The organism is Asaia prunellae JCM 25354, from assembly GCF_000613885.1.
GTDB classification, from domain to species: Bacteria; Pseudomonadota; Alphaproteobacteria; order Acetobacterales; family Acetobacteraceae; genus Asaia; species Asaia prunellae.
Window position 1 is genome coordinate 114,586 of record NZ_BAJV01000004.1, and the last position, 57,671, is coordinate 172,256.

Consider the following 57,671-nt stretch of genomic DNA (forward strand, 5'->3'; position numbering starts at 1 on the left):
CCACGAGCTATTTTCTTGTGGGTGCGCCACTGGCTTTTATCGTCGGTGGCCCTGTTTCGGGACTGCTGCTTGGTCTCGATGGATCGGCCTATGCTTTCGGTATGCATGGCTGGCAGTGGATGTTTCTCGTAGAGGGTGTGCTCGCGGCACTGATGGGCATATGGGTATTGCTTCGATTGACAGAGCGACCGGCAGAGGCCGTCTGGCTCACCGGCTCTGAGAAGACAGCGCTTGCAAACGCTGTCCATGATGAGGATATCCGGAAGATTGAAACAGGTCCGGTTGGCATTCTGGCCACTTTTCTTGACGCACGCGTGGTGTTTCTTGCCCTGATCTGGTTTCTGATCCAGATATGCGGCTACGGGATCTATTTTTTCCTGCCCGTACAGATCTCGATCATTCTGGGGACCAAGGTTGGGCTCGCAGTCGGGCTTGTTTCAGCCATTCCGCCGGTTTGTGCCCTTATAGCCGTCCTGTTCGTCCCACGTCTTTCAGAAAAGCTCCGAGAACGTCGCGCCTTGTCTGGCACGGTTCTTATGGTTGGAGCTCTGGGTATAGCAATCTCAGGAGTGGCTGCCGATCAGCCCGTTATAGCCATTGCTGCGCTCTGCCTTGCTGCAGCCGGGCATCTGGGCGTTCAGCCTCTTTATTGGACTTTTCCTTCCAGCTATCTGGGTGGAACGGCGGCTGCATCAGGGCTGGCACTGATCAACGCATTCGGCAATCTGGGTGGTTTTGTTGCTCCGAATATACGTGTCTGGGCGGAAACATATTTCCACTCACCACATGCAGGGCTTTATGTTCTGGCCATGAGCACAGGACTGGGCGCACTGATGATTTTTGCGTTGCAATGGTTCGGAATTGATGGTTACGCGAGGCCGCATGTTTCGTGCAATGCACCACAGGTGCAGGGTACTTCGCCTGCCAAACCTGAAGTGTCAGAAAATGCACTGGATCTGGCAGAAGCTGAATAACCTCTGCACCGTGCAGGAACATCATCACAGTTCGAATTGCCAGGCTCTGCTGAATTGTGTCACGCCCAATCGGGAGCAGCACAATTCAAGCCGGACATAATGACCGAGCCACTCCCGCAGGCCTGACAGAACAACAGAATTACACTTCTTCAATCTGATGGATTTTTACCTGCAACCCATGTGTTTTGAGATAATCGACAAAGTCCGCGAATGGTGCACTTCTCGCATGCTCGTCAAGATATTCCTTGCTTTCCCACTCTTCAACAAAGAAGAAATCACAGGACTGGTTATCGTTAAAAGCCTGATATCTCAGGCAACCCACCTCTGCGCGCGAATGCTCTACGAGAGAGCGTATACGTAAACCGAGTTCCTTCTGCAGATCCTTATTGGCACTTACGATAGCCAGAAGCCTGATCATGAAATTACCTTTCTTTATTACCCATCGAAACCACTGAACAGATTTTATTCGATCTATATTATCATCGAGCATGAAACCTGCAGACAACCACATCGCCTGATCGCTCGAATGGTATATTTCCACCATTATCTGATCCGGCGTTACCACAAAACTCTCTCATACTTGTCTTTTTTTCTCTCTTCTTGCGATTTTCCCAAGAGGCCTTATTCTTCTTTGGAGAGTCGTTATTACTGACAGAGAAATGACCACAACGACCTTACATCTGTTCGTCTTGGTCCGTAACGTAAAACACCAGAGATTCAGGGATGCCCATTCTCATCCTGAACCTTCATGCACAGTCACAAAGTCTTCGATCGGTCTCACAGGCTTTGACACTGCTCTACCATCCTTTCAGATGCATGGGCAGGGTACGGGACAACACAGGACTTCGAAGATTATTCTTGCACAACGTCCTACACGAAACCCGTTACCGCTATTTTGCCACTCACCACAGTAGCATGTTCTGATCAGGACTCTGCTGTGACGCGCCCGTCCTGCAAGGCTGCCATCTACTCGCACGAGAGCACAACCCGCCAGATTTCAAAGTCAGACACCTGAATATTCTACGGAAAAAATTTTATATTCTTATGGGCAGATGAATATACAGCTTTCCCGAATCAAATAACCACGCAGCCGAATTTACCTTACATTTTATTTACGTTATTGATATTATTTTGATGTCAGATCGGTTTGACTTTGCATCAATACTCCTGATAGAATCACATTCAACGCCATATCGCGTCAACGGCGGCGCGGGGGTATAGTGGTGACCCATATCGACCTCAGGGCCAACGGCGACCCTGATGCCGCGAAGGCTTGGCGAGCCATGCTTTTGAGCATACCGTCATCTGGATATCAGTATGGACAGAGCCTTCTTGAAGGCAGGTCATCTGCCAACGCTCATTGCAGCATTCCTGTATTTCGACTTGTCGTTCATGGTCTGGGTTCTGTTGGGACCATTGGGAATTGCGATTTCCCATACCCTGCATCTGAATGCGAGTCAGAAAGGTTTGCTTGTAGCCATGCCGGTATTGGCTGGAGCAGGATTCCGCGTAGCGCTCGGTACGTGTGTCGATATATTCGGTGCCCGTCGTACAGCAATCGTCGCACAGATCGTCGTGATCTGGGGGCTGGTCATAACCTGGCTGCTTGCGCCATCCACCTATGAAGCGATGTTCCCCGTGGCGTTACTGCTTGGAGTGGCGGGTGCGTCTTTCGCCGTTGCGTTACCACTGGTATCCGGCTGGTATCCTCCGCAGTATCAGGGTACGGCGCTCGGCATCGCCGGAGCAGGTAATTCGGGTACGGCTCTGGCGGCGCTCGTAGCCCCGGCTCTGGCGGCAAAATTCGGCTGGGTTAACGTACTGGGCCTTGCTGCCCTACCTCTTACTATGGTGCTGTTTACCTTCCTCGCCCTCGCCAAGGAGCCTCCCCGGCGTCGCCCCCCTGGAGGCTTGCGCGCCTGGTTGCCCTTGCTGCGTTCGGGCGATGCCTGGACACTTATGGGAATGTATGCTGTTACGTTTGGAGGCTTTGTAGGTCTGGCCTCATTCCTGACCATCTATTTCAACGACCAGTACGGCCTGCAGCCCGCCACCGCCGGTTTGTGCACTGCCACGATCGTGTTTGCAGGGTCCTTCGTTCGCCCACTGGGCGGGGCGCTGGCCGACCGGATCGGAGGCACAAGCGCATTATCCATTCTCTTTGGTGCGGCTTGTATCATCTACCTGTTAATTGGTGTCGGCCTTCCCTCGCTATCACTTGCGCTTGCCGCATTTTTTATCGGCATGATGCTTCTGGGTCTGGCAAACGGAGCGGTGTTCCAGCTCGTACCAGTCTGCTTTCCGCAGTCTGTCGGCATCCTCACCGGCCTTGTCGGCATGAGTGGCGGTATCGGCGGGTTCTGCCTGCCTGTTCTTCTCGGAACCGTACGCCATGCAACCGGCAGATACGGAACCGCCTTCCTGCTGTTTTCTGCCATTACATTACTCGGTCTGGCAGTCTCCCTCCTGGCGCGCATACGTTGGGCAAAGACGAGAGACCTTGTCGCCGGAGGGCGGGCATGAAGGCACAAATCCCCCCAGATTTCATGTCGAACAGGGTCTGGACACAGAATTCTGCAAGTCCTCCCGCTTCACACGCCATGTACCAGACGGGCGCACACTGCGGTGCCCCGGTCATGCAGACCATGATGTTCAAGTTCTGAAAAGGGACACTCCGAAAATGACCAACAAGACCAATATCATCATCATCGGCAACGGTATGGTTGGACATTACTGCGCGGAACAGCTTGTCAGTCATGGTCTGCACGAGACCCACCAGATCCATGTCTTTGGTTCAGAAAGGCATGCTGCCTATGACCGTGTGCATCTGACTGAATACATGTCGGGGCAGGACGCGCTTTCTTTATGTCTGCACCATGAGAATTTTCACGAGGCGCATGGTATCACACTCCATCTTGGCACTCATGTAGATACCATTGACCGCGAAACGCGGACGATACGCACCAGAAAAGGAAATTTTCCCTACGAGACCCTGGTGATCGCTACAGGATCCTATCCTTTCGTACCTGCCGTACCTGGTAACTCGGGAACGGCTGGCCTCGTCTACCGTACGCTTGATGACCTCGATGCGATCAGACGTGCCGCACAGGGTGCAAAGCATGGCGTGGTGATCGGCGGTGGGTTGTTGGGGCTTGAGGCCGCCAATGCTGTTCGGTCACTTGGGCTCGATGTGGCGGTAGTCGAGTTCGCTCCGCGCCTGATGCCGGTCCAGCTTGACGAGGAGGGTGGTCGCGCGTTGCGTCATCGGATCAAGAATATGGGCATTGACGTCCGCACAGCACATGCAACGCAGTCTATCGAACAGGGGAAAACGCTCAGACACAGGCTTGTCTTTGCAGATGGATCAACGCTGGAAACTGATCTTGTCGTATTTTCAGCCGGCATCCGACCCAACGATGCGATCGCGCGGGACTGCGGCCTGGCAACAGGAATACGCGGAGGTATTGCAGTAGACGACCATTGCCGCACTTCGGACCCTCATGTTTTCGCTATCGGTGAATGTGCATCATGGCAGGAGCTTGTTTTCGGTCTTGTCGCACCTGGTTACACCATGGCACGGACGGCAGCAGCCGTTATTGCGGGCGAGGAGGCGACCTTCAGCGGGGCAGACATGTCCACAAAGCTGAAACTTCTGGGGGTTGATGTCGGGTCTATTGGCGACGCACATGGCGTTGAACCCGGTTCGACCAGTTATCGCTTCATCGGCGAGGCGGAAGGCGTTTACCGTCGCCTCGTGCTCTCTGCCGACGGAATGCGTGTGACCGGCGCTGTACTGGTAGGTGATAATTCCTATTACGATACGATCCTGCAATTCGTGCAGAATAATATCAAACCACCGGGTGATCCTGCCCTGCTGATCCTGCCACGTGGCGAGGGAGCGGCGCTATTGGGGGCGGACTCTCTGCCCGACACCGCAACAATCTGTTCGTGTCACAATGTCACAAAGGGCGCGATCAGCGTTGCTGTGGCGGAGGGATGCATCGATTTCAGCGCACTGAAAGCGCAAACCAAGGCGTCGACAGGGTGTGGCGGTTGCGTGAGCCTGCTCAAATCCGTGTTCGAGACAGAATTGTCTGCTCGCGGGATCGAAGTGGATCACTCCCTGTGTGAGCATTTTTCCCACACGCGGCAGGAGCTGTATTCGCTGGTAAGAGTTCATGACATCCGCACTTTTGAAGAATTGATGGACAAGCACGGCAACGGAGGGCTGGGCTGCGATATCTGCAAGCCTACCGTGGGATCGATCATGGCCTCTGCGTGGAACAAACCGATCACCGATCCGGCTTATATTCCGCTACAGGACACGAATGATACCTTTATGGCCAACATGCAGAAAAACGGTACCTATTCCGTCATGCCGCGTATCGCAGGCGGTGAGATTACGCCGGAAAAGCTTATCGTTCTTGGGCAGGTCGGCAAGAAATACGGGCTCTATACCAAAATTACCGGCGGCCAGCGCATCGATCTGTTCGGCGCACAACTCCATCAGCTCCCTGATATCTGGACCGAGCTGATTAATGCGGGTTTCGAAACCGGACATGCCTACGGAAAGTCGACCCGCACCGTAAAATCCTGTGTGGGCAGCACATGGTGTCGCTACGGCGTGCAGGATAGCGTGAGTCAGGCGCTCGACCTTGAAAATCGCTACAAGGGTCTTCGCAGCCCGCACAAGCTAAAATTTGCAGTGTCTGGCTGCACGCGCGAATGTGCGGAAGCGCAGAGCAAGGATGTCGGTGTCATTGCCACTGAAAATGGCTGGAATCTGTATATCTGTGGCAATGGCGGGATGCGTCCGCGTCACGCAGAACTGTTCGCCACAGATCTCGATTCAGAGACCCTCACGAAATATATCGACCGCTTTCTGATGTTTTACATCCGGACTGCTGACAAGCTTCAGCGCACATCTGTCTGGCGTGAGAACCTTGAAGGGGGTCTCGACTATCTCAAAGAGGTTATAATCAATGACAGTCTGGGTATCACTGACGAGCTTGAGCGGCAGATGCAGAGGGTGGTGGACACCTATCACTGTGAATGGCGCGAAGCGGTTTCCAATCAGGACAAGCTCAAGCGCTTTCGCACCTTCGTCAATGACAGCCGCCCCGACCCCAATGTGCAGACAGTGCCCGAGCGAGATCAGGTCAAGCCGGCAGATAATGGTGTCAGCAGCACTGCCGGCTTGGGTCCCAGCGACTGGCAGGCTCTGTGTGACGAGAGCGATCTCGTCCCCAATTCGGGTGTGGTTGCCTGGTGGGAAGGATCTCAGATAGCGATTTTCTTCCTGCCTGCGACGACGCTCTCATCAGCACGTGTTTTCGCTATCGATAATCATGACCCGTTTTCAAAAGCCAACGTAATCGGGCGCGGTATCCTAGGCGATCTAAAGGGGGAAATTGTGGTAGCCTCCCCATTGTACAAGCAGCATTTCCGCCTGCGCGACGGCATATGTCTGGAAGATGAGCGTGTCTCTTTGCGTGTATGGGACACGCGGATCGTGGAAGGACGCGTGGAAATTCGCGCCCAGGAACCTGCTCTCGTTTCGATCTGATCTGACATGGCCAGACGTAACGTCATACGATCGGCCTGTCCCTATTGCGGGGTGGGGTGCGGAATTGTTTTTGAGGTCGAAAAAGACCGGATCGTGAAGTTGCGTGGCGATCCGGATCATCCGGCCAATCGCGGGCGGCTGTGCACCAAGGGCAGCTCCTGCGACAAGCCGGTCACGGCGCCCGGTCGGCTGACCCATGCCGCAATCCGGCCCACGCGGGATGCAAAACCGCAGCATCTGGACATGAACGACGCGATCGAGCGGACAGCGCAGCGACTACGTTCCATCCTTGATATGCACGGGCCAGACGCGTTAGCGCTCTATGTCTCTGGCCAGATGACCATGGAGGCGCAGTATCTGGCCAACAAGCTCGCAAAAGGTTTCTGGCGTACGCAGCATATAGAGTCCAATTCGCGTCTTTGCATGGCTTCCGCAGGGGCTGGTTACAAGACGTCACTCGGGTCGGATGCTCCGCCAGGCTCTTACGAGGATTTCGATCACGCTGATCTGTTTCTCGTCATCGGCGCGAACATGGCGGATTGTCACCCGATCCTGTTTCTCCGCTTGCTGGATCGCAAACGACAGGGTGCCCGGCTGATTGTGTTGATCCGCGCCGGACCGCAACGGCCGACAAGGCTGATCTTTTCCTGCAGATACGACCGGGCACTGATCTCGCCCTCCTGAACGGAATCCTGCATCTGTTGGTGGCATGGAATGCCATCGACCACGATTTCATTGCCCGCCATACCCGTGACTGGGACAAAATGGTTCCGTTTCTGACCCAGTACGCGCCCGAGCAGGTGGCAGAAACCACAGGTATTGCGATCGACGATCTCAAACAGGCTGCATACTGGATTGCCGAATCAGGTGCGTGGATGAGCCTTTGGACCATGGGGTTGAACCAGAGCGTTACAGGCACATGGCACACCAATGCACTATGCAACCTGCATCTGGCGACCGGAGCGATCTGCAAGACTGGCAGCGGTCCTTTTTCCCTGACGGGCCAGCCCAATGCGATGGGCGGCCGGGAAATGGGCTATATGGGCCCGGGCCTGCCAGGGCAGCGCACCGCAATGGTAGCGGCCGACCGGGCCTTTGCCGAGAAGCAGTGGGAACTTCCCACCGGTACGATCCGTGAGGCGGCAGGCTTCGGAACAATCGGCATGTTCGAGGCGATGGCACGTGGTGAAATCAGGGCGATCTGGATTATCTGCACCAATCCGGTGGCGAGCGTAGCTCGACGCGACGGCGTGATTGCAGCTCTGCAAAAAGCTGAATGCGTGATTGTTCAGGAGGCTTTCGAGGGGGCGGAGACGGTATCTTATGCTGATATTTTGCTGCCTGGAGCGCTCTGGGCTGAAGGCGACGGGGTGCAGGTCAATTCCGATCGGACCCTGACTCTGACACCTGCTGCTATACCGCCACCGGGCGACGCCCTGCCGGATTGGCAAATCATATCCCGTGTCGCATCTGCCATGGGATATAAGGGTTTCGATTTCACCAGCGCTGCCGATGTGTTTGCCGAGGCGGCCGGTTTCGCCAATCCCCGGACAGGCTACGATATTTCGGGCATCAGCATGAACGGCTGATGCAAGGCCCGGTTCAATGGCCAAGCCCTGCCGGCGACACACAGATGCGCCATCCGATCCGCTACCGGCCTGATCCGCGGCTGGGCCCCCGCTTTGCCACCGATGATGGGCGTGCCCGGTTTCTGGCACGACCTTTCCTTGAAGCGGGAGAACGAACAGATGCGGATTATCCCTTCGTACTCGACACAGGTCGCCTGCAACACCACTGGCATACACTGACCAAGACAGGTAGGTTGAAGCATTGCGCAAGCTGCATCCCGAACCATTCGTGGAGGTGCATCCTGACACAGCGCGCGATCTGGCTCTTGCCCCCAACGACCGGGTACTTGTCCGCTCGCGTCGCGGATCGGCGACGCTACCCGTCCGTATCAGCGATCGTGTACCGACGGACGTGTGTTTTGCACCGTTTCACTGGAATGATGCATTTGGCACGGATCTGGCGGTCAATGCCCTGACACCCGACGAGGTGGATCCGATCTCGCTTCAGCCCGGATTCAAGCTCTGTGCGGTCAATCTGACACGGGTACCGGCTCCGGTCATTACTGCTGTGCCCGATCCGGCGACACAACTGGCGACCTATATCGGACTGCAGGAAGCACCGCTGCCGCCCCTGTCCGAGACAGTACGGGGATGGCTTGGCGGTTTTCTGGAAGCTTACGCCTGTCGCCGCCCCTTGCGGGCGAAGTGCCGCTCGTCCCGCATCATGCGCCGTTAACCGAGGTCGAACGGCTGCGGATCGACGGACTTCTGGCTGGCCTGTATGCACGCAAACCCCAGGAAATAATTCCCTCGCCTGCCGATGACGTAACCGTTTTATGGGCTTCCCAGACCGGGCGGGCGGAAACAGCTGCGCGTGCACTCGCCACAGCACTGGGTTGCCCCTGCATCGGCCTTGATACGGCTTCAGCCAACGATCTGCCGGCAGGTAATGCAATCTTTGTCGTGTCCACCTTTGGTGACGGTGATCCACCAGATGGCGCAGCGTCTTTCTGGGCTACACTTCAGGCTCGCACCACGCCGATTACAAGCTTGCATCACGCCGTACTTGCCTTTGGCGATTCAACCTATGCCAGTTTCTGCGGTTTCGGTCGGTCGCTGGACGACAGACTGTCACAACTCGGGAGTCGCCCTCTGCTCGACAGGCATGACTGCGAACCTGATGACGATGACGGCAGAGCCGGCTGGGAGAAACAGCTCCTTGTGCTCCTGAGACCGGATAAAGGCAGATCCGTGTCGCCGGCTCCTCCCGCAGAGAACGCGCGCCCCGCAGCGGTCATGGTCCGGCTGTGCCGTAACGAGCTTCTCACTCCCCCGGCTTCCAACCGCCAGACACGGCTGATCGGCTTCGATATCAGCGGGGCCGACCTCTCCTATGAACCGGGTGATGCTCTGGGCGTATGGCCGCGAAACAAGGCAGAAATCGTCGAGCGCGTACTGGAGGCTCTTGGTCATCCGGAAGAAGAGGAGATTGTCTTTCATCCATCTGGCAGCATGACGCTACGCGAAGCCCTGACAAGCCATTTCGATCTCTCGCGGGCCAATGCTGCCATGCAGGCGCATCTCGGAATGGACGCAGGCTATCTACCGGATATGCTTGCCACTTCACGGAGCACTATCGCTCTGACAGATATTTCCCGGTTGTTCCGCAAGCTTCAGCCACGTTTTTACTCTATTGCTTCCTCGCCGAGCGCGTATCCAGATGAAGTACATCTGACAATGGGCGTTGCAAACACTCCCTATCCCGGAACCTGCTCTACGTGGCTGGCTGGCCTGATACCCGGCGCTGAGGCACAAATCTTCATTCAGAAAACCGGGCATTTCCGACTGCCACCCGACGGAACAACCCCGGTCATCATGATCGGGCCGGGCACGGGCATTGCGCCTTTCCGCGGCTTCCTGCAACACCGTGCCGCCCTGAGCGCAACCGGTGGAGCCTGGCTGTTCTTTGGCGAGCGGCATGCACTCTCCGGGTTTTACTTTCGCGAAGAGCTGGAAACACTGCACTCAAAAGGTGTGCTGACGCGTCTCGATCTGGCATTTTCACGTGATCAGGAGGATCGTATCTATGTTCAGGATCGCATGAACGCTGCAGGAGCAGATCTTTGGGAATGGATCTCACGAGGTGCACATGTGTATGTCTGTGGCGATGCTGCACGCATGGCGCGTGATGTCGATGCCACTCTGCGTGGAATCGTGGAGCTGCATGGGCAAATGAAACCCGAGCAAGCCGCGGAATACGTGAACGATATGAGCCGATGCGGACGCTACGCACGGGACGTTTACTGAAATATGCGTGTCCTGATTGCTGATTCCAATCCACGACGTGCCATCGCCCTCTCAGACATGCTGGCATCTGACACAGCGCTCGATATCATGCGTCCGGAGCCGGATATGACACTGATCGAGGCTGTGCGCATGATGAAGCCGGACATTGTGCTAGTCGATCTGGGTATGGCGGATCGCGATGCACTTGACAGCGTGCTTGCACTGGCAAGATCAAAGCTCAACCCGCCGGTCGCACTTTTTGTCGATCAGGACGACGAAACCCTGATGCGTGATGCCTTCGATGCCGGCATCTGCTCCTACAACCTGATCGACACACTTCCGCGGGACGTCAAGCCGGTGTTACGCGCTGCAATTGCGCTCTATGAACGGTTTCAGATGCAGGCCCAGGCCCTGAGCGAAGCGCAACGCCATCTCTCCGAACGCGAAACAATCGATCGTGCTAAAAGGCTGTTTATGAAGCGCGAAAATACGAGCGAGGCCGCTGCTCATCGCTGGTTCCAGAAACGTGCCATGCAGGAGGGACGACGCATGGTCGATCTTTGCAGGCAGTATATAGATCTCAATACCTCAGGAGCAGGTTCATGAGCACCCCTCTCCGTATCGGGCTCCTGCGTCTGGCTGACAGCCTGCCCGTTCTGATGGCGAGAGAACTGGGACTGTTCGAGCAGGCCGGAATCACAGCAGAGATCGTGGTCGAACCTTCCTGGGCCAATATTGCAGATGGTCTGAGCTGGGGTCGTCTGGATGCTGCTGTCGTATTTCCGCCGCTCGCAATCATGACCTATCTGGGAAAACGGGGGCGCCCGACGCCAATGCGGGTCGTGGCAAACCTGTCTTATGGCGGGAACACAATCGTTCTGCGTAACGGAGCTCTTACAACCAAGGCCGAGCCACGACTGGCGGTCGTCCATGCCCATTCAACACACTTTCTTCTCCTGCGCCATTTCTTGCTTACGCATTGTCCAGCTGCTCTCGATCAACTGGTGATCATGCCGCCGGACAGGATGCTTGATGCGCTGGCTAATGGAACAATCGACGGTTTCTGCGCAGGACCTCCCTGGGGGGCGGCGGCAGAAGACGCGAGGCTAGGGCACATTGTCAGCGGTTCGGTCACAATCCGGCCGGGCCACCTCGAAAAACAGTTTGTTGTTACCGAGACCTGGACAGAAAGGTATCCTGATCAGGCTGTAAAACTGGAAAGCATTCTCGCTGCGTCGATTACCCGATGTCTTGATCCTGCAAAACAGAAGGCGATCACTGACGTGCTGACCCGCCCTCTGGTCGATGGGGGTTTTGCCTTGCCATCACAAGCCGTTCGGACGACGATGCCCGGTAGCGACTACCCTCATAATTTTGAACTGACGCCCCGGCATGGCACGTCCATTGACTGGATTATTGCAGAAATGCGGACACTAGGCTGGATCAGCCCAGAGGAACAGCTTCGTCCATGGACGGCATCGTACTGAAGTCTGTCACGTCCAATGGGACTGTTCATAGATAGCGATCAGGACCGAAGCAACTGCTCCATCCTGTGACGCATTTGTTCTGTTCCGAGAGAGGCGCGTTCCTCATCCGGGGTCGAGACAATGACAGCCGCAGCAGCGTTGGCACGTGTGACGGCACGACGCAGGGTTTCTCCCGCAGCCATCTCCGCAGCCAAGGCCCCGATGAAAGCATCGCCCGCACCATGAGTGCTGACAAGCCTGACAGAATGAGACGCCATACTCCCCTCGTCATTGGCGGAGCAAAATGCCACCCCGGCTTCCCCTGCCGTGACAATTACCGCCGGAAATTCACGTGCGAGCATACGCGCAGCCTGAAGAGCCATTGCACGATCAGTCACCGCGCAGCTTCCAAACCCCTCCGCCTCAAGACTATTGACCACGAGAATATCGACGAGCGCTTTCAAAGAATCACTCATAGCGCGGCTGGGCGCAGCATTGAGAATAATTTTCCCGCCAGACCGACGTCCTATTCGCGCGGCTAGCAGATTGATTGTCTCAGGTATTTCGTTCTGGAGCACGACAACCGAGGCACCGTCAAAGAGAGAGGATGCTTTTTCGATCTGTGCCTCATTCAGGAAAGTATTCACGCCGGAAATAATGACAGCGGCATAATCCCCCCCTGCTTCGGAAAGAGCGACGCTTAGCCCGGTCTCGCCTTCAAGGGTTGCAATATGAGTCGTATCGACCCTGGAACGCCTGAGATGCTCCAGCAGAACACCACCAAATTCGTCATTTCCGACGCAGCCGATCATCGCTACTGCAAGGCCATAGCGTGCAGCATCTACCGCCTGATTGCCCCCCTTCCCCCCGGGTTTGTACCGCCAGGAAGATCCCGGGAGCGTTTCCCCCAGAAGAGGCAGGCGCGGAGCTGCGATCATGAGATCGTAATGGAGACTTCCAACAACAAGCACGGCCGGCGGCATGGTTATTTCCTCCGTTTTTCGGAAACGGCTTCTGATGTTTTCTGCAGGTTTCGTTCCGCAGAATCGAAATCCTTCTGCGCAAGAGCGGCGAATATGGCGTCCATGATATTGAGCTGCGCCACACGTGCGGCGGCATTTTCTCCCAGTAACGGCGACCCCCGTGCCGTTGAGCACAGAACCAGATCAGCTGCCTTGGAAAGAGGGGATTCCTCATAATTTGTGACAGCGATTGTGGTCGCTCCGGCCCGTCGTGCCTGCATCAGGGCGTCGATGACCATTCCGGTACGGCCAGAATGCGAGAAGCCGATTGCCACATCACCCTGCTGCAACAGCGAAGACGACATGAGCATCATGTGAGCATCGTCGTAGACTGACGCTCTGACACCAATACGCAACAGCTTGTGTGCGACGTCACGGGCGATCTGGGCCGAACCACCAATTCCGTATAAATCACGGTTACGCGCAAGATGCAGAGCACTGACTACTTTCTCGAAGCACGTAACATCTAGAATAGCCAGTGTCTCCTGCAGGGCCTGAATAGACGTATTGAAGACCTTGGACAGGATTTCCTTCGTCGAATCCTGGGGTTCGATCTCCTGAAACAACGCTGTGGAAGGGAGGGCATTATAAGCCTGAAGAAACTTCCGGCACTCACGATAGCCGGAAAAACCGAGCTTCTGCGTTGTCTTGACGACGAGCGGCTCCGACACGCCGATAATCTCTGCGAGATCCTTTAGCTTGATACTCGCCGCCATATCAGGACGGGTCAGCATATCGACGACTTTGAGTTCTGAGGGACTGAGACCGGGGCGCAGCATTCTTATCCTGGCGCCAATTGCATAGATATCCATAACCTCGCCGTTCATCCTGCTCCCGCCCACTGCCTCATCTCTCTTCACAAAAATACGCCTTTGGCTGCGCCAGAAACAGACTAGCGCTGACCGGACTGCAACATGATTTCCTGCAGAATACGATTGGAGGCGACAGCATCCTGACGATCGATCGCATCGACCAGTCCATTACGCGCGTCGAGACGATCAACAACCGCAATCATGTGTCTGACCGTTCGGATATTGGCCTCGCATTCGGCCACCGGATCGAGACCTGTCACATCCGGGAACGTATCGAAATAGAGCGCGCCCCTATATCCGTCCTTCTTGATCTGACGCAGCAACTCGATTGTCTGTACCGTATGAACGGCGCCGACCATCAACCCGTCATCGCGCTTCGAATACCCGTCATTGAGGTGAATACCGAGCAGCTTGCTATGACGGGCTATCAGGGCCGCTGCAAAGGCAGGCTGTTCATCCGCGTAAAGGACATGAGCAAAATCGAGAGTCACACCGAGATTAGGCAGACCGACATCACGGATTGCCAGAAGCGTGGTCGCAGCATCAGGCATAAGCGCATAGGATCGCGGCTCATTGGGTTTGTATTCGATACTGATCATCACGTCGGGATTGTGCAAGGCAACCTCGCGTATCGCCTCGATCTCGGCTTCCCAGGCCCTGGCATAATCCACCTGGAAAGCATAATCGAAACCATCTTGCCCCATCCAGAGCGTCAACTGAGGCGCTCCGCACAGGCAGGCCGCATCAACACCTTTTTTTGTCAGATCGATTGCCTGCCGTCTCACAACAGGGTCGGGGTTGGTGAACGCACCCAGACGAAATTGGGGAACGCTGTAATAGCGCATCGCAACACCACTGATATCCAGACCTGCGTCGCGTATCACGCGCGCCAGTTCGCCGGGATCGTGCCCTATGAAATGATCCGGATAATTCAGGTCGAGAACGGTAAGCCCCTCCACAGTTGCGGCACGTTGCGCCATTTGCAGTGGGGTCGGCTTGCCCACCAGTTCAGGCCAGAATGTTTCAGGACTGGAAGCAAAGGAATTGAGGCGGGTCGCGAATGGCAGGGAATGCAGACTGTGAGACATAGGGAAAATCTCCTCTCTTTCTTCACAGGTATAAGTTTTTTTGTGAAGTTTCTAATCACGACTTCTTGCCCTTCTCTTCTTCATCCCCCTGAAGAAGCGGCGATTGTTACCTGCGCAGGCTAGCATCGCATCACTGTCCACGATCCGGAGATGATGACACCCCGTTCCACTGAACAGAGCCTGCAAGACAGACAAGAGCGCCCCATTCAGCCTTCAAGGGGCAAATGCCCTGCAGCAATATCTTCATAAAGAGCAGGCCTAAAGCCATGAGACAGATACGGACAAAGAAACACTCTTTTGTGATTTATAACTTCACGAATTAACATATATGTAGAAATCAAGGAGGTCAGCTTCCTGCTTGCCGGCAATCCGGCCACCCATAGTGGCCGCCTGTGTCGGGAAACAGAATGTCAATGATGCATTGAGAAGACAGGGCTTTTCTGGACGACCACGGAATTATGCCACTGACCAACAGCCTGTCTTGCTTTCGTCTTTTTCAGAGGCCGACCAACGCGACAACCTTCATTATATCGGGCGCGTATCATGCGGAAAACAGTTGTTTTAGGTCTGACACTCGGCGCATTACTCTCGTCAAGCGTCCTTGCGGCGGATTTGCCGCCACTCAACCCCGATAGCGAGCCCGATCGGATCACCTGGTTCCAGGTCCCCCAGAAATTCGGACCGGCACCTCAGGTCAAGGGCCAGAAATACGGCGTCGTTTTAAAAACGCTGACGAATGATTTCTGGCGTCTCTGGCCGAAGGCTATCGTACCGCTGCATCCCGCGTCGGGGCAAAAGTTGATGTTCAGGCAGCACAGGGCGAGTCAGACCAGATGGGACAGCTCGCCATGATGGAGAATATGGTCGGACCGCAATACAAGGCGCTTTTGATTTCTCCACAGACAGATGCCAATTTGCAGCCTGCCATTGATGAAGCTGAAAAAGCCGGAATTCCGGTCATCAATGTGGATGATGCCGTTGTAAGCTCAATCGGCCATTTTGTAGGCGTTGTACAACGCGAAAATGGTGTCCGGGTCGCAAAATGGTTCATCGAGCATTATCCCGATGGTGGCGAAGTGGCTATCATTGAAGGTCAGGCAGGTGTCTTTGCTGCGTTGCAACGCACGATAGGTTTCAAGGAAACGATTGCAGCCTCTGGCAAGCTCAAGGTTGTCGCCAGTGTTCCTGGCAACTGGGATCGTCAGCAATCCTACGACGCCGCCACCAATATTCTTCAGACCCACCCGAAGCTGGTCGGCATCTATGCCAGTAACGACACCATGGCTCTCGGGGCGGTCGAGGCAGTCAAATCACTTGGCCTTGCCAAGCAGGTGCACGTCTTTGGCACTGACGGTACCACAGATGCCTATAGTTCGATCAAGGCCGGCGATATGGAAGGCACCGTTGACAGCTTTCCTGTCCTGACAGGTGAGATTGCCTTTGACGTCGCGACAAGGCTGACCGCAGGCCAGAAACTGCCGCGCGTCGTCGCCACCCCCCAGGTTCTGGTAACGCGCGAAAACATGGCCAAATTCAAGGGTGATGAAAAAAGCGTCCGGGCAGCCCTGATCGAGGATGCGACTTCGTCCCATTGACGAATGACAGCAGGAGTTGACCATGGACGGCTACCCCCTCCCCCGGCTGACGCTCGAAAAACTCGTCAAATGCTACGGCGAGACGCGGGTGGTGGATGAGATCAGCATCACAATCGAGCCGGGCGCCGCCCATGCTCTCCTTGGAGAGAATGGTGCGGGAAAATCCACACTTCTCAAGATGATCTCCGGTGTCGTACGTCCGACTTCCGGAATCATACGCGTCGATGGCGTGGAACTGCCAAGCTATACCATGAACGGCGCCCGCTCAGCCGGGGTGGCGATGATCCACCAGGAACTGCAGCAGGTTCCTGAACTTACCGTGGTTCAGAACATGTTTCTGGGCCGCCCTCTCCAACGCGGCCCCGTTCTGGCCAAAGCTGAGATGGAGACACGTGCCAGAGAGGTGCTCGCACGCCTGGATCCGGCCATTGACGTCAGGGCACCGATTTCAACATTGCGCGTAGCAAGCCGCCAGCTTATCGAAATTGCCCGGGCACTGCTCTTCAAAGCCAAGATCATTGCCATGGATGAGCCCACATCAAGCCTTATGCCGACCGAAGTGGCCAGGTTGAACAGGTGATCGGCGATCTCTGCCGACAGGGTGTGTCTGTCGTCTATGTTTCGCATAAACTCGATGAAGTGATGCGTATCTGCAAAAGAGGGACGATACTGCGCGATGGACGTCATATCTCGGAGGTCACCCTTCAGGATCTGGGCGAGCGCGATCTGGTTTCCATGATGGTTGGACGCGAGATTTCCACTCTCGCACATGAATCGTTCCAGACGACAGACATCGCTCTGACCGCGCGCAATCTTTGCTGGGGCAAGAAAGTCAGCAATGTCTCCCTCGACCTTCACAAGGGGGAGGTTCTGGGCATTGCCGGTCTGGTAGGCGCAGGACGGACCGAGCTGCTGCAACTGCTCGCAGGGGCAGAGAAGCCCGATTCCGGGGAAATCAGAGTCAACGGAAAAATCACGCATTTTCGCAACACGCGCGATGCGATTGCTCTGGGTATCGGTCTTGTACCGGAAGAACGAAAGCGTGATGGCATCATTCCGCTGCGCTCTGCCCTTTCCAACACGGCCATTACCTCTCTCGGGCGCTTCACCCGTCTGGGACAAATCAGAAACAGGCAGATGCGCAAGCGCATTACGGCTCTTTATGGTGACCTGCAACTGCGCCCTATGGATCCGGACAAACCAGTACGCCTTTTCAGTGGCGGTAATCAGCAAAAGGTCATCCTTGCGCGCTGGATGCTGGCAGATACCGAGATACTGCTGCTCGACGAGCCGACACGGGGGATCGATGTCGGGGCGAAGCAGGAGATCTACCGCCTTATCCGCATGCTGGCCTCCGAAGGCAAAGCCATTATCGTGGTGTCATCGGAACTGCTGGAGATCATGACCGTGAGCGACCGGGTGCTTGTCATGCGCGCCGGCCATGTTGCCGCCACTCTGGAACGCAACGCCCTGTCTGAGGAAAGTATAGCCCATTACGCCGCCGAAACCCTTAAGACAGTCGATACGGAGCTCGCATCATGAGCCAACAGAAAATTCTTCACGCTGCTCCCGGAGCCAGTCAGAAATGGCGCTGGCTTCCGAATGTGCGGGATGCAGGCACCCTGATCGGTCTTGTGGTGATTGCCACCGTCTTCACCCTTTCGACCCCATTATTCATGACGGCGCATAATGCCATCAACATCCTGCAACAATCGAGCATCAATACCTGTGTCGCCCTTGGCATGACGCTTGTCATCATTGCAGGCGGGATCGATCTTTCCGTAGGACCGGTCGCAGCACTTTCTGCCGTTATCACGGCAAGCGCCCTGCATGCTGGCGTGCCTATACCACTTGCCCTGTGCGCCGGCCTCGGCATTGGGCTTTTTTGCGGATTCTGCAATGGCGCCCTTATCGCCTTTGCAGGATTGCAACCGTTTATCGTCACTCTTGGCACGCTGAGCCTTTTTCGTGCCCTTGCCCTGATCTATACGGGCGGCAATCCGATCATCGGCCTTGAAAGCGGATTTCGTACGCTCTTCAACGGCTCGATCGGACCGATACCGGTACCTGTGGTAATTGCCGGCGTCATAGGGATCGTCGCGTGGTTCATTCTGCGCAAAATGCCGCTGGGTGAGTATATTCTTGCTGTGGGAGGCAATGAAGAGGCCGCCCGGATCGCGGGTGTTCCAATCGCGAGAACCAAGATTGCCACCTATATGATCTCGGGTTGCGTCACCTCCATTGCCGCCATGATCCTTATTGGCAGACTTGGAGCTGCGGAACCTGTTCTGGGCAATCTCTGGGAGCTGGATGCCATCGCTGCCGCTGCAATCGGTGGGGCCTCTCTTATGGGAGGCAAAGGCAGTATCGTAGGCACGATACTGGGGGCAATCGTGCTGGGTGAAATGCGCAACGGCCTGACTCTGCTCAATGTTCAGGCTTTTTATCAGCTTCTGGCAACCGGCCTCATCATTATCGTCGCGATGCTGGTGGATCGTTTCACACGGGGACGGCAACAATAGCCGTCCTTTTCTTACCCAGGCGCAGATCTTCAGCAAACATAGTCAGGTTATAATCCACTTAACGTTTCCTGCGGGATCGCAGGAAATCGCGCCTTTGCATACCGGAAGATCGGCATGCTATCCCCGTCTGCTTAACAGACTCAATACCCGGCTCAAGAGCAGGCAGGTCAATCGGTTCGACAATGTATGGTCCTGAAGCCAGTATCTCGAGACACAGGATACCGAAAGAATGGGCATTGCGATCCGGCAGCTCCAGCAAGGCGCGCCCATCCGTCCAGCGTGCACCCGGTCCTTCGACATCATGCCATCCGGTGATCTGCCTGTCCGCCAGATGAGCCTCCATTTCCTGCGCCGCATTGGCCTCGAACAGGATAACCTTGCCTATGAGCACACCAAGACAGCGACGATCATCGACAAAGGGGCCAATTGTATCAGATGGTTTGGATGCATTCGATTCTATCCAGACCGACTGGATCTTCGGCGGAAGATAGAAGGTTACCATGCCCGCACTGTAACGGTGTGGCCGGATAACGATGTTTCTGCCTACGACCAGTCTGATATGTGGATCAGCTTCGAGAGATTGGTCGGAGTTACCGGAAAGGTGTCCCATATCGACCGCACGTTCCTTGCACCATTTATGAATGGGCTCGACAAAAGAACGATCAACACACACTGATGCTGCAGGGCACAGATTTCTGCGGAGAGTATGGTAATCGTCTGAGTTTCTTGTAGATGTAAAAGCACTTCGATTACCCGTATCGAGGTAACTCTCTGTCTGTATACCATTGGCAAAAATCACAGAATGATCTTCGACCTCAATGTGATAATATGTGAAGTAACTGATGGAAATATCGTAAAATATACTCCCCCCGTTGACCAGCATTCTTGCCGGAACGAACTTCCCATTCATGTAAAGACAATGTTCTGGGGTAATAAGAAGATCCTGGTAAGGCGCAGCTTCCCCAAATGCATCTTTCCGGACCCTGATCGGAAAACCTGCCTCATCGACCGGTTTCTCTGCTCTTGTTATAGTATGCCTGCTCCCGACCCAGATGATCTTCCTTGTTTTCAGCTTATCGTTGATCAGGACGATCACTTCGTCTCCGTCTTTGAGCATTTCGACCGGACACTCACCACCAGGAGTGCGGATCATCGTCCCTGCCAGAAAACAGACACTCGCCAGAGCCTCAACCGACAACGTTCCTCCATCCTTGCTCATCGTCAAAGGGCCACGACCTGAAACAGAGAACTGGCCTGTAGTAAAATTGATGCCTGAAACGGTGAAGCTTGCGAGTGTGTTCCCGGCCTCGTCCAACGCGGTGATGATCTGTGATCCATTCAGGCTGACAACTGTATAAGTGTCAGGATTTCCTGCCAGATTGGTAAACCGCACAATATCGCGCGCTGCATCGAACCCGTTGATCGTCACGCTTGAAAGGTTGATCAGGGCGCCACCAGCATTGGCAACGAAAATACCGCCGCCCTGGCCAAAATTTATTGTACTTCCCGAAAGGGCGCTCAGAAGTCCGGATCCATTACTGAATGACCCGCCAGCTCTGAGATTGATGGTTGTGCCACTCAATGCATTTCCCAGCACTCCTGAGGCCAGGGTTACAACCCCACCGTCAACATTGACCTTCATTCCGCTAAGGAGTGATGCCCCAGTGGAGATAACCGCACTTCCTCCAACATTGATTGTCGCTCCGGTGAGGGCACTCAGGACTGTCGATACCTTACCCGAATATCCAGGAGGAATTACATATATTCCTCCACCCAAGCCAAGAAGAGACAAGATATTCAATGTACCATTCAATGTAGTAAGAACATTTCCTGCGGGTATTCCTGACACATAGGACGTTGATCCATCCGTATAAGTAACACGAAGGTCGTAATTTGCTCCTATGCCCAATATTCCTGAATGATAAGTAAGGCTGTAGATAATCCCGTTCGAATTCGAATAATCTGTCACACCGCAAACCCCTTAAAAAACATGCAAACAAATATCATTTCGATTAAATTACAATTTGCGGTCCAATCTGATAATGAACTGTTTCCCGCTCATAGATAGGCCGTCACAATCACGATGCTGCTTTCACCTGCGTACAGGTCACCCACAAGGAGCAAAAACACGTTTCTGCTTCCGCCTCCTTATCAAAGAAATGCATCTATAGTTGTGGTCAGCGCGCTATCAGTATGAATCGCAACACCATTATAACCGCTGAAAGATCGATCCAATGTGGAAAGATCGTCCATTTCGCTTCTTTCATCTGCCCTGATTGATTGTGCAGCTGCTATCTTCGTTTAAAAAATATAATAGATCGTAAAAAAATGCAGATATCGCGGAAAGCTTTTACCCTGACGAAGCGGGAGATGATGCCGCCTCTGCCAAATGTCTCAGAGAACCAATCAAACGCTTCGGTCAGTTTCGTGAGACGTACTTCATTACCACTTTTTTTTCTTATTTCCAGCTACGCAAGACGAAACAGCAGAGATGATCCGCTATCCATCAGACATTATGGCACGACGCCCAGTCTTAAACTTTCCCAATCTTGAACCTTATTCGTGTTTCTGAGAATCATTTGCATATAATCACAACACAAATTGGCGCATCGGCCTCTCTTAAATCCTGCACGCAAAATGCGTAGAGGCCGCCACTCGTCATTTGTGGAGTGTTATGAAAAAATATTGCTTTTCCCTCCTTTGCCTCAGCGTAACGTCCTCTCCCGCGATGGCAGACTCATCGTCACCAGTCTTTTCCGAGGCAACAGGGGCATCAAACAACGGAAAGGTACAGACTGATACCCCAGTATCCGCCTCTGCTGCCACTCATCCTGCCTTGCCGCTGGCAAAGTCCGGCACGGATGAGCTGATTACCGTCACAGGACGAGCGACACCGCCTCCGGAAGTCACGGATACACGCTATCAACCTACGCCGGATGCTTCGACCCTGCGTACCACCACGTCGGTGCTGAATATTCCGCAGGTCGTCAATATTGTATCTCAGCAGGTGATACGTGATCAGGAACCGCGCAATCTGGATGATGCCCTGGCCAATGTAAGCGGTATTACACAGGGTAATACGCTGGCCGGGACTCAGGATACGATCATGAAACGTGGCTTCGGCGGCAATCGTGACGGCTCGATCATGCATAACGGGATGCCTCTGATACAGGGACGCGGTTTCAATGCTGCTGCCAACAGTGTCGAGGTACTCAAAGGGCCGTCTTCTCTGCTTTATGGCATCATGGATCCTGGCGGCGTCATCAATATCGTCAGCAAAAAGCCACGTCTGCAAGCCAGGACCACAGCATCGGTCATGGGCTGGACCTATGGGCGGGGCAAGGATGGCTTTGAAGGAATGCTCGATTCAACCGGTCCAATCGGCAAGGGGAAGCTCGCCTATCGGTTGGTACTGGATCGTATCGCCGAGGATTACTGGCGCAATTTCGGCATGCATCAGGAAACGCTGATCGCCCCGTCACTGGCCTGGCTGGGCAAGAAGACGCAGATCATCGCCTGGTACGAATTTCGCGACTATCTCTATCCTTTCGATCGCGGTACGGCGCTGGACCCGCGTACTGGCAAACCGCTCGATATTCCCTCCACCCGACGCCTGGACGAAAACTTCAATCGCATGACCGGGCAAAGCCATCTGGCCAGCTATCGCTCGATCATCGCTTCGGTGCCGGATGGTCTGCTCATGTCAATTTCAGTTATAATCAGGAGACTTACGATGCCAACCAGCTGCGTGTAACAGGCGTCAACGTTGCCAGAGGCACACTGAGCCGCAGTAATGACGCCACCCATGGAGCGTTCAGCTCGGATACGTATGGCACCGCCTATCTGGATGGGCCGGTCAAAATCGGCAATTTCAAACAGACAATCCAGATTGGCATGGATGGTGAATACAGATTGATCTACCGAAAAGATCTTCTGCGACAATCGAGCAAATATACGTTCAACTACATCAAACCGGTCTACGGTCTCGAAAATCCTTCAACGACAATATCGCCAAGCGATAGCGACCAGACTGACGATCTGCACGATTATTCCGGCTTCTTACGCGACACCTTCAAGCTCGGTGAACGCTGGGTAGTCGTCGGCGGGCTGCGCTATCTCAGCTATCGCCAGATCGCAGGCCGCGGGCGGCCTTTCAAGGCCAATACCAATATCGGAGACGGCGCCTTTTTGCCCCAGGCTGGGCTTGTCTACCGCCTTGCCCCCTCCTGGTCGCTTTATGCCAGCTATACACAGTCACTCAAACCAGCCTCGACCATTGCACCGCTTTCCAGCGGGCTCGTGCTTGATTCAGGATTTCAGCCGGAAAAAGGCCGCTCCTATGAATTCGGAGCGAAAATGGCGCTACATGATCGTCTGACCGGCACGCTTGCATTCTACGATATTCACAAGCGCAACGTACTTGTCTCCCAATACAACACGACGACCAACCAGACAGACTACCGTACAGCAGGCGCCGCTCGCTCACGCGGCATAGAGCTCGATCTGTCCGGACAGGTAACAGGACATCTCAGCATGATTGGCAGCTATGCCTATCTCGACGGTGCAACGACAAAAGACCCACTATATGCAGGCAAGCAGCTCTGGAATGCCGCACGCCATACAGCATCGCTGGGGATCGTTTACGATCTCGGCCCTGTCTTCGGCGAGGACAGGCTGCGCTTTGGTGGCGATGCCCATTATGTCGGACGTCGCGCGGGCGATTCAGCCAACAGCTTCTTTCTGCCCAGCTATGTCACGGGCGATCTGTTCGCAACCTATGACCGGGTGATCGCGCACCATATGGTCAATTTCCAGTTCAATATCAAGAATATCTCCAATCTCGTTTATTATCCTTCGTCAGTAAACAGCTATTTCGTCTCTCTCGGCGAGGCGCGACGCTTCTCTCTGCGCACCATGGTGGCTTTCTGATGAAAAACCGTATCCTTCTGCCTCTTGCTATTTGCATCACAGGATTCATCTCGCAAGCGACGGCACAGATTTCGCCTCCTGCAGCAGAAGCGAGAAGCATCGCCTATCTCTGCAAGCTAAAAGGCCCTAATCGTGCCATCGATGACGCCGCCATTGCTCATATCTCCAGCCTCGGTTTTACCGTTCACCCCATGGAGGACACGACAAGACCGGAGGAAGTGAAAGACGATCTGGTCGTGCTGTCCTCTACGGTCTCAGGGAAGAATGTCAGTCCGGCCTGGCGCTACGCCGCCAAACCGCTTTTGACATGGGAAAATGACAGTCTCGACGACCTTGCCATGACGGGTAAACGCCATGATGTCGACTTTGGAGAAACTGAGAAAGAACGTTATCTCTGGCTCGTCAATGCGCCGCACCCGATGAGTGGCGGTCTCTCGGCCGGATTGGCCAATGTCTATACAAAGCAGAGCCCCATGAGTTGGGGTAAACCGGGGCTCGGCGCAACCGTGATCGCCACAGTCTATGGTCAGCCGAAAAAATCCGCCATCTTCGGCTATGAAAAAGGCGCGACGATGGATTATGAATCCCTTGCTCCCGCCAGACGGGTCATGGTTTTTCTGGATAACGCGACCTTTACGATGCTTTCCCCTCAGGGAGAGTGCCTGTTCGACTCTGCCCTGCTCTGGGCAAGCAGCCAACAGGGGCAGGCTGCGTCCTGTGCTGCAACGCGTGGCAGCAAGATCTCCAAACCCTGAATTTATCCAAAACATAGATAGTCAGGCTGTCTCAGCGCCCTGAAAACGGGAGGCAGTCTGTTCGTGACGTCAAATTGCGAGGTTACTGGCAGGAAAACCTGTTCGCAGAAACAGTTTAAATTAAGCTTTCCCAATCTTGGACTTAACCATTTGCCAGGAAATAGAAAGACAAATAGCAATTGCGACGCGTTCTCATCATGTAGGTTGTCATGCTGTCTGTTCTTTGCCCCAAGCGCTTCGCGACGCGCTCTCTCCTTTCCTTGTGTTTGATCAATACTGCTCTCTCGACCTCGGCTCTGGCCTCTACTTCCCAGAGCGAGGAAAAGACGCGGCCTGTCTATAATAATGCGTCAAAAAAAAAGGCATTACCGCACCAGGATGCAAAAGCGGCGAATGACAAGGCACAAAACGGGAAGCCGGGAGATGAACATCTGACCGTCATCGGCAAATCACATCCTCTGCTGACAGCCCTCTCCCCCAACCACAAATTCACGGCCTCTTTGCTTGATACACCACGCTCGGTCTCAGTTGTGACGAAAGAGCAGATGAAGCTGGTCAACGCCACCTCCTTTGAAGACGCCATGCGGACCGTGCCCGGCGTCAGCTTTCGCGGCGGCGATGCCTATGCCATTCCGGGCGGCAACTACCCCGTCATTCGCGGCTTTGGCTCATACAGCAACATGTTCATCGACGGGCTGCGTGATAGCGGCGTGAGCCAGCGTGAAGTCTTCGATGTCGAGGAAATGGAAGTCCTCAAGGGGCCGGGTTCGGTCTATGGCGGTCGTGGTGGCCTTGGCGGGCAGATCAATATCACCAGCAAGAAAGCACAGCTCGGCAATCTGACCTCCGGGCAGATCGGCTTTGGTACAGCCGCCTACAAGCGGGGCACGATCGATATCAACCGCCAGATTGGCTCCTCAACAGCGTTCCGCCTCAATGCCATGGGTGCCGATGGCGATACGGCTGGTCGCGCACCTGTTGGCGGGCATAAATGGGGCGTCTCACCGTCACTTGCTTTCGGCCTCGGCACGAAAACGCGGCTGACGCTCGGCTATTACCATCTCTATTCGTTCGACATGCCTGATTACTCTGCGCCGTACAGCAAGGTCACGCATGAGCCTCTGAAGATACCACGCAGCACAGTACTCGGGCTTGCAGATCGCGATTTCGAGCGCAGCACCACCGATCTGGGGCAGATCATTCTGGAGCGTGACCTGTTCAAGGATTTCGTTTTCCGGAACACGCTGCAATGGACCAGTACGCAATATGACTATGTTGCCACCAACCCCCAGTGGCAGAGCGCGGCGCTCAATAACCAGACCATCCTGCTCGAAGCCAAATCCGGCAAGTTCCATACGGATAATTTCCAGGAACAGGCCATGGTTTCAGGAACGTTCGACACCGGACCGGTCCATCACGCCATCAATACCGGCATTGAAGTCTCGCGCGAGCGCCTGACGCGCAACGAGTATTACGTAGTCGATTCAGGTGGGCATAATCTTCGTAATGGTGGCCCCTGCACCATTGCCTATAACTGCATCTCGGCCACCAATCTCGGCAGCTGGAGCGCCCATAATCCCTGGCTTGGCTCCTATACGCTGGGCGAGCCGGGTATTGCGCCGCTCAATACCAATGTCACCACAGGTTCTGCCTATGCGTTCGATACGATGAGCATGTTGCGCGATCATCTGCTGATCAATGGCGGCGTGCGTTTCGACCGCTTCATGACCTCTGCGGTTCAGGGTAATGTCGGGCTCAGCAACAACCAGAGCTTCATCAACTATCAGGCGGGCGCGGTCTATAAGCCAGTAAAGCCCGTCAGCCTCTATTTCTCCTACGCCACCGCGTCCAATCCGGTCGGCGTCGATGCCGGCGCAGACGGACAGATCGCACTCTCGGCCGCGAATACAAAACTCAACCCTCAGAACGGCAAGAATATCGAAGTCGGTGCCAAGGCCGATCTGTTCAACGGGCGCTTTTCCGTCACCGGCTCGCTTTTCGACGGCAAGATGACAAATGCCCAGGTGTCGGATGGCTATGGCAACCAGATCAATGCAGGAACGCAGCGTGTGCGTGGTGCCGAAATCAACGTTGCAGGCAGCATCACGCCGAAATGGGAGATGTTCGGCGGCTGGACCTATCTCGACAGTACCGTCATCAATGGGGGGCCGACCAGGGCCAACGTAGGCAAACGGTTCCCCTACACACCGGGCAATTCGATCGCGCTATGGAGCACCTACAAGATTCTGCCACGCCTGAAAGCAGGTGGTGGCCTGACCTATATGAGCAAGCGCTATACCAATGTGAACAACCAGACCTGGGTGCCTAGCTATGTCCGTCTGGACATGGTGGCCGATTATCAGATTACCCGCACGCTTGATCTGCAGGCCAACCTCCAGAACCTGACCAACAAACGCTATTACGACCGGGTTTATGTCAATTATTCACGCATAGCTGCAGGCCGGGCTGTTACCTTCCAGCTGACGCTCAAGATGTAGCCAATAGAAGTAAAAACAGACGTAATTCACTATACAGGCCGGGTCTGGTAGCCAATGATATCGCGCCAGACAAGGCCTCGTCGACTGACGAGATAAAACCGCCAGTTATAAGCTTTCATCTTGCTATTAACGGGATACTGCTCAGTTGAAGGCTCATCGTCTCCTGTGTGACGATGAGCCGGCAGAGCGTGAAACTCGATGCACTTCATGCCTGCTCTCTGCATCAAAAGGCAGTAAGATTGCCCGATATCTGATCAGGCAGGACGTACAGGTCATAGACCGTGACAAACCCCGAGACTGTAGCGTGCTACTGATCAGGATGGGTATATCCTCGTCGATAGTCTGCAGACTGACCGGAACACCCAAACAGCAAGGCATTTCCCAATGCGATAACACAGACCGGTTCAATTACCATGAAGACAACAACTAATATCATCCTAAAATGACAAACAATTATCCTTTTTCAACTTAATATTACATATCGTCCACAATCAAGTACCCCTCCGTATCACTCTCCACAGGGAAATATCTGATCCCTGACAGGGAAAACGGAGAGTTTTTTCAGCCTGAGCGCTCGCAAGAACTTTTCAAAGCGGAAAGGGAAACAGGATGTCGGACGGAAGCAGCAATTTAGTAACACCTACCAACATACTTGGCAGAACATTTGGATATCTTCAATCTGCTTCTGTATATGATGAGAGCAACGCGGACGAAGACCAAAACAAGTCTTCCGTACAAAACGGTACGCCCTATCCTGTACCCCCTCTCTCGCTGGCTGCTGATGATGTCGATAACACTCAACAGACAAACAATGCCTCCACAACGAACGACTACTCACGCTCGGCCAATGTGGACATCTCTTCGAGACTGTTCAACTCATATGAAACAAGAGCCACAGGCGGAACAATTGTAAATGGTACCCTGAAAATAGGATCGGCCGGTGAGGCCGTGACTCTCTCTGGCGCTCAGGTGAAATCAGGCGGCAATCTGAATGTTTATCGGAATGCCTCAACGGTTTCTGCCGTTGTCTCCTCAGGAGGGTATATAAATCTAGCCCCCCGCACTGACACGGTTCCTGGGGGAACGGCAATTGCTACCACGCTCCTGTGGGGTGGTACAATGAACGTCTATAATTCCGGATTTGCCCAAGATACGACAATTTCTGCCGGCGGCGTTGCAATGGTCAATAACGGCGGCGTGCTAACAGGCGCTCAAGTTTATTCTGGTGGTCTGATCTCTGCAATCGGTGGTGACCAGACCAAGCCCCCCGGTGTCGTCAGCGGTGCCACGATATATAGCCGCGGTGTATTGCGTATGAGACAGGGGGTAGCAAGCAGGGTCGAAGCTACCGGCTCAAATAATGTCATTATGAGCGGTGGTACAATTGTTGTCGGCCTGGGATCGGTTGATACGGGGTCGGTTATCAGCAGCGGAGGATCTGCCATCCTTGCGTGGTCTGGTGGCCTGGTCAATACGCGGCTCGAACCGCATGGATCGTTGGATTTCGACTATCTTGGGGGGAACCTGGTTGGCGCGTACATGACATCGGACGGGCTCCTCACTGTCTACAGCGACAATGGTAAAAACGCGACCATACAACTGGCCGGGAAGTACGATCATAATGAATTCAAATTCAGTGGTGATACGCTTGAATACTTATGCTTTCTCAAAGGAACACGCATATCAACCCCCGATGGCCATATTGCAGTCGAAAACATTTCATGCGGTGACGAAGTTCTGACCTGGGACACGAATGCAAAGACACAGAAGATCTCGAAAGTCAGCTGGGCTGGTGTAAAGACCATTACCCCCAGACCAGGTCTTCCCGACGACTCATGTGGCTTTCCTGTGATTGTCAAAGCCGGAGCTCTGGATAACAGTATTCCCGAAAGAGATCTCCAAATAACGCCCGAGCACTGCCTTTATATTGACGGATATTTTATTCCATCGAGAATGTTGGTTAATGGAAAAAATATATATTACGACAGAACCGTCAAGGCATATGATGTCTATCACATTGAAACGGAAAACCACTCCGTACTGTGGGCCGAAGGCGCAATGTCAGAAAGCTATCTTGACACGAACAACAGGCACAGCTTCACCCAGTGCGGTGCCGTGCTCAACTTGAGCAGGAACAAAAATCTTAGCTGGGAAAATGATGCCGCAGCGCCTCTCACAACAATACGCTCTGTTGTAGAGCCAATCTATCAACGCATTCTGGCTCGCGTCGGGATGCCTGTCGCAAAACCTGACACAATAGATGACCCTGATATTAAGATTGCGTTGAACGGTAACAAGACAGTTGAACCGTGCAGAATTTCGGGAAACAAATACGTTTTCATGATTGAAGGTGAGGTGCGTGATATCTCGATAGCAAGCCGATCGAGTAGACCGTGCGACGTCATCGGAAATTTCGTCGATGACAGGCGCAACCTGGGTGTTCTCGTAGGAAGTATCGTGGTTTTCGACAGTCTTAGGACATACTCTCTGACTGAACATCTGACGAATAAAGATCTTGAGGGGTGGCACGCAGCAGAAGGAGAGGCGAGCCGATGGACAGACGGATGTGCCAGCCTTCCGATCAAAGCCCGCGACGCCCATAGTATTCTGATAATCGCAGTAGAGATCCTGTCCGCCGGACCCTATCTGGTGAAAAAATTGTGTGACGACAATATCCAACGTCTCTCGGCACTATAGGTCTGAATTATCATCCATCATTCACACTCCCTTATGCGTAGCTTCGGGGGTGTGAATGATGAGCTGACCATTATTTGGTTATTTCTCCTGGAAGCAAACGACAACTGGCGCCTGAAAACCGTTTCTGCCGGAATGAAAGATTTTTCTATGCACTATCATATCAGTACGCCTCGAAAAGCGGCGTATATTCTCGCGGCGACAGACCACGGGACAATGATTATCAACAGATTCGATTACCATAGGATAGTTAATCAGGACTTCGCATATGGCGTCGGTCATAGCTTACTGGAATCAGGCTGTTTCGATCCACAGGATATTCTATGCCTGAAAGATATTCTTTCTGTTCTGCGCAAGCTTCGTGGTGAAGGCGTCGTAGCCGTTGATATCGGCGCCAATCTGGGCGTGCACACGATTGAATGGGCCAAACATATGACGGGTTGGGGATACGTCACCGCCGTTGAAGCCCAAGAACGCATTTATTATGCGCTTGGTGGAAACATCGCCCTGAATAACTGTTTCAATGCACGCGCGCTCAATATCGCCATCGCAGACACAAATACGACCATAAAAATACCGAAGCCGGATTATTGTTCTCCCGGTAGTTTCGGTAGCCTCGAATTACAGGAAGGACCCAGAAACGAATTTATCGGCCAGTCAATAAGTTACAATAACGATTCGATGGTTGAAATCGACGTCAGAACCATCGACTCATTTACACTGCCACGGCTCGATTTGCTTAAAATCGATGTTGAAGGGATGGAAATGGCCGTTTTACAAGGCGCGATAGAAACCATAAAAAAGCAACGCCCGGTCATGTTCATTGAACATATCAAGATTGATATGGATGTCCTGACCAGATTCATGGATACGATTGACTATAAGATTATCTGTGTCGGCATGAATAGTATCGCGTTTCACATCGACGACCCGGTATCTTCCTATCTCTAGAAATCATTGGGCCAGAACCACCGCAAAAGGATTTTCTTCGAGGGATCTGGCTGACACAGCTCGACTGACATTCAAGTTGAAGCCAAGAGAGGCAGGCGCACCTCACAACGCAGGCCGGATGATTGTCCCTCAACTGGATAGTCCCGTCATGCAGCTGCGCCACGACACGAACAAGACTCAGACCGATCCCGGTTCCAGGCACATGCCGGCTGCTATCCAGTCGTACCATCTTCTCGAAAACACGCTCACGGTCTTCCGCAGCAATACCTGGCCCCGTGTCATCAATCCGGATTACGCCAGTATTATCCTCTCTGAAGGCTGAAAGCGTGATGACGCTTCCAGCCGGCCCATGCAGCGTGGCATTCTCTACGAGGTTGGACAGCATCTGCATCAGCAAGACCTGATTGCCCTGCATAATCATGGGCTGGCAGGCAGGAATATAATGCCAGCTCTGACCATTATGTTCTACGGTCGGGCGATAAAGTCCATCAAGCATATCCAGTATCTGCTGCAGATCGACCCTCTGCATGTCAGGAATCTGTTTGCATGATTCCAGCTGCGCCAGTTTGAGCAGGGACGCAAAAATTTCCAGGGCCTCGTCCAGGCTGGCTCTAGCCTGATCAAGAGACTGTCTTGCCTCGAAACCCGTCATCTTGCTCTCTGCCATTTCAAGATGACGCCCTAGATGCGCCAGAGGACGACGCATGTCATGGGCAATATCATCCGTCACCTGCCTGATGCGCGCCATAAGCGCCTCGTTGCGATCAAGCATGGCATTAAGACTGCTGGAAAGATGGTTGAACTCATCGTCCATTTCCGTCAGAGGAAGCCGGCGTGAAAGATCGCCTTGCATGATCTCTCGTGCCGTGTTGCTGATCACATCGATGCGCCGTAGCAGCAACCGGCTCATGGCAAAGCCCCCGGCCACACCAATGACGACAAACCCGCTGCCGCACCAGAACAGTGTCATGAAAAACCCATGACGCAATGTCTGGAGGGGGGTGCCTCCTATCCCGACAAAAAGATACCCACCATCATCAAGCACAATACCATAACCAAGCACCGGATGATGATCCGGCGGCGAGGTACGATGCGTCCATGAAAGCATGCGCCAGCCAGGCTGAGGTCGCAGATGAAACATATTCCCTACCACCACGACCTGCTCGGCATTCTGGAGAAGGTAATAAAAGCCGGGCTCATTCTGCACAAAATCATGCATCACAGGCATCAGATGCATCACATCCTTATAACGCGCATCCGCCAGCGCCTCATTGCGCTCATTCATTACCGTCTGACGCATCTGGTGATCAAGCAGACTGATACCGCGCGTTCCCGACCAGGTGACACCTGCCAGTCCGCAAATCACAAGACAGCTGGCGAAGGAGGCAATGATACGAAACGAGGAACTTTTGAAAACCGATAGTGATCTGTTCGCCGTCACTTCAGCCTTGCCCGTGCGCACGCAGGACGTAGCCCTGCCCCTTCACCGTATGCAGCAAGGCGGGTGCATCGCGCCCCAGGCGTTCACGCAAACGACTGATATGGGTCTCGACGAGATTGGTATGGACAGGAAAATCAATACCCCAGACATGCTCCAACAGCATGGTGCGGGATATGACGATCAGCGGATGCCGCATGAAATATTCCAGGAGTCTCATTTCCTGGGACTGGATATAAAGCTTCACACCACGACGAAACACTTCGCGTCTGACCAGATCAAGTTCCAGATCACCAAAGACAAGCCGCGTGACATTGGAAGGTTGATCGGCGCGCCGCAAAAGGGTCTCGATACGCGCCTTGAGTTCAGGCAGGGCAAAAGGCTTGACGAGATAGTCATCAGCCCCGCTTCGCAGCCCTTCAACCCTGTCACGCACACCATCCATAGTGGTGAGGAACAGCACCGGACAATCTCCTCCAGAGAGCCGTATCTCCTTCAGGATAGACAGACCATCAACACCGGGAAGACGGCGGTCGAGCACAATGCAGTCCCATCCCCCCTGCACCGCCAGCGCTTTACCCTTGTGACCGTCTTCTGCATAGACAACCTGAAATCCCCAGCTTTCCATGGCACTCCCGGCATGCACACGAAGTGCCTGATCATCCTCGGCAAACAGCAAGCGTCTTGCAGGCTGGTATATCTGACCAATCGATGAGCAGGGGGCATGAGGCAAAACGTACATACTCCAATACGACATACCGTCCACCGGATCGACGATCACAGGACGCTATGACCATATTACCGTGTCTGCGCGTCATGGACATAGGACACAGGTACAATTGGACGTAAGCGAAGCCTCATCATGACGTCGCCCCCTTCCCCGGCCCTTGAGGTACCCTCGGGGGAGACGCAAGGAATTTACTGAGCAAGCTTGAAGAAAGAGATACGCTCCCTGAGGACAGAAGCTGCCTGATCAAGAGAGGAAATCGCAGCAGTATTTTCTTCGACCATTGCTGCATTTTGCTGCGTGGACTTGGTCATTTCCCCCACGGCCAGGTTGATTTCCTGCATGGCTGAAAACTGTCCTGTCGCGGAATGAGCAATCTCAGCCACAAGTTTGTCAATTTCTGATACCTGTCCCAGGATGATCCCCAGAGCGCCACCGGCCTCACGCACCAGTCTGACACCATCAGTGACGTAATCGCTCGAACTCGAAACCATTTCCTTGACGCGACGCGCACCCTCGGTTGAGCGCTGAGCCAGGGTTCGGACTTCTGTTGCGACAACGGCAAACCCTCTGCCTGCATCTCCTGCACGGGCAGCTTCAATACCGGCATTGAGCGCCAGAAGATTGGTCTGGAACGCAATCTCGTCGATAAGACCGATTACCTGACTGATCTGGGAGAAGCTGCTCTCGATCTGGCTCATGGCATTGACGGCATTATGAACCATGGTCCCGGATTTTTCCGCACCTGCACGGGTTTCGTCCGTTACCGTAGCCGCTTTACGGGCGCTGTCCGCAGCGTCACGCAACATACTGACCACACGTTCGATAGCGGCAGAGGATTGCTCAATACTGGCTGCCTGCTGTTCGGTCCGACGTGACATATCGTTGGAAGCGACTGAAATCTCTCCCGCGCCAGACCCAATAGCCATAACACTTTGCTGAATGACGGCAAAAGTCTGGTTCAGACGTTCGAAAGACTCATTGAAATCGGTCTTCATGACCTGGAGCCTCTGCGGTAGCTGTGCCTCGATACGATAGACCAGATTACCGCCTGAGGCTGCCGCAAGCCCCCCGCGTATCGCATCGACCGCCCGAGACTCCTCTTCCAGCTCCCGGGCAATACGGTCGGCATTCTCTGCGCGCTCTCTGGCGACGATTTCCCGTTCAGCTTCCTGCTCTGCTTCCTGGCTTCTGGCTTTCTGCAGCCCTGCCTGAATCGTGCTGAGTGCTTTGGCCATATCCCCCACCTCATCGCCACGATCAATGCACGGGATCGAGCCATCAAGCTTGCCCTTGGCAATACCCAGCATCCGGTCGCGAACAGAAAGCAGAGGATCGACAATGGTTTTCTGGCTCATGATCAATGTGGCAACCAATATGAGGATCTGAACAATCACCAGGCCGAGCACACAGTTTCTTATGGAGACACGCGCCGCCTGAGCCAGTCTCTGCGACGCGGCCTCGACCTGGGTAATGCGCTGCCCGGTAATCGCACCGATATCGATCGCCAGATGAACACCATCCTGATCCGAAGCCTGCATGATCGTGCGCATACGTGACACGTCACCTTTGGTCTGCGCCGCCAGAATAGCGTTGAGCTGCTGCTCGAATGAGTCATAACGCCCTGCTAACGGAGCAAGTGTTACCTCCAGCTTGGGATCAGTTTTTTCCGCCTCTCTAAAAAGCTCGCGCGTGCCCTGCATGTCTTTCTGGAACCGCGCTATGATCTCGCCCACGAAAGGGCTTTGGGCCTGATCGGTCACAAGATGAGAAGCATAAAGAAGTGCGTTAAGCTTGTCTGTAATACGCGCGAGGAGAATAGTGCCCCGATCATCTGCGTTGATAAAACTGCGATAACGCGTATCGGTCGTCATCTGGTTCTGCACCAGAAAGGCGGCAGCTGCAAAAGTAACCAATGTCAATGTGATCGCCACAAGGGCAATCTTGGTCTTGAAGCGAAGAACACTGAACATAAAAGGGAGAGCCTTATCTCAAGGTGTCCCCTACCATTCGAAGGCAAGCGTTAAAAAATCCTTTCCACTCAAACATATTGGATATCATACCATTGTAGCAGCTGGTCAGTCAGACATGCCTTCAATGCGGAATTTACTCTAAAAGTATAATATCCGTAGTTTTTTGATTTAAGAACTTATTGCATCTTAAGTAGAAATATTAACTTTTTCTTAGATAGATATTCTCAAGAAATATACTTGCGAAATTTTCTTTCTCGAAAACTCCACCCTGAAAATAAACCGTAACAAGAAGCCGGAACAACGCTATTGCGCCAGGAATCATAACCGTAACAATCAGAGGATCATATCATCAGAAAGGCAGCACGCCATCCATGATCTGCTGACCGTAACGCGCAGTCTGCGCTTTGGTCAGTTGGCCACGACCACCGTAGGAAATGCGGGCTTCAGCAATACGGTCATGCGTTACAATATTACCTTCAGTGATATCTTGCGGCCGCACCACGCCACTGACCATCAACTGACGCAGCTCGCCATTCACTCGTACCTCCTGCCTGGCAACGATCACAAAATTACCATTAGGAAGAACCTGTGTAATCGTCCCTGCCAAAGCAAGGGTGACAATTTCGTTCCTGCGTATAACGCCCGCACCTGTATTGGCACTTGCACTGCTCGTATCAAGAGCACTTGAACTCGAAAGCACCTTGCCCTGAGCACCGAAAAAACTCGGAATGCCAAAAGTCTGCGATCCGCTCCCCGCGATAGTCGTATTATCGTTGACGGCTGCGTTATCGGAAATATTCACGTTAATCGTAATGAGATCGCCCACCTGAGAGGCACGCTGATCCTTGAAAAAAGCCCGACTCCCCGGGCGCCAGAGACTGCCTACTTCAGTCGGTGGAGGCTGCAATGGCGGCATCGGCATCGTGATGGGGCGATAATCCGGTGCCTGTGTAGGATCAGAAGTGCGTGTCATCCGGGGCGGATGGCCTATTTCTGTCAGATCTGCCAGCGACGTACAAGCGCTCAAGGAGATCGAAAGAAAAAGACAACGAAATACCGTCATATATTTCATTGTCCAGAACCTCGCAGAGAAAAAATAACCGTCATGGCATCGTATTACGTGCCGACATTGCCAGACGTCGCGTCGTAACGGGATCTGCCTGTACAGGATGGCTGCTGAGTTCAACGACAATATTCGAGCCATCGACCACATGACCGCTCACGATCATGCCACTCGACTCATTCAGGCTTTAATCTGTTGTCTGATCCCGGCATCCTCCATCGCGCGCCCTGCAATGGCCAGCTTCAGCCCTGGTGCGGTATAGGTAATCATCACTGGATCGCCCTTATGCATGACCAGACTGCGTTGCAGATCCTGCATGACCACAGCAGCACCCGCCACAACGCCGCGCGTTACGCTTAAACCATCGATATCGGCCTCATTTGTAACCGCCCTGGCGGAAAGATGTCCCGCAAAGGAATCATCATGCGTGTATCGGCAGCCGTCAGTACACTGCCCGCAGGGAGAGCCCGGGCATAAACGAGTACGCGTTGGGTCGCATGCACAACCCCTGTCAGCATAAACGAATCTGAAGCAAGATCACCGGTAGGGTGAGCTCTGTAGACCGTTGACGAAAACCAGCCACTGCGCTGGTCCCATTTCACATCGGACAGGATGACAGGGTCAAGCTCGTTTGTTGAAACCGTCAGAGGGTGGAAATCCCGCAATGTAATGGAAATCGGCCCCTCACCAAGCTCAGGCAGATTTTTGCGGATCAAGGCGTCAAAATAAGCCTCATCAAGAAGGCGTCCTGCCCGCGTTATCGTCATGGATGCAGATGCCGACTGATCTTCCCAGTCAACGCCATACTGATCTGCAATAGCAATCAGTTGCTGACCACTCACTTCTATTGAACGACCCGGTGCAGGTCCCGCACCCAGAATACGGTCCTGCCCCTCCTCCAGTCCGAGAAAAATATCAGACAGCCGGACAGTATCGGACGCAATCATTGTTGTATGACGCAAGGTCGCTGCATAAGACAATGACGGAACTGTCAACAGAAGCAGTGCCGCAGCAAGACCTCCCGAAAGCCAGCACATGGCAGCATTACCGGAGGTTGGTAAGAGTCTGAAGCATTTCATTCGAGGCCGTTATGACCTTGCTGTTCATCTCATAAGCGCGCTGGGCCGTAATCAGGGCTGTAATTTCGGTCACTACATTGACCGATGATTCCTCGACGAATCCCTGGCGAACCGACCCATACCCTTCGCTTTGTGGCGTACTCAGATTGGGCGTACCTGAAGAGGTGGTCTCGGTGAAAAGGTTCTGCCCCATAGCCGCAAGACCGTTCTCGTTCTGGAATGTTGCAAGCTGAACCTGACCAGCCACCTGGGCCGTTGTCTGACCGGAAAGCGTATATTGCACCTGCCCTGATTGATCGATCGTGATATTCTCGGCGTTATTGGGCACGGTAATATTAGGTGAAAGAGGATAACCGTCAGCAGAGACGATCGTACCATCCTGAGAAAGGGAAAATGTTCCGTCTCGGGTATAAGCGTAATCCCCGGAAGGCAGGGTCACGCGAAAATAACCACGTCCTTCAATCGCGAGATCAAGAGAATTACCCGTCTGCTCAAGCGTACCCTGTTCATTGATCCGATAAATGCCAGCCGTGCGCACACCCAGACCCACCTGCGCTCCTGCAGGGACCAGATCGCCTGTATCCGAACTCATCGTGCCGGCACGACGCAGATCCTGATAGATAAGATCTTGGAATTCTGCCCGGCGACGCTTGTATCCGGTTGTTGTCATATTGGCGATATTGTTGGAAATCGTCTCGACATTCGTCGTCTGAGCCTGCATGCCCGTATTCGCAATATCAAGCGATCGCATCATTTTGTGACGTGCTCCTGAGGCCCTGACTGAAAACGACCTATGTCGAATATCCTGACAGCGCCATACGCCTTGAACAGCGAAAACACATCAAGTCAGGTAAAATGAGAGTAGCGGCAATTCCTTTTGGAAACGTAAATCGCGCCCGGCTTTCTGAAAGCCTTTCACATGCCCACGTACCGATTGCACCCTACAACGTTCCGTTTCATATTGCGAGCGTTCTGCACAAAGCTTTTCGGGATTTTTTCAAACTTTTCCCATGCACGGGGATATGTGACAATCGCGAAAGAGAATGAGCGCCTCCCGAACGGCGGAGACTGGTCCGGACCAGTCCAGAGGTGTGTCCTGTTGAAAAATCCTGACTGACCTGTACCAGGGGGAATCGATGCGACCCGAAAGCCATCGCCAGCACTGGTCATAACGTGAAAGCAGAAATGTCGGCTTGCCCAAGGCAGCTGCCACATGGCAGGTCGAGGTATCAACCGAAATAACAACATCCAGAGCAGAAACAAGAGCAGCCGTGTCACTGAAATCATGCAGATACGACGTATGATCGATCATGACCATGCCGCCCGGTGGCGTCTGCACCTGCAATGTCCTCTCGCCGATCTGAAGACTGTAGAACACGACCCCGCTCACATCTGCCAAAGGCGCAAAGCACGCCAGATCTGTTGAGCGACGACGATCAGCCAGAAACGCCGCCTGTATCTCGGGATGCGGCGCACCTGCCCAGACCAGACCCACACGCAAGGGAACAGCCTCGCTCGCCCCCTTGTCCTCTTCCAGTTTGCGCCGCCAGAAATCTTCCTTTGCAGGATCCGTGGTGAGGTAGCCTTCCGGCAAAGGGATCGTTTCAAGTGTCGTACCCAGTGCCATGGGCAGACTGAGCACAGGACATTCGAGATCATGGGCGGGCATCGCTTCTTCTTCACTCGATACCACCTGATCGGGGAAAGCACGCTGCATAAGAGAAACCAGCTCACGCCGGACGCGCAAGATCACCTGCCCGACATGCTGCGCCGCCTGAGGAAGAAAGCGCGAAAACTGTATAACATCCCCAAATCCGCCTTCCGTGGAGACAAGCAGGATCTGATCTGGTGCAGGCTCACCTTTCCACCGGGGTTTTCTCAGGTCAAAACTCTGGTAATCATGAGCCGTCCAGCGATATTCATATTCACGGAATCCTGCGGTGTACGCACCTGCCTGCAACAGGGAAACCGCATGATTGATGCGGCTATACGCATTTTCAGGCGCTAACGTGATAGCGGCTTCATGAAACTGCTGTGCCAGAGCATGCTGCCCCCTGTGATCAAGAGCCACCCCCATATTGCTGAGGGCCAGAGCGTGGTGCGGGTCCAGCTGAAGGCTGTTGCGATAGCATGCAATGGCATTCTCATACTGGCTGAGGTGAAGAAAGCTATTGCCCATATTAGACCAGCTGTCAGCCTGGGAAGGAGCAAGCTGCACCGCGCGTGAGAGAACGATTACCGCCTCGTCAAACCGGTTGAGGAGGTTGAGCAGCCTCCGTAATTGCTCAGGGTTCTTGCATCATCCGGCGCTATACCCAGCCTCGCCTCATAAGCCTTCCTTGCCTCATCAAGACGTCCTGCCAGCTGGAGGGATTCGGCGCTCCCGTCCGGATGGAACATCACAGATAATCCGCCAGTGTCATGCCCTTCATATTTGAAACAAGAATATAGGAAGCATTCAGACTTGTTTTGATATTCGAGGCGTTTGTCGCAACAGTCGCCATGTCGGCATCACGATTATTTCCCAGCTGCGTCTCCAGCATGGTGCTGACCCCGTTCAGCAGTGTCGTTTGCGCTGTCAGACTGTTCTGTGTTGCGCCTATTGTGCCCTCCTGCTCGGATAGCTGGCTGATAGTCGTACCAAGCGACGTATAGAGTTGCTTTGTCAGATCCGCAAAGCCGGGAGTCTCGGAAGACATACCGCTCATGGCAGACACGGCCATAAGATCACGCATGAGATCGCGTATGGGCGACCCTGTCGAGGTCGGGGATACCGATGATGTCGATGACGATTGCGTAGCAACAAGACCTAGCGTCGTGAATGTATTTGCCCCGCTCATAATCGAACGCTGCCTGTCCGCTGCGAGGGAAGCCGGGACTGCGAGCGTATCCGAAAAACGGAGAGAGATGTATCGTTTGATCCCGCGAGGTCGTCAGGTGCGTCAGAAGGGTGCTGGCATTTGTTCCATCGAGCGTTTTCACTCCTTCGGCAATCTGTTGCGCAAGTGTCGAAGTGGAGAGAGAGCCCTGTCCCTTGATCGGCGCCGTCGTGGTATCGGTCCCTGCGAATACGTAATTCGTGCCATCGCTCGTATTCAAAAGGGTCTTCATACTCTCAAGCGCGCTCTGGGCCGAAGACGCCGCTGCCGCAACCTGACTGGTTGTCGCAGTACCAGACACGCCCAGAAGGTTTGTCGCCAGACTTTGAGCCTCGGCCACAAACTGGTTCAGAGCCGTCGCCGTCACAGAAAGCGTGGTCTGCCCGGCGGATATATTGGATTGCCAGGATTGAACCTGTGTGATCTTCGGTGTGAGATTCAGCACGGTGGCGCGAGACGCTCCAAGATCGGCATAGGTTGCCCCGACCACGCCTGTACTGCTCTGCCATGTTGCTGCTTCCTGTTGCGCAGAAAGCGTCCTTACTCCGGCCTCGAGAATGAGCGATAGCGCAGAACCGCCATACTGATTTATCGCATTGCTCATCGCCTGCTCCTGGAATGATTACTGTATGGCGCCGAGAAGGGCGTTGAACATGGTCTGGACTGCCGAAATAATTTTGGCGTTGGCTGTATAGGCGTTCTGGAGTGCGACCGTCTTGGCCATTTCGTCATTCACATTCACACCCGAAACATCGGCCACCTTTGTCTGCAGCAAGGTCAGTACGGCAGAACTCGATGTGACACCGGCATTAGCCGCCGCAATCGTGGCGCCCTGGTTGGATGTCAGCGAGGAAGAGAGCGCCAGCAGTCCCTGGTTGCCAGAATACCCGGTCGAAAAGCTGCCATCAGGACCCAGCCCTGTCGTGGGCGCTGCCAGCGTTCCTCCTACCTGATCGGCATCTGAACCAAAACCTGCCGACAGAACCGTACTTATGACACTCGTATCGCTCGAACTGGTTGTGCCGTCGCTCTTGGTTATTGTGGTCAGAAGCGAAGGCTTTGCCGTATACGCCGCGCTCACACTCAGGCCAGAAGAAAGACCGACAATGCCGTCCGGGGCAGGTTTGGTCAGATCGGATCCACTGATAACGGACGAACTCCCTGCGCCCGTTGTAAACAGGGGAAGACCGGCACTGCTGAAACGGTTCATGACTGTATAAGAGAACGAGTCGAGCTGGGTCTGCATCTGAGGATAGACCGTATCTCTGAGGCTGATATCAGCTCCCAGACTGCCACCCGTCAGACTGGACGTGATATCCTGTCCGGCAAGGGTGATAGCTGGTACGGATGTTTTGCTGTCCTGTTTGCTGTAAGCCATACTGGCACTGAGCGTTGCACTGGATGTTACCAGCGGCCATGTCGAGCTGGGCAAGGTCTGACTGCTGTTTTCCTGGCCCACCTGATCCGGTCGCGTTGGAAGCCGCGTGCCGTCAGCCGTCTGCACCATCATGTCGCCGTTGCTGTCGGACGCAAAGGATACATTCAGGTTTGTCGATAGATCGGCCATGACCCCGAGACGCTGGTTTTCAAGGTCGGCAGTGTTCTGTCCCAGCCCCTTGAATTTCATGATCTGCTGCGAGAGAGCACCAATCTGCGTAAGGTCTGAATTCACTGAGGATACTGTTGAAACAACATTATCTGCTGCTTCCTGCCTCTGGGTTGCATAGGTTGAGGCCAGAGTATGTATTGTATCGACAAATGCCGTCGCCTTGTTGAGGACGGCAGATTGCGAAGCCGCCTGAGACGGGGTTGATGTAAGAGAAATCAGAGCGCTCTGCAGATTACCCAGCTGATCAGTGAGCGAAGTCGTGCTGCCTGAATCCGCTGAGGTGGAACCCTGTACCGCCGAAAGAGCCGCCAGAGAATTGCTCATTGTAGTATAGGAGGAGGACGCGGCATTCTGCCGATATAGCGACGACTGAAGAGCCTGATTGATCGAAAGCTGTGTTGCCCCCAACCGCACACCAGCCCCGACGCCCCCGGCAACCGAGGATAATGTCGCGATAGTTTCCTTTACATAGCCGGCCGTGCTTGCATTAGCGACATTATTCGCCGTGACGGCATATTGTGCCTCGATGACGTTCAGGCTACCCGATGCAATGGAGAGAGAAGCCAGAAGATTCATCTTTATCCGTTCCGCAAGATAACATGACCGCTTACGGCCCGATCGACGGGTTTCGTCACATTGCCGCATCATGAAAACTGGCGACACCCCGGGCTTTAACGGGAAATGGTTTCTGAAAGGTTTCAGAAACGGTCAGCGTAGCGACCTGATTTACAGACCACCAACCGCCCTGAGCTGAACATGCGGGTCAGCCGTCAGAGTGAACTCATTCACAAGCTCCTTGAGACGACCCGCCTCACCTTTCAGACCATTTGCGGCCGCATTCGTCTCTTCAACCATTGCTGCATTCTGTTGGGTAACGTGATCAAGCTGCCCCACAGCCTGATTGATGCGGCCAAGTCCCTCAGCCTGTTCTTCGGCACTATGGGCAATTTCCGTGAGAGTCGTGTCGATTCCGGAAATCTGGCTGACGATCCCCTTCAACGCGGTCCCGGCATCGGCAATGAGCCTCGCTCCCTGATCGGACTGCTCAACGCCTCGGGCAATCAGAACACGTATCTCCTGCGATGCCCTTGCAGATCGCTCGGCAAGGTTGCGCACTTCAGTCGCCACAACAGAAAAACCCTTCCCGGCCTCACCGGCTCTGGCCGCCTCTACGGCCGCGTTCAATGCCAGAAGATTCGTCTGAAAAGCGATCTGTTCAATCATGGCTGTAATCTGGGAGATCGCTTTTGAGGATTCTTTCATCTTCTCCATGGCTGCCACAGCTTCATCAACGACGCTGTTCGCCTGCAAGGCATCCACGCGCGCCTCCGAAGCTGAAATCGCGGCGTTTTTTGCACTACGGGCACTTCGCGCCACTCTGACTGTGATTTCATCCAGCGTCGCTGCGGCCTTCTCGAGACTGCCCGCCTGCACTTCAGTTCGTCCGGCAAGCTCGGTAAACGCCTCGACAATTTCACTGGCGCCCCTGGCAACGACTTCCACCGCTGACGAGACATCACGCAGCGTCATATCAAGCTTTTCGATTGCCTGGTTGAAATGCTCCCGCAATTTCTCATAGACGAGATCAACAGTCCCACTCATGCGGAAACTCAGGACATTATCGGCGAGCTTCGCCAAGGCCCTGCCAATACCATCGATTGCCTGTACACGCCCGGTTATTACAGTTGCATATTTGACAACCTTGACAACATGACCATGAATATCAAAGATTGGGTTATATGACGCCTGCAGCCAGACATACTGGCCGGTTTTATCAAGACGTCTGCATTCAAGTGGTACATATTCTCCACCCTGCAGACGATTCCAGAAATCAGTATATTCCGGGCTATCGACCATCTTCCGGTCAAGAAATATACGATGGTTTTTCCCCACTAATTCTGGGAGCGTATACGACAAAGCAACCAGAAAATTATCGTTTGCCGTTATGATGGTACCGTCTGGCATAAACTCGATAACAGCCAGGGCACGCGAAATTGCATCAAGCTTACCCTTCGTGTCGGCACGAAGCATGGCTGCCTCTGTCACAACGGCCGCCACCTTGACGATCTTGTATATCCGCCCCGAAACATCGCGCACCGGATTATAGCTCGCATGCAACAACACTTCGTTACCTTTTTTGGTAAACCTTGTGCATTCCTGAGAATAAGCTTCTCCGGATGCCAGCTTCTGCCAGAAACCGGCATATTCCACCGTCCTGGCGTAGGCATCGCCTACGAAAATGGCATGATGTCGCCCGACAATCTCTTGCAGCGTGTATCCCATAGCCGAGCAGAAATTGGCATTGGCTTCGAGGATCTTGCCATCAAGATCAAACTCAATGAAGGCAAGAGCCTGCTCCAAAGCACCGAGCTTGGCCTTGGAATCCGCCCAACCACCGGGCCACGACTTCAGCATCACAGTGATTCCCCACAACCAGCATGCGAAATCGCCTGGAAACTTGATATTCCTGTTAATCTCATTTTTTCAGATTTTCTGCCTGCTTAACGTTTCTTTTTCGCAATATATTTGCTGGTAGTCTCTTCTTTCGTCAGAAATCATACCTGAATTTCAACCCATATATTTTCTTGCGGACGAGACATCTGCAATCCTCACGTTTCTCAGTAGCGGCTATAGAGACGAATAGGCGAATTTTCTTGACCTGATTGCATGATGATAGCTTCTTTCCATTCTGGCATTCTCCTTCTGGGATGCCTTCTGGTTAACAGAAGGTTTCATTAACCAATATTTCATAAATCATTCTTCAGGCTAATGGATTTCTGCCTTTTCTGACGGAGAAGCTTGCTTTCGCATTTCTGCCTCATCAGATCACCTGACTACGCAACAACGCTTGCTTTTCCCTCCATCCATGCTACCCATGGCCCTGCTAGGCTTCGTATCGAAAAAGGAATATTCACCTCGCTGGATAGGGTGAAGGCAGAAAACCTGATCTCTGCGGGGCAAGTCGATTTTCAGATGATCTCCCTCCGTTTCATTTCAGGATGCCTCGCGTTTTCATCTCCTGCGGACAGGTGAAGCAACCGGCGGCGCACCAGTCGAGGATACCAAATGTCAGTTTTCAATGCTCTTACGACAGCGGTCAGCGGCATCAACGCGCAATCAACGGCCTTTACCAATCTGAGCAATAACATCGCGAACAGCCAGACTGTCGGCTACAAGGCGGATACGACTGCTTTTCAGGATTTTGTAGCTGGTTCACTTGTCGGCAGCACGGCTTCTGCCGACGTGTCTGACTCGGTCTCGGCCGTTACAGTGCAGCATGTCGATAATCAGGGTACGCCGACAAGCAGCAGCAATAGTCTGGCTTCAGCCATCTCAGGCAACGGCCTGTTCGTTGTCTCAAAGCCGACAGGCGCAACAAATAGCAGCACGACTCAATTCCAGGATCGGAATTATTTTACCCGCAACGGCGAATTCAGCAAAAACAGCCAAGGGTATCTGGTCAATACAAGCGGTTATTACCTGAACGGCTATATGGTCGACCCAGCCACAGGGCAACTCGGCAATTCGCTCAGCGCCATCAATGTCGATAATGTTGACTATCGTCCGCCCCAGACAAGTGCGATAACGCTGACAGCTACCGTGGGTAAGATTCCTGCAGATACCTCAAAATATGAGGCCGAGAGCTACACTACTGCACCTGCAACAGTTTACGATGCCAATGCAACGGCGCATCACGTCGCCCTGACCTGGAACCAAAGTGAAACCAACCCTCTCGTGTGGACCGTAAGCGCCTACGATACGGACGGCAAGAACACGATCAATCTGGCTGACAATACCTATAATGTCACCTTCAACAGCAATGGCACGCTTGCAGATGTAACCGATTCATCAGGCAAGAGCATAGGCTCTACAACGAGCGGGGCCGCCGTCACATTACCGATCACGGCATCATACGATGCCACTTCCACCCAGACGATGACCCTGTCTCTTGGGACAATCGGTGGCACCAGTGGTACCATTATGACGTCATCGACAGGAACGGCCAGCAAAAGTGCCGCATCGGGTCTCGTACTGACCACTGACACCACGACCGGCGCCAAGACCCTTACCCAGAGTGATGCGCAAATCGGTACAACAACCGGCTCAAATCAGAGTTACATGACAGCGCCAACAACAGTATCCGGCGTTCCTGTCTCCATGCTCTGGACACAGACCTCTGCCTCACCTCCGCGCTGGGATGTATCAGCCGTTAATATGTCTGACGGCAGTGCTTTAAGCGGAAAAACGTCGATCACTTTCAACGCTGACGGTACCGCCAACGGAGCACCAACATCGATTGCCACCACAATCAATGGCACAGCATATACAATCTCACTTCCTGCGATGAACAACTCGAAGAGCCCGCTTCTCTCAACCTCAAGCACACTTGGTACGGACACAACCGCACTGACCTCGGACAGCGTCAATGCAGGCAGCTACGAAGGCGTCCAGATCCAGAGCGACGGTTCGGTCACGGCGCAATTCAGCAATGGTGCGTCCCAGCTCGTGGGGAAAATTGCACTTGCGAACTTCAACAACGTCAACGGCCTGAATGCCGTTGATGGCCAGGCCTACACTGCTACCGTAGCTTCAGGTAATCCGACGATCGGCGTTGCCGGTGCAAATGGTACAGGCACATTATCAGTTGGCTATACGGAATCCTCCACTACCAATCTGACGAGCGATCTTTCTGCACTGATCGTCGCACAAGAGGCTTATTCGGCCAATACCAAAGTCATTACGACCGCCGATACACTACTCCAGGCTACGATTGCCATGAAGCAATAGTGCGCGCCCTGACTGCGCCTTTTGCCGCCCCGGGTTTCGCAACAGCTCACCCGGTCAGGCAAAAGGTACAGCGCCATCAGTGAAAGTGAACCAACCGTTTCATAATCCTGCGGACCTGATGTCGGATCCTGACTTGTATCACGGTCGGGCTTACACTTTCTTCATCAGCTGTTCATAATTTTATTGAAGCCGGGCGATGCTGCGCCCATCAGCCTCTCTTGTTTCGAGCTTTGATCCTATGAGTGAATCCCAATTCGATGACAGTCTCGACATGAAACCTGTCGGTAACGACCGGTTGGGCCAAAGCACACAGCCAAACAAGAAACGACGTCTCCTGATCATAACCTTCCTGCTTGTGTTGTGCCTTATTGGAGGAGGAAGCTATCTGGCCATTCAGAAAGGATGGCTTTTCGGGCAAGCTTCATCAGGAAAAATTGCCGGAACTGCCGACGCCCCGCCCAGGACAACGCTTCTGGCGATCCCTCCGGTCATTTCAAGTCTGGATAACGGCGATGCGCGCCCTGTCTATGTCAAGATGACAACAAGAATCGAGATCGAAGGCAAGGAAAGCGAGGCCTCGCTCAGGCCCTATATTCCGGCCATCCAGGATATTTTTCAAACCTATCTTCATGAGACACGTCCTCAGGAAATCAGGGGAAATGGTGTTTATCGCTTGCGTGAAACACTCTTGCGTCGAATTCGCATACAAGTGGCACCACTTAAAGTAACCAATATCTATATCACCGAGTTTCTGATCCAGTAATCAACTGCGCCGGAATACTTCTATAATAAATTTCGGACAAACCAGATAATGACAGACAAAGCCGCACCTTTTTCCAGAGCCAATGGTGATTTCGACAGGGAGTTCCTGCATGCCTCGGGGGAAAAAGGGCATTCGACTGACACCCCCCCTGATAACGAAACACTGCATGAAATGCTTGACCAATCGGAAATCGATAATCTGCTTGGAGGCGCCTTCAGCAAGATATCTGAACGTCATGAAACCGGGATGGAGCGCATCATACGGGCAGGTTTTGTGGCTTATGAGCGTATGCCCATGCTCGAGATCGTGCTCGATCGTCTCGTTCGCCTTCTGACAACCGGTCTGCGCAATTTTACCAACGACAACGTCGAAATCACCATGGAATATACCCGTTCCATGTGTTTTGGTGACTATGTCAACAGTGTACCTTCTTCTTCACTGTTTGCCGTATTCAAGGCAGTGCAATGGGAGAATTTCGGTCTTGTCGTGATCGACTCAGCTCTCGCCTATTCGGTCATCGATATTCTCATGGGAGGACAGCGTGGCAGAGGCCACTCTGGCGTCGAGGGCCGACCCCATACGGCTATCGAACGCGCCTTGCTTGAAAAGCTCGTAACACTCGCTCTCAGGGAGCTCTCTTTCGCATTTGGACCTGTCTGCGAAGTCGATCTCGTTTTCGAGCGGCTTGAAGTCAGCTCCCGCTTTGCAGCCATTGCCCGGGCGTCAAATGCTGTCGTAACGTCTAAAATGCATATCGACATGGAAGACAGAACCGGCAATATGGACTTGGTCATTCCTTATGCCACACTTGAACCTGTACGTGATCTTCTCTCACAGCAATTCATGGGAGAGCGCTTCGGTCGCGATTCGGTCTGGGAAGATCATCTTATTGCCGAAATCATGGAAACTGATGCAGAGATCCTTGCGGTTCTGGAGGAACAATCAATCCCCCTGTCGCGCCTGCTGGATATAAAACCCGGAATGCAGATACTTTTTCCGCAAAAAAACAAAGGGGGCCTTCCGGTAAGCCTGCAGTGCAATCAGACGCCGCTTTTTGAAGGACATCTTGGTCAGACGAACGGTAAAGCTGCTGTCAGAATAGACCAGAGGCTGGTACCAGATGACAGTCCCCATACGCACAACCCAGATCCGTCGCACCCATCTGATTGAGCGACACAGAAATGCATTATGTGGCCCGGTTCAGGCCCAATCATGAGAAGGATAGCCCATCATGCTGGCGCAGATACAGATATTCATAGAAATTGCGCTGTCCGCTTTGCTTCTACTGGGTATTGCATTCAATTTTCATATCAGCAAAACACTTTCGTCGCTCAAGAATGACAGAGCCAACCTGCTGAAATTGATTGAAAAGCTCGAGACAAGCATCAAGAATGCTCATGATGGTGTCGAGAAACTGCGTGTGGCCGGACAGGTCAGCGGTCGACCTCTGACAAGAACGATCGAGCAGGCAAGAATTGTCAGCTCTGAACTCGATACTCTGGTCGATCGTGCCGAATCCAAAGCTGATAAGCTGACAGAAGTGACCAACAAGGCGTCTGCGCGTGAGCAGATTCTTGGCAAACTTCTGGATGACGCTGCCGATCTGAAACTCGATTTGCTTCGCAGAACAGAAGCACCTCTCATAGAGGAACCCGAAAACGAGGGGACGTCTTCATCCTTCGGGGCAGACGAGACTGGAATGACAACCCTGCCCCCAGACATGCAAGACAGGAAAATATCACCCATAAAACAGAGTCAGCCAGACCTTCTCAAACACAAGGAGAAAGTCTCGGATATGAGAAGTTCCACCCCCTTCAAACAGCGATATGAGAAGACTTTTCTGGGTGGCCCCGTCCGGTAGACGAACTTACCAGTAAGCCCCGCTGACATAACGGGGCTGGCTTGCCCCCGGATCCGCCTTGTGGGACCAGGCGCTCCAGTCCCAGATGGCCGTATCACGCCGGTTTTCCGCTGACATCTCAGGAACAGACGGCACATTCCGGATGGGTTTGTGTCGCCCCTTTTCGAGGGGAGTCGAGTTTACGAGGTAAGCGTAGGCAATGTCGGTCCCCATATAAACGCACCCGCAGCCAATAGGATCTGCATACAGATAGACCAGACCAGATGGCGATTCCCTGTAGGTCATGACACCCGGAGGGAGTGTGTTCATCATGGCATAACGGGCAGTGGTATCTGCCGGGTAGGCTATAAACCCGGCATCAGAAATGCGCTTGCCCATCGCAAGATAGGGTCTGGCAGGTGACTGACAGGCAAGCAGGGCAATCGACAGGGGCCACGACAGCAGAAAGAATCGTTGGATGGCATTCATATATCGCTTCGCAAAGTCAGCGCCTCCCCTTGCGCAGACGTCATTGCATAACGCCCGGTCGCACTGTACCCTTTTGGACCTTCATCTTCCGCATTGCTGAAGACCAGTTGTATGAACTGCGTCTGGGCTTCGACAGAGCACTCAAGCAGAGACTGATTCTCTTTGATCAGCTTTCCGAATGGCGACAAAACCTCTTCAATCTGCTGTTTACTCCCTCCGCTTCGCCAAAATGCTTCAGATGCTGATCTACCTCCTCGATTTCTTTTGTTTTGCGAGGGAGTATCTCGATAACCTTTCCAGGACATCCCGCCCGAAGTGCCGCGTTCTCGTCTTCCAGCGTCTTCATCAGACGCGCCACGGCATGCAGAACGTCTGCGAGCATCTTCTCTGCCTCTGTGTTCATGAAGAGGCTTTTTCCTGCATGGCCAGTATCTGACGATAGACACTATCGGCAATACCAATACCGCCTCCCCTGGCAATCTCCTTCCCCATCTCCAGCACCTGCAACGAGCGAAACTGCTTTTCCGCGGCACCGCCACCGAACGCGTTGTCAGATGTATCAACGGTATCGAACATAGGCTGAAGCAACTCTCCCAGAGTGACGCCCTCAAAGGAAATGGCCGTCTCACGAGCCTTGTCCAGCTTGGCTTGGTCCGTGGCCTGACGCGCAGCACTCTGCGCAACATCCCTTCTGGCAGATACGGCATTGATCAGGGAGAAACTGTCACTCATGACTCTATCGAACCTCCAGATCTGCCTGCAGGGCGCCATCGGCCTTGATGGCTTGCAAAATGGCAATCATGTCACGTGGACCCATCCCGAGCGCATTGAGCCCTGAAACAAGGCTCGCCAGGGTTGGTCCTTCGCGCAGAATACCAAGACGATGAGAACTGTCCGTACTGGCATCAATCTGTGTTCTCGGGACAATCGCTGTCGTACCGTTCGAAAAAGGAGCGGGTTGCGCGACGAGCGGTGTCTCTGTCACCTGAATTGTCAGATTGCCCTGAGCAATTGCCACCGTGCTGATACGTACATTATCACCCATGACGATCGTCCCGCTTGCCTCATCGACAATCACCTTGGCCATCGTATCGGGTTCTACCGTCAGATCGCCTATACGATAGAGCAATGAAGGCGCATCACGCCCGGCCATGTTGACGGCGATCGTGCGAGGATCGTCCATACGCGCCATTCCACGTCCGATCGATCTGTTGATGGCGTTGACGATACGGTTGGCAGTTGTGAAATTGGGGTTACGAAGAGACAGGTGAATAATACCGCCATTACCCAATACAACCGGGACTTCGCGCTCCACTACGGCACCATTGGCAATATGACCCGTTGTCGGAATATTACGCGTTGCCGAAGCGGCAGCGCCACCTACAGCGAAGGCATTGGTAACAAGGGAGCCTTGGGCAACGGCATACACCTCGCCATCGGCGGCCTGGAGGGGCGTGACCAGCAAAGTACCGCCAGCAAGATCACGCGAATCACCAACAGCGGAAACAGTCACATCGATACGCCCGCCACCATGAGAGAAAGGAGGCAGCGTCGCGGTTACCATAACAGCGGCAACGTCATGTGTTTGCAGCTGGATCTCACGATCACGGATATTCACGCCAAGCCGGTTGAGCATGCTGATCAGGGTTTCACGCGTGAAGATCGTATTCGTCAGCCTGTCACCCGTTCCTCTCAGACCGACAACCAGACCGTAACCAACCAGCTGGTTGTCACGTACGCCTTCATAATCGACAATATCCTTGATCCGCACAGATGTTGCCCAAGAAGGAGGAGCATATCCCAGCAATGGCAGAACCATTGCCAGCAACAGCGCAAAACCTGTCCGGCGCTTCAGCAAGATGACCCCCACCCATATTGTCTCCGAGGTTACTCCTCGTACGACCGGACAGCGATATGAGCCGGCATCTCGCGACAATAATATCTATGCAGATTGATAATATTCCGTAAACCGCATGACAATTCCAGCCAGCGTGTATCTGCTCCAACCCTACGATACGTTCGTGCAACTTTCAACAGCGCCTGCCCACATCATCTGATCACCAGCTTTCTCTTCATGAGATTTTTACGTGACACATGCGATGGAGCGTATCAAAGTGGAGGGCAACCTTGTAGCATTGCGATACACAGGCCCAGGATTGGCTTGATATCTCACCTCAGGGACAGCTTTTTTGTTGTCTTCGACGAGGTCAGGCGCAGCCTTGCGCAAATTCATACTCTGAGTGCCGTCGTAATCATGCGCATCTTTTTTTCTGTCTCCACTCTAGGTGTGATCTTGCTGGCACAAAACCCATGCTCGCACGCATTCGCTCAGAATGGAGAGACAGAGCGCTGCCGCGAAGCAGCCAGTCAGGCCGAACGTACTTATCATATTCCTGACGGGTTCCTGTATGCGATCAGTCGGGTAGAGAGCGGCAAAAAAGATGGAGACGGACGACTCACTGCCTGGCCCTGGACAATCATGGCCAACGGAACCGGTCATTATTATACAACCCGATCTGACGCCATCAATGCAGCCGCTGAATTTCGCCAACAAGGCATTACTTCCATTGATGTTGGCTGCATGCAGATCAATCTGCAACAACATCCCGAAGCGTTCTCTTCCCTTGATCAGGCTTTTGATCCTGTGAGCAATGCCCTGTTCGCCGGACATTTTCTCGTTCAGTTGCATGACAAGACAGGCAGCTGGCCAAGAGCAGCAGCAGCCTATCATTCCCAGACCCCCGGTCTGGGTACGCCCTATCAATGGAAGGTTCTGGAAACCTGGGCCATTCCACAGGATGAGGTTATCACCCCCCGGGCCTCGACAAAGCACCCGGGCAGGGCGACACAGGGCAACTCAGAGGAAGAACCATCCTCCAATACCCTTGCGGCTGCGGAGGAATCTCCATCAGCTCCTGTCATCAGGAATTTTCATCCTTTTACGGGGTTTTCCCATATCACCCAGCCTCTGGCCCATCACTCCGGAATGACAGGCATGAAAGGACGCGGTCTTGCCTCCTATCGAAGCATGCCTACCCCCCTGGCCAGACCAACGGGCTGACATTATCGGGATTGCCTCATCTCAACCCAGAGACGGAGGGCCCTTCCTACCTCCTGCAGCACAGGGGCAAAAGAACGTTCACGCGAACGAAAAATACGCATGGTCGGATACCAGGGGCTTCCTTGACCGTCATCGCCCCAGCGCCAGCAGGCATCCCAGCGGCTGATCAACCAGACCGGACAGCCTAGCGCACCGGCAAGATGAACAGGAGAGGTATCAACCGATATAATCAGATCGAGTGTCTGCATGATTGCCGCAGTATCAGCCATATCAGAAACCGCATCCATCGGATCGACAATTTCCTGGCCCTCCCACTCCTTCAACGCATCGCGCGCAGGACCAAACTGCAAACTGACCACAGTCGCGTCAACCGGCAGCATCTCAGCTACCATTTCCTCAAAACTGATCGAACGACGCTTGTCGGCCAGCGCAAATTCCGATCGTGTGCGGCGTTCACCTGCCCAGACCAGTCCAATACGAGGCTTGTCGGTAGGAAGTGTTGTCTTGATCTGCGCCACTGCCAATGGATCAGCTTTCAGGTACGGTACGTTTACCGGAATATCCTGTACCGTATGCATCCCTGACAGATAAGGCAGATCGGGAATCGGAGCGACATAGTCAAATATTTCCAGATCAGGAGAAACCGTCGCGTCGAGCACGGTCAGATTGGCAAAGGACTGACGAAACAAGCGGGTAAGACTGGCGGGAACATGGACAGTAATACGTGCCCCACGTCGCACCAGATCCGTTGCAAACCTGATAAACTGTATCGTATCGCCAAGCCCCTGCTCCTGGAACAGCAGCACATGCCTGCCTGTCAGCACATGTTCCGGCCGGAGTCTTTTTCGGGCCAGCAAGTCACTCTGACGGGCAGATATCTGTAACTCACGCTCGAAGTAGAGAGGCCATCCCTTCTCGAACTGTCCTGCCTTGATCAAGCGCAAGCATGACCGAAAGCAACTTCCTTGCGTCCGGGATTGATCTGGAGAGCTTTCTCGTAAAAGGCCAACGCCTCATCCGAACGATTGAGTCGCTCAAGCGCGCACCCAGCGTTGTTCAGAAGAGAGTCACTGATATTCCCCTCGCGCAACAGGGACATCGTCACGTTGAGCGCCTCGACAGGATACCCGACCTCCAGAAGGGACATGGAGACGAATTCCCCGATCTCGGTTCTCTGATCCGGATGACGGTTCATGAGAGTGGCAAAAGAGGCGCACCCCTCGGCTACATCCCCCCGGACAATACTGACATAAGCCAGAAAGCATTGCGCCACCACGTGATCAGCGTCGATACGCAGAACATTCCGGAGGAGCAATTCTACGATCTCGTATCTGGACGTATGACGCAAAACGAGCGTGGCGCCTGCCAGAGACAGAAGAATGGCCTCCTGATGAACTGACACTGTCTCGAGGATACGCTGAAGCCCGGAAACACCATTGCCTGCCAGAAATAATGTTTCGCATGACTGAGAGAACCGGGCCGCATCAGGTGGCGAGCCGGCAATCTTCCACCATTCCTCTTCAACTGAAGAGCCATTCTCCGGGCCGTCGACATTTTCAGTACCCTGGCTCATCTGGTCATCCATCTCTTTCTGCATATCAGCCCCCATCCAAAAGGAGGAACAGGCGTCTCGTACTTAATATCTTGCTTCCCCCCGGAACTCAGGATACCTGTCTCGGGAAATGCACGTGCCGGATAAGGCACAGACTACCTCACCAGACACAACATAATCCTGCTGACTGTGTGTTCATCGCCCGGTAAAATGCACCCCAGTCCAGGGAAGGGAAACGGATATCTTGGATACCGCGAAAGGCTCTCCTGACCCCGGATCTCACAAGGCATATCCCGGCAAAGCTGTCACAACCAAGCTTTTTTCGGCGCTTTCAGGCCAGATGACACGCGCTTCGTCATCATGGCGCAGCGGCAGCTACAAATCCTCATGGCGAGCGCCATTCCTGGCACCGATGTGGGTCTTGCTATCGGTGTTCTGTTACTTTTATCCATTCTGATCATTCCACTTCCGACATTTATTCTGGATATGGGTCTTTCATTATCCATAACCTCTTCCGTCCTTGTACTGATGGTGTCGCTGTTCCTGGAACGCCCTATCGAATTCACCTCATTTCCAACCCTGTTGCTTCTGACAACGCTTTTGCGCCTCTCTCTGGAAATTGCGACCACACGTCTCATTCTCAGCCATGGCAGCGAGAACCTACGCCGCTGGCCATGTGGTGGCAGCATTTGGCGGCTTTCTGATGGGTGGCGATGTCGTTATCGGCGGTATTGTTTTCAGCATTCTGCTTGTTGTGAATTTCATGGTCATTACGAAGGGATCAGGACGTATTGCAGAAGTTGCAGCACGCTTCTTTCTCGACTCAATGCCAGGCAAACAGATGGCCATTGACGCAGAGCTCTCCTCTGGTGCCATCAATGACCGTACGGCCCGCCTGCGACGCAGGGAGCTGGAAGATGAAAGTTCGTTCTACGGTGCCATGGATGGTGCAGCGAAATTCGTACGCGGCGATGCTATCGCAGCACTTATCATCACAGCCATCAATATCGTAGGCGGCCTTGCCATTGGTGTGCTGCGCCACGGTATGCCAATAAGTGATGCCGCCAGCACTTTCACGACACTGACAGTGGGTGACGGGCTTGTCTCGCAAATCCCGGCACTCCTCGTTTCAACAGCGTCAGGTATCGTGGTCACCAAAGGCGGTACCGCCGGCTCTGCTGACGTCACCCTGGTCCGACAGCTTGGTGGCAACCCGAAACCCATGGCGATGGCCGCAATTCTTTCAGGCTGTTTCGCCCTGATGCCTGGCCTGCCCGCCTTGCCTTTCCTCGCCATTTCAGGATTGGCCGGCACGGCTGCCTGGTGGCGATGGAAAGTACCGGTTCAGGACAGTGCAGAAAGCGAGGCAAGCGAGGTCGCTCCTCCTCCAAATGCCACACCGATTTCGGAAGTGCTCAAGCTGGATCTTCTCCGTCTCGAACTCGGCTTCGGCCTGCTGCCCATGACCAATGGTGATAATGCCCAGCTCACCGAACAGATCAAGGCATTGAGGCGTACCATTGCTGCAGAAATGGGGTTCATCACACCACCGATACGCATACAGGATAATATCCTTCTGCCTTCAGAACGCTACGTCATCAAACTCAAGGAAATCGCGATTGGTTCGGGAGAAGTCAAACCCGGTCGGCTGATGGCCATGACCCCCTCGGGTGGGATCCCGGAGCTTGAAGGCGAACGAACGACAGAACCGGCTTTTGGCCTGCCTGCCGTCTGGATTGCACCGGCACTCAAGCCACGCGCTGTGGCCATGAAATGTACCGTTGTCGATCCGGCCAGCGTACTCGTGACCCATCTCAGTGAACTCGTCAGGCAGAACCTGCCTGATCTGCTGACCTATGTAGCAACCCAGGCCTTGCTCGACGAACTGCCACGCGATCAGCAGAAACTGGTCAGTGATCTGATCCCGTCCCAGGTGACTCTCAGCACGGTACAACGTGTGCTGCAATCGCTTCTGGCCGAGCGTGTGTCCATACGTGACCTTCCTACAATCCTTGAAAGCATTCAGGAAGGGAGCGGTCTCGGCATGCGCGGGATCCAGGCATTGACCAGCCACGTACGCATCCGCCTGTCGAGACAGATATGCAGCGGACTGGAAGGCCCCGGGGGCTATATCCCGATGGTCACCCTCTCTCCGGAATGGGAGAATGATTTTGCGACGCATATTGCCGGTCAGGGAGACGAAAGACGTCTGGCCATGCCGCCATCAATGCTGAACCGTTTTGTCGGCAAGCTGCGCGATGCCTTTAATACCGTTTCGGCAAGCGGCGAGGTTCCTGTCATTGTTGTTTCGTCAACCGTGCGAGATCCCATGCGCTCTATCGTCGAGCGGGTTCGCCCGACCGTACCAGTCCTTTCCCAGGCTGAAATCTATCCACGCGCCCGGATCAAAACGATCGAGACAATAAGCTGATGTGTGTTGGTGACCGGGTGGCACAGGACTGATACCGAGGGCATTTTTTCGCCTCCGGAAACCTCTTGGTAATCATCTTGGCCTAATTAGACATCAAACCAGCATGACTTGCTGGATCATCATCGTGTCCCCTGCAACACCCCTTCTCATATGACAGAGAGGGCCCCTCATCCCGCAAAGGGAAAGCTCGGCGCCCATCTCGTCCGGTCACTGGGAAACCGGGCAGAAATTCGAGGATCAGTCTCATGACCATCACGAATGTCTCCCCGGTAGCGAGCTATCTATCAGCGATCAAGGACGAAGCTCTAGCCGCGTCCAATTATGCCAAGACTGATATTGCCACCAAACAGGCTGTAGCCGCTTTCGAGAAGAAAGCATCAGGCATTACATCTGCAGATGCCCTTCTGAAGGATTATTCCTCACTCAAACTCGTTCTTGGGGCTTTCGGGATGGAGGGCTACAGCAATGCAACCGCTCTCATCAAGGACCTGCTGACACAGGACCCGAGCTCAAGCACTTCACTGGCACGCACGTCCCAGAACGCAACCTGGCTCGCTTTTGCTGATGCTTTCAAGGTCTGGGGGCAAAACAAGGGCGGCGCCTCACAGACAACTTTTATCAATGGCAGCGGTTCCACCGCTCTGAGTACCACCTACACGCCAACAGACACGATTACTCTTACCGCTACCCTTCCTTCTGCAAGCGGGAAAGGGCAGAGTTACCTATCCCCGAGCATTACGGCCTATGATGACCTCTCAGCTCCCCATCAGATCGCCCTCAAATGGCTTCAGAGCAGCACAGATCCTCTGAGCTGGAATGTGTCTGCCTATGATGCAGAGGGCAATGCCCTCGTCAGTAACAACGCTTTCCAGGTCACATTCAATCAGGATGGCACACTGGCTTCAGCAACGAATGCCCTGACAGGTGCCGCCGTTTCTGCCAGCACCTCCGGCACTCTATCCCTTCCGATCACACTGAACGATGCCAATGGAACGGCTCAGGCGATCTCTCTTTCCCTTGGCAAGGTGGGTACAACGGACGGCGTCTCGATGGCGGGAAGCAGCTTTCAATCAAGCAGCACAAGCCAGACCGTCAGTCTGCAGAATGCAGGTTCTTCAGGCACAACCCTGACCATGCCTTCAGCAACAATCGGCACCCTCGGGGGGACGGGCCAGACCTATCTTACGGCCCCGTTTGACCCTAGCCAGTCCTTTAATGACGCAAATAACGTGACACTTGGCCGTACCTATCTG

47 protein-coding genes and 3 pseudogenes (2 of these 50 only partly in view) are annotated in these 57,671 nt (G+C 53.8%); 26 read left to right on the top strand and 24 right to left on the bottom strand.

Annotated features, from left to right (window positions below):
• On the top strand, positions 1–974 hold the 3' portion of the coding sequence (locus tag JCM25354_RS04620) for an MFS transporter (RefSeq protein WP_025885139.1). The gene continues 424 nt to the left of window position 1, outside the view; 974 of the gene's 1,398 nt are visible here — the last part of the coding sequence; its start codon lies off the left edge, out of view; it ends in the stop codon at positions 972–974.
• A 139-nt stretch (positions 975–1,113) separates the two neighbouring features.
• Here JCM25354_RS04620 and JCM25354_RS19930 read toward each other — a convergent pair whose 3' ends face one another.
• Positions 1,114–1,518, bottom strand: coding sequence for a putative quinol monooxygenase (locus JCM25354_RS19930; RefSeq protein WP_025885140.1), 405 nt, complete (start codon positions 1,516–1,518; stop codon positions 1,114–1,116).
• A gap of 773 nt (positions 1,519–2,291) precedes the next feature.
• Here JCM25354_RS19930 and JCM25354_RS04630 point away from each other — a divergent pair.
• From JCM25354_RS04630 to JCM25354_RS04650, 7 genes and pseudogenes are all read left to right on the top strand, one after another.
• Complete coding sequence (locus JCM25354_RS04630) at positions 2,292–3,497, top strand: MFS transporter (RefSeq protein ID WP_025885141.1); 1,206 nt, start codon at positions 2,292–2,294, stop codon at positions 3,495–3,497.
• 157 nt (positions 3,498–3,654) lie between these two features.
• Entirely contained in the window at positions 3,655–6,540 is a 2,886-nt protein-coding gene (nirB, locus tag JCM25354_RS04635; RefSeq protein ID WP_025885142.1) for a nitrite reductase large subunit NirB, read from the top strand.
• A 6-nt stretch (positions 6,541–6,546) separates the two neighbouring features.
• Positions 6,547–8,129: pseudogene (locus JCM25354_RS22180) on the top strand (molybdopterin-dependent oxidoreductase).
• A 241-nt stretch (positions 8,130–8,370) separates the two neighbouring features.
• Positions 8,371–8,844, top strand: a complete 474-nt coding sequence (locus tag JCM25354_RS22185; RefSeq protein ID WP_243443902.1) for a molybdopterin dinucleotide binding domain-containing protein — start codon at positions 8,371–8,373, stop codon at positions 8,842–8,844.
• On the top strand, positions 8,814–10,415 hold the full coding sequence (locus tag JCM25354_RS22190) for a diflavin oxidoreductase (protein WP_035446717.1): 1,602 nt from the start codon (positions 8,814–8,816) through the stop codon (positions 10,413–10,415). The genes JCM25354_RS22185 and JCM25354_RS22190 overlap by 31 nt, the downstream gene beginning before the upstream one ends.
• Before the next feature lie 3 nt (positions 10,416–10,418).
• Positions 10,419–11,000, top strand: coding sequence for an ANTAR domain-containing response regulator (locus tag JCM25354_RS04645; protein WP_025885143.1), 582 nt, complete (start codon positions 10,419–10,421; stop codon positions 10,998–11,000).
• Positions 10,997–11,881, top strand: coding sequence for an ABC transporter substrate-binding protein (locus JCM25354_RS04650; RefSeq protein WP_025885144.1), 885 nt, complete (start codon positions 10,997–10,999; stop codon positions 11,879–11,881). Before JCM25354_RS04645 ends, JCM25354_RS04650 begins: the two co-directional genes overlap by 4 nt.
• 38 nt (positions 11,882–11,919) lie before the next feature.
• On the opposite strand, the gene JCM25354_RS04655 is transcribed toward JCM25354_RS04650, so the two are convergent.
• From JCM25354_RS04655 to JCM25354_RS04665, 3 genes are all read right to left on the bottom strand, one after another.
• Positions 11,920–12,843, bottom strand: coding sequence for a ribokinase (locus JCM25354_RS04655; RefSeq protein ID WP_199899904.1), 924 nt, complete (start codon positions 12,841–12,843; stop codon positions 11,920–11,922).
• Between the two features lie 2 nt (positions 12,844–12,845).
• Positions 12,846–13,709 carry a MurR/RpiR family transcriptional regulator gene (locus JCM25354_RS04660; protein WP_025885146.1) on the bottom strand — a complete coding sequence of 288 codons (864 nt, stop codon included), beginning with the start codon at positions 13,707–13,709 and terminating at the stop codon, positions 12,846–12,848.
• 65 nt (positions 13,710–13,774) lie between these two features.
• The gene (locus JCM25354_RS04665; protein ID WP_199899905.1) at positions 13,775–14,782 is read right to left on the bottom strand and encodes a sugar phosphate isomerase/epimerase family protein; all 1,008 of its coding nucleotides are present in this window, start codon (positions 14,780–14,782) and stop codon (positions 13,775–13,777) included.
• Between the two features lie 543 nt (positions 14,783–15,325).
• On the opposite strand from JCM25354_RS04665, the gene JCM25354_RS21590 reads away from it, so the two are divergent.
• Genes JCM25354_RS21590 through JCM25354_RS04680 form a run of 5 tightly spaced genes read left to right on the top strand, consistent with a single transcriptional unit; the run spans position 15,326 to position 18,899 of the window.
• The gene (locus tag JCM25354_RS21590) at positions 15,326–15,634 is read left to right on the top strand and encodes a hypothetical protein (protein WP_199899906.1); all 309 of its coding nucleotides are present in this window, start codon (positions 15,326–15,328) and stop codon (positions 15,632–15,634) included.
• Positions 15,535–16,377 (top strand): sugar ABC transporter substrate-binding protein, encoded by an 843-nt coding sequence (locus JCM25354_RS16705; RefSeq protein ID WP_243443912.1) that lies wholly within the window; start codon positions 15,535–15,537, stop codon positions 16,375–16,377. The genes JCM25354_RS21590 and JCM25354_RS16705 overlap by 100 nt, the downstream gene beginning before the upstream one ends.
• 22 nt (positions 16,378–16,399) lie before the next feature.
• Positions 16,400–16,957 (top strand): ATP-binding cassette domain-containing protein, encoded by a 558-nt coding sequence (locus JCM25354_RS21595; protein WP_199899907.1) that lies wholly within the window; start codon positions 16,400–16,402, stop codon positions 16,955–16,957.
• On the top strand, positions 16,954–17,919 hold the full coding sequence (locus JCM25354_RS21600) for a sugar ABC transporter ATP-binding protein (protein WP_199899908.1): 966 nt from the start codon (positions 16,954–16,956) through the stop codon (positions 17,917–17,919). Before JCM25354_RS21595 ends, JCM25354_RS21600 begins: the two co-directional genes overlap by 4 nt.
• A complete protein-coding gene (locus tag JCM25354_RS04680) occupies positions 17,916–18,899 on the top strand; it encodes an ABC transporter permease (RefSeq protein WP_025885148.1) in 984 nt (327 codons plus the stop codon). The genes JCM25354_RS21600 and JCM25354_RS04680 overlap by 4 nt, the downstream gene beginning before the upstream one ends.
• Before the next feature lie 58 nt (positions 18,900–18,957).
• Here the strand turns inward: JCM25354_RS04680 and JCM25354_RS04685 are convergent, their stop codons facing one another.
• Positions 18,958–20,868 (bottom strand): Hint domain-containing protein, encoded by a 1,911-nt coding sequence (locus JCM25354_RS04685; protein WP_148301383.1) that lies wholly within the window; start codon positions 20,866–20,868, stop codon positions 18,958–18,960.
• Positions 20,869–21,627: 759 nt separating this feature from the next.
• Between JCM25354_RS04685 and JCM25354_RS22195 the strand changes: the two are divergent.
• From JCM25354_RS22195 to JCM25354_RS16725, 6 genes and pseudogenes are all read left to right on the top strand, one after another.
• Positions 21,628–22,149: pseudogene (locus JCM25354_RS22195) on the top strand (TonB-dependent receptor plug domain-containing protein); the annotation flags it as partial.
• A 275-nt stretch (positions 22,150–22,424) separates the two neighbouring features.
• On the top strand, positions 22,425–23,828 hold the full coding sequence (locus tag JCM25354_RS21610; RefSeq protein WP_243443913.1) for a TonB-dependent siderophore receptor: 1,404 nt from the start codon (positions 22,425–22,427) through the stop codon (positions 23,826–23,828).
• A complete protein-coding gene (locus JCM25354_RS16720; RefSeq protein WP_148301384.1) occupies positions 23,828–24,583 on the top strand; it encodes a hypothetical protein in 756 nt (251 codons plus the stop codon). Before JCM25354_RS21610 ends, JCM25354_RS16720 begins: the two co-directional genes overlap by 1 nt.
• A 209-nt stretch (positions 24,584–24,792) precedes the next feature.
• A complete protein-coding gene (locus JCM25354_RS04700; protein WP_051537224.1) occupies positions 24,793–27,081 on the top strand; it encodes a TonB-dependent receptor in 2,289 nt (762 codons plus the stop codon).
• A 609-nt stretch (positions 27,082–27,690) separates the two neighbouring features.
• Entirely contained in the window at positions 27,691–29,778 is a 2,088-nt protein-coding gene (locus tag JCM25354_RS04705; RefSeq protein WP_025885151.1) for a Hint domain-containing protein, read from the top strand.
• A gap of 51 nt (positions 29,779–29,829) precedes the next feature.
• Entirely contained in the window at positions 29,830–30,726 is an 897-nt protein-coding gene (locus tag JCM25354_RS16725) for an FkbM family methyltransferase (RefSeq protein WP_199899911.1), read from the top strand.
• On the opposite strand, the gene JCM25354_RS04715 is transcribed toward JCM25354_RS16725, so the two are convergent.
• From JCM25354_RS04715 to JCM25354_RS04760, 14 genes are all read right to left on the bottom strand, one after another.
• A complete protein-coding gene (locus JCM25354_RS04715; protein ID WP_025885152.1) occupies positions 30,662–32,188 on the bottom strand; it encodes a sensor histidine kinase in 1,527 nt (508 codons plus the stop codon). The genes JCM25354_RS16725 and JCM25354_RS04715 overlap by 65 nt on opposite strands.
• Complete coding sequence (locus tag JCM25354_RS04720; RefSeq protein WP_243443903.1) at positions 32,169–32,921, bottom strand: response regulator transcription factor; 753 nt, start codon at positions 32,919–32,921, stop codon at positions 32,169–32,171. The genes JCM25354_RS04715 and JCM25354_RS04720 overlap by 20 nt, the downstream gene beginning before the upstream one ends.
• A gap of 161 nt (positions 32,922–33,082) precedes the next feature.
• Positions 33,083–34,864, bottom strand: a complete 1,782-nt coding sequence (locus JCM25354_RS16730) for a methyl-accepting chemotaxis protein (RefSeq protein ID WP_025885154.1) — start codon at positions 34,862–34,864, stop codon at positions 33,083–33,085.
• Between the two features lie 349 nt (positions 34,865–35,213).
• Complete coding sequence (gene flgH / locus JCM25354_RS04730) at positions 35,214–35,936, bottom strand: flagellar basal body L-ring protein FlgH (protein WP_025885155.1); 723 nt, start codon at positions 35,934–35,936, stop codon at positions 35,214–35,216.
• A gap of 31 nt (positions 35,937–35,967) precedes the next feature.
• Positions 35,968–36,093, bottom strand: coding sequence for a hypothetical protein (locus tag JCM25354_RS22960; protein WP_279379544.1), 126 nt, complete (start codon positions 36,091–36,093; stop codon positions 35,968–35,970).
• Positions 36,094–36,107: 14 nt separating this feature from the next.
• Positions 36,108–36,296 carry a flagella basal body P-ring formation protein FlgA gene (locus JCM25354_RS20970; RefSeq protein WP_148301385.1) on the bottom strand — a complete coding sequence of 63 codons (189 nt, stop codon included), beginning with the start codon at positions 36,294–36,296 and terminating at the stop codon, positions 36,108–36,110.
• A complete protein-coding gene (locus tag JCM25354_RS16735; protein ID WP_148301386.1) occupies positions 36,284–36,964 on the bottom strand; it encodes a hypothetical protein in 681 nt (226 codons plus the stop codon). Before JCM25354_RS16735 ends, JCM25354_RS20970 begins: the two co-directional genes overlap by 13 nt.
• Positions 36,965–36,971: 7 nt before the next feature.
• The gene (gene flgG, locus JCM25354_RS04740) at positions 36,972–37,757 is read right to left on the bottom strand and encodes a flagellar basal-body rod protein FlgG (protein ID WP_025885156.1); all 786 of its coding nucleotides are present in this window, start codon (positions 37,755–37,757) and stop codon (positions 36,972–36,974) included.
• Between the two features lie 246 nt (positions 37,758–38,003).
• Positions 38,004–39,185, bottom strand: a complete 1,182-nt coding sequence (locus tag JCM25354_RS16740) for a tetratricopeptide repeat protein (RefSeq protein ID WP_159103450.1) — start codon at positions 39,183–39,185, stop codon at positions 38,004–38,006.
• A gap of 56 nt (positions 39,186–39,241) precedes the next feature.
• Positions 39,242–39,406 (bottom strand): hypothetical protein, encoded by a 165-nt coding sequence (locus JCM25354_RS21305; protein WP_159103451.1) that lies wholly within the window; start codon positions 39,404–39,406, stop codon positions 39,242–39,244.
• Positions 39,406–39,741, bottom strand: a complete 336-nt coding sequence (locus JCM25354_RS22200; protein ID WP_243443904.1) for a flagellin — start codon at positions 39,739–39,741, stop codon at positions 39,406–39,408. The genes JCM25354_RS21305 and JCM25354_RS22200 overlap by 1 nt, the downstream gene beginning before the upstream one ends.
• Positions 39,734–40,489 (bottom strand): hypothetical protein, encoded by a 756-nt coding sequence (locus tag JCM25354_RS16745; protein WP_243443905.1) that lies wholly within the window; start codon positions 40,487–40,489, stop codon positions 39,734–39,736. Before JCM25354_RS16745 ends, JCM25354_RS22200 begins: the two co-directional genes overlap by 8 nt.
• A gap of 18 nt (positions 40,490–40,507) precedes the next feature.
• Positions 40,508–42,070: a flagellar hook-associated protein FlgK gene (gene flgK / locus JCM25354_RS04755; RefSeq protein WP_025885157.1), complete on the bottom strand. Its 1,563-nt coding sequence runs from the start codon at positions 42,068–42,070 to the stop codon at positions 40,508–40,510.
• Positions 42,071–42,220: 150 nt separating this feature from the next.
• Positions 42,221–43,909 (bottom strand): methyl-accepting chemotaxis protein, encoded by a 1,689-nt coding sequence (locus tag JCM25354_RS04760; protein ID WP_025885158.1) that lies wholly within the window; start codon positions 43,907–43,909, stop codon positions 42,221–42,223.
• 651 nt (positions 43,910–44,560) lie between these two features.
• On the opposite strand from JCM25354_RS04760, the gene JCM25354_RS04770 reads away from it, so the two are divergent.
• The 4 genes from JCM25354_RS04770 to JCM25354_RS19940 all read left to right on the top strand — a co-directional run bounded on the left by JCM25354_RS04770 (position 44,561) and on the right by JCM25354_RS19940 (position 48,906).
• Positions 44,561–46,282: a flagellar hook-basal body complex protein gene (locus JCM25354_RS04770; protein WP_025885160.1), complete on the top strand. Its 1,722-nt coding sequence runs from the start codon at positions 44,561–44,563 to the stop codon at positions 46,280–46,282.
• Positions 46,283–46,478: 196 nt separating this feature from the next.
• Positions 46,479–47,045 carry a flagellar basal body-associated FliL family protein gene (locus tag JCM25354_RS16750; RefSeq protein ID WP_025885161.1) on the top strand — a complete coding sequence of 189 codons (567 nt, stop codon included), beginning with the start codon at positions 46,479–46,481 and terminating at the stop codon, positions 47,043–47,045.
• Positions 47,046–47,093: 48 nt separating this feature from the next.
• A complete protein-coding gene (gene fliM, locus JCM25354_RS04780) occupies positions 47,094–48,215 on the top strand; it encodes a flagellar motor switch protein FliM (protein ID WP_025885162.1) in 1,122 nt (373 codons plus the stop codon).
• A gap of 61 nt (positions 48,216–48,276) precedes the next feature.
• A complete protein-coding gene (locus JCM25354_RS19940; protein WP_025885163.1) occupies positions 48,277–48,906 on the top strand; it encodes a DUF6468 domain-containing protein in 630 nt (209 codons plus the stop codon).
• Positions 48,907–48,912: 6 nt separating this feature from the next.
• On the opposite strand, the gene JCM25354_RS04790 is transcribed toward JCM25354_RS19940, so the two are convergent.
• The 3 genes from JCM25354_RS04790 to JCM25354_RS04810 form a co-directional block, all read right to left on the bottom strand.
• A complete protein-coding gene (locus JCM25354_RS04790) occupies positions 48,913–49,374 on the bottom strand; it encodes a hypothetical protein (protein ID WP_025885164.1) in 462 nt (153 codons plus the stop codon).
• A gap of 399 nt (positions 49,375–49,773) precedes the next feature.
• Positions 49,774–50,106, bottom strand: coding sequence for a rod-binding protein (locus tag JCM25354_RS04805; protein ID WP_025885167.1), 333 nt, complete (start codon positions 50,104–50,106; stop codon positions 49,774–49,776).
• Between the two features lie 4 nt (positions 50,107–50,110).
• A complete protein-coding gene (locus JCM25354_RS04810; protein ID WP_084294638.1) occupies positions 50,111–51,193 on the bottom strand; it encodes a flagellar basal body P-ring protein FlgI in 1,083 nt (360 codons plus the stop codon).
• A 342-nt stretch (positions 51,194–51,535) separates the two neighbouring features.
• On the opposite strand from JCM25354_RS04810, the gene JCM25354_RS04815 reads away from it, so the two are divergent.
• On the top strand, positions 51,536–52,435 hold the full coding sequence (locus tag JCM25354_RS04815) for a transglycosylase SLT domain-containing protein (protein ID WP_025885169.1): 900 nt from the start codon (positions 51,536–51,538) through the stop codon (positions 52,433–52,435).
• A 2-nt stretch (positions 52,436–52,437) separates the two neighbouring features.
• On the opposite strand, the gene JCM25354_RS19945 is transcribed toward JCM25354_RS04815, so the two are convergent.
• Together JCM25354_RS19945 and JCM25354_RS19950 are read right to left on the bottom strand one after the other, a co-directional pair.
• Entirely contained in the window at positions 52,438–53,373 is a 936-nt protein-coding gene (locus tag JCM25354_RS19945) for a glycosyltransferase family 9 protein (RefSeq protein WP_051537225.1), read from the bottom strand.
• A complete protein-coding gene (locus JCM25354_RS19950; protein ID WP_159103452.1) occupies positions 53,370–54,008 on the bottom strand; it encodes a tetratricopeptide repeat protein in 639 nt (212 codons plus the stop codon). Before JCM25354_RS19950 ends, JCM25354_RS19945 begins: the two co-directional genes overlap by 4 nt.
• A 319-nt stretch (positions 54,009–54,327) precedes the next feature.
• On the opposite strand from JCM25354_RS19950, the pseudogene flhA reads away from it, so the two are divergent.
• Positions 54,328–56,418, top strand: a pseudogene (flhA, locus tag JCM25354_RS16765) (flagellar biosynthesis protein FlhA).
• A gap of 245 nt (positions 56,419–56,663) precedes the next feature.
• Positions 56,664–57,671 carry the 5' portion of a DUF1217 domain-containing protein gene (locus JCM25354_RS19955; RefSeq protein ID WP_025885170.1) on the top strand. 744 nt of this gene lie beyond the right edge of the window, so only the first 1,008 of its 1,752 coding nucleotides appear in the window; the start codon lies at positions 56,664–56,666; its stop codon lies off the right edge, out of view.

Excerpts from the sequence above, each read along its gene's own strand:
- JCM25354_RS16720 (WP_148301384.1), top strand. The coding sequence starts at position 23,828 with ATGAAAAACCGTATCCTTCTGCCTCTTGCTATTTGCATCACAGGATTC.
- JCM25354_RS04655 (WP_199899904.1), bottom strand. The coding sequence starts at position 12,843 with ATGCCGCCGGCCGTGCTTGTTGTTGGAAGTCTCCATTACGATCTCATG.
- JCM25354_RS04680 (WP_025885148.1), top strand. The coding sequence starts at position 17,916 with ATGAGCCAACAGAAAATTCTTCACGCTGCTCCCGGAGCCAGTCAGAAA.
- JCM25354_RS04700 (WP_051537224.1), top strand. The coding sequence starts at position 24,793 with ATGCTGTCTGTTCTTTGCCCCAAGCGCTTCGCGACGCGCTCTCTCCTT.
- JCM25354_RS21590 (WP_199899906.1), top strand. The coding sequence starts at position 15,326 with ATGCGGAAAACAGTTGTTTTAGGTCTGACACTCGGCGCATTACTCTCG.
- JCM25354_RS19930 (WP_025885140.1), bottom strand. The coding sequence starts at position 1,518 with ATGGTGGAAATATACCATTCGAGCGATCAGGCGATGTGGTTGTCTGCA.
- fliM (WP_025885162.1), top strand. The coding sequence starts at position 47,094 with ATGACAGACAAAGCCGCACCTTTTTCCAGAGCCAATGGTGATTTCGAC.
- JCM25354_RS16740 (WP_159103450.1), bottom strand. The coding sequence starts at position 39,185 with ATGGGCAATAGCTTTCTTCACCTCAGCCAGTATGAGAATGCCATTGCA.
- flgG (WP_025885156.1), bottom strand. The coding sequence starts at position 37,757 with ATGCGATCGCTTGATATTGCGAATACGGGCATGCAGGCTCAGACGACG.
- JCM25354_RS04770 (WP_025885160.1), top strand. The coding sequence starts at position 44,561 with ATGTCAGTTTTCAATGCTCTTACGACAGCGGTCAGCGGCATCAACGCG.
- JCM25354_RS21305 (WP_159103451.1), bottom strand. The coding sequence starts at position 39,406 with ATGTTCCATCCGGACGGGAGCGCCGAATCCCTCCAGCTGGCAGGACGT.
- JCM25354_RS21595 (WP_199899907.1), top strand. The coding sequence starts at position 16,400 with ATGGACGGCTACCCCCTCCCCCGGCTGACGCTCGAAAAACTCGTCAAA.
- flgK (WP_025885157.1), bottom strand. The coding sequence starts at position 42,070 with ATGAATCTTCTGGCTTCTCTCTCCATTGCATCGGGTAGCCTGAACGTC.
- JCM25354_RS04660 (WP_025885146.1), bottom strand. The coding sequence starts at position 13,709 with ATGAACGGCGAGGTTATGGATATCTATGCAATTGGCGCCAGGATAAGA.
- JCM25354_RS04705 (WP_025885151.1), top strand. The coding sequence starts at position 27,691 with ATGTCGGACGGAAGCAGCAATTTAGTAACACCTACCAACATACTTGGC.
- JCM25354_RS22960 (WP_279379544.1), bottom strand. The coding sequence starts at position 36,093 with ATGATCGTGAGCGGTCATGTGGTCGATGGCTCGAATATTGTCGTTGAA.
- JCM25354_RS16730 (WP_025885154.1), bottom strand. The coding sequence starts at position 34,864 with ATGTTCAGTGTTCTTCGCTTCAAGACCAAGATTGCCCTTGTGGCGATC.
- JCM25354_RS16745 (WP_243443905.1), bottom strand. The coding sequence starts at position 40,489 with ATGAGCAATGCGATAAATCAGTATGGCGGTTCTGCGCTATCGCTCATT.
- JCM25354_RS19940 (WP_025885163.1), top strand. The coding sequence starts at position 48,277 with ATGCTGGCGCAGATACAGATATTCATAGAAATTGCGCTGTCCGCTTTG.
- JCM25354_RS19950 (WP_159103452.1), bottom strand. The coding sequence starts at position 54,008 with ATGAGCCAGGGTACTGAAAATGTCGACGGCCCGGAGAATGGCTCTTCA.
- JCM25354_RS04645 (WP_025885143.1), top strand. The coding sequence starts at position 10,419 with ATGCGTGTCCTGATTGCTGATTCCAATCCACGACGTGCCATCGCCCTC.
- JCM25354_RS16735 (WP_148301386.1), bottom strand. The coding sequence starts at position 36,964 with ATGTGCTGGCTTTCGGGAGGTCTTGCTGCGGCACTGCTTCTGTTGACA.
- nirB (WP_025885142.1), top strand. The coding sequence starts at position 3,655 with ATGACCAACAAGACCAATATCATCATCATCGGCAACGGTATGGTTGGA.
- JCM25354_RS04805 (WP_025885167.1), bottom strand. The coding sequence starts at position 50,106 with ATGAGTGACAGTTTCTCCCTGATCAATGCCGTATCTGCCAGAAGGGAT.
- JCM25354_RS04630 (WP_025885141.1), top strand. The coding sequence starts at position 2,292 with ATGGACAGAGCCTTCTTGAAGGCAGGTCATCTGCCAACGCTCATTGCA.
- JCM25354_RS04760 (WP_025885158.1), bottom strand. The coding sequence starts at position 43,909 with ATGCTGAAGTCGTGGCCCGGTGGTTGGGCGGATTCCAAGGCCAAGCTC.
- JCM25354_RS16750 (WP_025885161.1), top strand. The coding sequence starts at position 46,479 with ATGCTGCGCCCATCAGCCTCTCTTGTTTCGAGCTTTGATCCTATGAGT.
- JCM25354_RS22200 (WP_243443904.1), bottom strand. The coding sequence starts at position 39,741 with ATGCGTGATCTTATGGCCGTGTCTGCCATGAGCGGTATGTCTTCCGAG.
- flgH (WP_025885155.1), bottom strand. The coding sequence starts at position 35,936 with ATGAAATATATGACGGTATTTCGTTGTCTTTTTCTTTCGATCTCCTTG.
- JCM25354_RS04720 (WP_243443903.1), bottom strand. The coding sequence starts at position 32,921 with ATGTCGTATTGGAGTATGTACGTTTTGCCTCATGCCCCCTGCTCATCG.
- JCM25354_RS04665 (WP_199899905.1), bottom strand. The coding sequence starts at position 14,782 with ATGTCTCACAGTCTGCATTCCCTGCCATTCGCGACCCGCCTCAATTCC.
- JCM25354_RS04810 (WP_084294638.1), bottom strand. The coding sequence starts at position 51,193 with ATGGTTCTGCCATTGCTGGGATATGCTCCTCCTTCTTGGGCAACATCT.
- JCM25354_RS04650 (WP_025885144.1), top strand. The coding sequence starts at position 10,997 with ATGAGCACCCCTCTCCGTATCGGGCTCCTGCGTCTGGCTGACAGCCTG.
- JCM25354_RS04790 (WP_025885164.1), bottom strand. The coding sequence starts at position 49,374 with ATGAATGCCATCCAACGATTCTTTCTGCTGTCGTGGCCCCTGTCGATT.